The sequence below is a fragment of the Klebsiella sp. KP20-425-1 genome (genome assembly GCF_025813515.1).
GTDB classification, from domain to species: domain Bacteria; phylum Pseudomonadota; class Gammaproteobacteria; order Enterobacterales; family Enterobacteriaceae; genus Klebsiella; species Klebsiella pneumoniae.
Map to the genome: position 1 here is coordinate 1,977,301 of NZ_CP109614.1, position 56,955 is coordinate 2,034,255.

General features: G+C 56.6%; 54 protein-coding genes and 6 pseudogenes (2 of these 60 cut by a window edge). 48 read left to right on the plus strand and 12 right to left on the minus strand.

From position 1 onward, the window contains the following. From tdcA to pflB, 5 genes are all read left to right on the plus strand, one after another. Positions 1-39: the 3' portion of a transcriptional regulator TdcA gene (gene tdcA / locus OHJ17_RS09645; RefSeq protein ID WP_023287775.1), read on the plus strand. The gene continues 903 nt to the left of window position 1, outside the view; 39 of the gene's 942 nt are visible here — the last part of the coding sequence; the start codon falls outside the window, past its left edge; the stop codon is at positions 37-39. Between the two features lie 93 nt (positions 40-132). Further along, a complete protein-coding gene (gene tdcB, locus OHJ17_RS09650) occupies positions 133-1,122 on the plus strand; it encodes a bifunctional threonine ammonia-lyase/L-serine ammonia-lyase TdcB (RefSeq protein ID WP_002910762.1) in 990 nt (329 codons plus the stop codon). Between the two features lie 25 nt (positions 1,123-1,147). Continuing rightward, entirely contained in the window at positions 1,148-2,479 is a 1,332-nt protein-coding gene (gene tdcC / locus OHJ17_RS09655) for a threonine/serine transporter TdcC (protein WP_004200322.1), read from the plus strand. Between the two features lie 27 nt (positions 2,480-2,506). Then, on the plus strand, positions 2,507-3,715 hold the full coding sequence (gene tdcD / locus OHJ17_RS09660; protein WP_004200321.1) for a propionate kinase: 1,209 nt from the start codon (positions 2,507-2,509) through the stop codon (positions 3,713-3,715). 28 nt (positions 3,716-3,743) lie between these two features. Next, complete coding sequence (gene pflB / locus OHJ17_RS09665; protein ID WP_021466440.1) at positions 3,744-6,038, plus strand: formate C-acetyltransferase; 2,295 nt, start codon at positions 3,744-3,746, stop codon at positions 6,036-6,038. Between the two features lie 51 nt (positions 6,039-6,089). Here the strand turns inward: pflB and OHJ17_RS09670 are convergent, their stop codons facing one another. Further along, a complete protein-coding gene (locus tag OHJ17_RS09670; protein WP_014907354.1) occupies positions 6,090-6,236 on the minus strand; it encodes a hypothetical protein in 147 nt (48 codons plus the stop codon). A gap of 289 nt (positions 6,237-6,525) precedes the next feature. Between OHJ17_RS09670 and OHJ17_RS09675 the strand changes: the two genes are divergently transcribed. From OHJ17_RS09675 to OHJ17_RS09695, 5 genes are all read left to right on the plus strand, one after another. Continuing rightward, a complete protein-coding gene (locus OHJ17_RS09675) occupies positions 6,526-7,584 on the plus strand; it encodes a branched-chain amino acid ABC transporter substrate-binding protein (protein ID WP_004189329.1) in 1,059 nt (352 codons plus the stop codon). A gap of 109 nt (positions 7,585-7,693) precedes the next feature. Next, positions 7,694-8,608, plus strand: a complete 915-nt coding sequence (locus tag OHJ17_RS09680) for an ABC transporter permease subunit (RefSeq protein ID WP_004175489.1) — start codon at positions 7,694-7,696, stop codon at positions 8,606-8,608. Positions 8,609-8,617: 9 nt separating this feature from the next. After that, positions 8,618-9,904 (plus strand): high-affinity branched-chain amino acid ABC transporter permease LivM, encoded by a 1,287-nt coding sequence (livM, locus tag OHJ17_RS09685; RefSeq protein WP_004148804.1) that lies wholly within the window; start codon positions 8,618-8,620, stop codon positions 9,902-9,904. After that, entirely contained in the window at positions 9,901-10,776 is an 876-nt protein-coding gene (locus OHJ17_RS09690) for an ABC transporter ATP-binding protein (RefSeq protein ID WP_004148803.1), read from the plus strand. Before livM ends, OHJ17_RS09690 begins: the two co-directional genes overlap by 4 nt. Beyond that, the gene (locus OHJ17_RS09695; RefSeq protein WP_004175491.1) at positions 10,773-11,492 is read left to right on the plus strand and encodes an ABC transporter ATP-binding protein; all 720 of its coding nucleotides are present in this window, start codon (positions 10,773-10,775) and stop codon (positions 11,490-11,492) included. The genes OHJ17_RS09690 and OHJ17_RS09695 overlap by 4 nt, the downstream gene beginning before the upstream one ends. A gap of 5 nt (positions 11,493-11,497) precedes the next feature. Here the strand turns inward: OHJ17_RS09695 and OHJ17_RS09700 are convergent, their stop codons facing one another. Then, positions 11,498-12,391 carry a LysR substrate-binding domain-containing protein gene (locus OHJ17_RS09700; RefSeq protein WP_002910720.1) on the minus strand — a complete coding sequence of 298 codons (894 nt, stop codon included), beginning with the start codon at positions 12,389-12,391 and terminating at the stop codon, positions 11,498-11,500. 283 nt (positions 12,392-12,674) lie between these two features. On the opposite strand from OHJ17_RS09700, the gene pckA reads away from it, so the two are divergent. Next, entirely contained in the window at positions 12,675-14,318 is a 1,644-nt protein-coding gene (pckA, locus tag OHJ17_RS09705) for a phosphoenolpyruvate carboxykinase (ATP) (RefSeq protein WP_004148802.1), read from the plus strand. 49 nt (positions 14,319-14,367) lie between these two features. Here pckA and OHJ17_RS09710 read toward each other — a convergent pair whose 3' ends face one another. Next, complete coding sequence (locus OHJ17_RS09710) at positions 14,368-14,844, minus strand: GNAT family N-acetyltransferase (protein ID WP_032412534.1); 477 nt, start codon at positions 14,842-14,844, stop codon at positions 14,368-14,370. Positions 14,845-14,942: 98 nt separating this feature from the next. Here OHJ17_RS09710 and OHJ17_RS09715 point away from each other — a divergent pair, with 98 nt between their 5' ends. The 3 genes from OHJ17_RS09715 to OHJ17_RS09725 all read left to right on the plus strand — a co-directional run bounded on the left by OHJ17_RS09715 (position 14,943) and on the right by OHJ17_RS09725 (position 18,289). Continuing rightward, positions 14,943-15,869, plus strand: a complete 927-nt coding sequence (locus tag OHJ17_RS09715) for a LysR family transcriptional regulator (protein WP_002910715.1) — start codon at positions 14,943-14,945, stop codon at positions 15,867-15,869. A 303-nt stretch (positions 15,870-16,172) separates the two neighbouring features. Continuing rightward, complete coding sequence (locus OHJ17_RS09720; RefSeq protein ID WP_004152313.1) at positions 16,173-17,468, plus strand: MFS transporter; 1,296 nt, start codon at positions 16,173-16,175, stop codon at positions 17,466-17,468. Positions 17,469-17,479: 11 nt separating this feature from the next. Continuing rightward, a complete protein-coding gene (locus tag OHJ17_RS09725; protein ID WP_004145468.1) occupies positions 17,480-18,289 on the plus strand; it encodes a substrate-binding domain-containing protein in 810 nt (269 codons plus the stop codon). On the opposite strand, the gene OHJ17_RS09730 is transcribed toward OHJ17_RS09725, so the two are convergent. Together OHJ17_RS09730 and OHJ17_RS09735 are read right to left on the minus strand one after the other, a co-directional pair. After that, positions 18,264-19,163: an L-proline-binding transcription factor PsrA gene (locus tag OHJ17_RS09730; protein WP_004152315.1), complete on the minus strand. Its 900-nt coding sequence runs from the start codon at positions 19,161-19,163 to the stop codon at positions 18,264-18,266. The two genes, OHJ17_RS09725 and OHJ17_RS09730, sit on opposite strands and share 26 nt — an antisense overlap. Before the next feature lie 109 nt (positions 19,164-19,272). Beyond that, on the minus strand, positions 19,273-19,755 hold the full coding sequence (locus tag OHJ17_RS09735; RefSeq protein WP_002910657.1) for a cold-shock protein: 483 nt from the start codon (positions 19,753-19,755) through the stop codon (positions 19,273-19,275). Positions 19,756-19,945: 190 nt separating this feature from the next. On the opposite strand from OHJ17_RS09735, the gene OHJ17_RS09740 reads away from it, so the two are divergent. Next, entirely contained in the window at positions 19,946-20,644 is a 699-nt protein-coding gene (locus OHJ17_RS09740) for an RluA family pseudouridine synthase (RefSeq protein ID WP_004197491.1), read from the plus strand. Between the two features lie 25 nt (positions 20,645-20,669). Here the strand turns inward: OHJ17_RS09740 and OHJ17_RS09745 are convergent, their stop codons facing one another. Together OHJ17_RS09745 and OHJ17_RS09750 are read right to left on the minus strand one after the other, a co-directional pair. Further along, complete coding sequence (locus tag OHJ17_RS09745; RefSeq protein ID WP_002910652.1) at positions 20,670-21,209, minus strand: DUF2058 domain-containing protein; 540 nt, start codon at positions 21,207-21,209, stop codon at positions 20,670-20,672. Positions 21,210-21,323: 114 nt separating this feature from the next. Continuing rightward, the gene (locus OHJ17_RS09750; protein ID WP_002910650.1) at positions 21,324-21,653 is read right to left on the minus strand and encodes a gamma-glutamylcyclotransferase family protein; all 330 of its coding nucleotides are present in this window, start codon (positions 21,651-21,653) and stop codon (positions 21,324-21,326) included. 112 nt (positions 21,654-21,765) lie between these two features. Between OHJ17_RS09750 and OHJ17_RS26395 the strand changes: the two genes are divergently transcribed. From OHJ17_RS26395 to OHJ17_RS09900, 31 genes and pseudogenes are all read left to right on the plus strand, one after another. Continuing rightward, positions 21,766-21,984: a hypothetical protein gene (locus tag OHJ17_RS26395; RefSeq protein WP_152875710.1), complete on the plus strand. Its 219-nt coding sequence runs from the start codon at positions 21,766-21,768 to the stop codon at positions 21,982-21,984. A 236-nt stretch (positions 21,985-22,220) separates the two neighbouring features. Further along, a complete protein-coding gene (gene tssK / locus OHJ17_RS09755; protein WP_032421530.1) occupies positions 22,221-23,561 on the plus strand; it encodes a type VI secretion system baseplate subunit TssK in 1,341 nt (446 codons plus the stop codon). Further along, positions 23,558-24,211: a type VI secretion system protein TssL, short form gene (gene tssL / locus OHJ17_RS09760; protein ID WP_039819484.1), complete on the plus strand. Its 654-nt coding sequence runs from the start codon at positions 23,558-23,560 to the stop codon at positions 24,209-24,211. Before tssK ends, tssL begins: the two co-directional genes overlap by 4 nt. Before the next feature lie 3 nt (positions 24,212-24,214). After that, the gene (locus OHJ17_RS09765) at positions 24,215-25,912 is read left to right on the plus strand and encodes an OmpA family protein (RefSeq protein WP_039819483.1); all 1,698 of its coding nucleotides are present in this window, start codon (positions 24,215-24,217) and stop codon (positions 25,910-25,912) included. A gap of 183 nt (positions 25,913-26,095) precedes the next feature. After that, positions 26,096-26,220: pseudogene (locus tag OHJ17_RS09770) on the plus strand (hypothetical protein). Positions 26,221-26,370: 150 nt separating this feature from the next. Next, entirely contained in the window at positions 26,371-28,857 is a 2,487-nt protein-coding gene (locus OHJ17_RS09775; RefSeq protein ID WP_039819482.1) for a DUF2345 domain-containing protein, read from the plus strand. A gap of 23 nt (positions 28,858-28,880) precedes the next feature. Further along, complete coding sequence (locus tag OHJ17_RS09780) at positions 28,881-30,236, plus strand: S-type pyocin domain-containing protein (protein ID WP_040202941.1); 1,356 nt, start codon at positions 28,881-28,883, stop codon at positions 30,234-30,236. Further along, positions 30,237-30,746, plus strand: a complete 510-nt coding sequence (locus tag OHJ17_RS09785) for a DUF6392 family protein (RefSeq protein WP_004200304.1) — start codon at positions 30,237-30,239, stop codon at positions 30,744-30,746. Then, on the plus strand, positions 30,743-31,249 hold the full coding sequence (locus OHJ17_RS09790; RefSeq protein WP_002910551.1) for a DUF6392 family protein: 507 nt from the start codon (positions 30,743-30,745) through the stop codon (positions 31,247-31,249). Before OHJ17_RS09785 ends, OHJ17_RS09790 begins: the two co-directional genes overlap by 4 nt. A gap of 75 nt (positions 31,250-31,324) precedes the next feature. Beyond that, positions 31,325-31,580: pseudogene (locus tag OHJ17_RS09795) on the plus strand (DUF6392 family protein); the annotation flags it as partial. Between the two features lie 128 nt (positions 31,581-31,708). Beyond that, a pseudogene (locus OHJ17_RS09800) lies at positions 31,709-32,771 on the plus strand (hypothetical protein). Between the two features lie 215 nt (positions 32,772-32,986). Beyond that, positions 32,987-33,067: pseudogene (locus OHJ17_RS09805) on the plus strand (hypothetical protein); the annotation flags it as partial. 21 nt (positions 33,068-33,088) lie between these two features. Beyond that, entirely contained in the window at positions 33,089-33,982 is an 894-nt protein-coding gene (locus OHJ17_RS09810; protein ID WP_004200301.1) for a formylglycine-generating enzyme family protein, read from the plus strand. Positions 33,983-34,027: 45 nt separating this feature from the next. Then, positions 34,028-34,144 (plus strand): hypothetical protein, encoded by a 117-nt coding sequence (locus tag OHJ17_RS09815; protein WP_004217423.1) that lies wholly within the window; start codon positions 34,028-34,030, stop codon positions 34,142-34,144. 21 nt (positions 34,145-34,165) lie between these two features. Continuing rightward, on the plus strand, positions 34,166-35,059 hold the full coding sequence (locus tag OHJ17_RS09820) for a formylglycine-generating enzyme family protein (RefSeq protein WP_004184616.1): 894 nt from the start codon (positions 34,166-34,168) through the stop codon (positions 35,057-35,059). Between the two features lie 52 nt (positions 35,060-35,111). Then, positions 35,112-35,213 carry a hypothetical protein gene (locus OHJ17_RS09825; RefSeq protein ID WP_071787070.1) on the plus strand — a complete coding sequence of 34 codons (102 nt, stop codon included), beginning with the start codon at positions 35,112-35,114 and terminating at the stop codon, positions 35,211-35,213. A 21-nt stretch (positions 35,214-35,234) separates the two neighbouring features. Beyond that, positions 35,235-36,128 (plus strand): formylglycine-generating enzyme family protein, encoded by an 894-nt coding sequence (locus OHJ17_RS09830; RefSeq protein WP_004184615.1) that lies wholly within the window; start codon positions 35,235-35,237, stop codon positions 36,126-36,128. 175 nt (positions 36,129-36,303) lie between these two features. Then, complete coding sequence (locus OHJ17_RS09835; protein WP_004189389.1) at positions 36,304-37,194, plus strand: formylglycine-generating enzyme family protein; 891 nt, start codon at positions 36,304-36,306, stop codon at positions 37,192-37,194. A gap of 162 nt (positions 37,195-37,356) precedes the next feature. Then, positions 37,357-37,671 carry a DUF6392 family protein gene (locus OHJ17_RS09840; protein WP_072769859.1) on the plus strand — a complete coding sequence of 105 codons (315 nt, stop codon included), beginning with the start codon at positions 37,357-37,359 and terminating at the stop codon, positions 37,669-37,671. After that, a pseudogene (locus tag OHJ17_RS09845) lies at positions 37,668-37,849 on the plus strand (DUF6392 family protein). The gene OHJ17_RS09840 and the pseudogene OHJ17_RS09845 overlap by 4 nt, the downstream one beginning before the upstream one ends. Before the next feature lie 10 nt (positions 37,850-37,859). Next, a pseudogene (locus tag OHJ17_RS09850) lies at positions 37,860-38,108 on the plus strand (DUF6392 family protein); the annotation flags it as partial. A 307-nt stretch (positions 38,109-38,415) separates the two neighbouring features. Beyond that, on the plus strand, positions 38,416-38,682 hold the full coding sequence (locus OHJ17_RS09855) for a PAAR domain-containing protein (protein WP_004175522.1): 267 nt from the start codon (positions 38,416-38,418) through the stop codon (positions 38,680-38,682). Between the two features lie 3 nt (positions 38,683-38,685). Beyond that, complete coding sequence (locus OHJ17_RS09860; RefSeq protein ID WP_032412512.1) at positions 38,686-39,843, plus strand: hypothetical protein; 1,158 nt, start codon at positions 38,686-38,688, stop codon at positions 39,841-39,843. Further along, positions 39,827-43,237, plus strand: a complete 3,411-nt coding sequence (locus OHJ17_RS09865) for an ImcF-related family protein (protein WP_032412511.1) — start codon at positions 39,827-39,829, stop codon at positions 43,235-43,237. Before OHJ17_RS09860 ends, OHJ17_RS09865 begins: the two co-directional genes overlap by 17 nt. Before the next feature lie 133 nt (positions 43,238-43,370). After that, positions 43,371-45,134, plus strand: coding sequence for a type VI secretion system baseplate subunit TssF (tssF, locus tag OHJ17_RS09870; RefSeq protein WP_004148784.1), 1,764 nt, complete (start codon positions 43,371-43,373; stop codon positions 45,132-45,134). Positions 45,135-45,163: 29 nt separating this feature from the next. Then, positions 45,164-46,180: a type VI secretion system baseplate subunit TssG gene (gene tssG / locus OHJ17_RS09875; protein WP_029497089.1), complete on the plus strand. Its 1,017-nt coding sequence runs from the start codon at positions 45,164-45,166 to the stop codon at positions 46,178-46,180. Next, positions 46,161-46,697: a type VI secretion system lipoprotein TssJ gene (tssJ, locus tag OHJ17_RS09880; protein WP_077254207.1), complete on the plus strand. Its 537-nt coding sequence runs from the start codon at positions 46,161-46,163 to the stop codon at positions 46,695-46,697. The genes tssG and tssJ overlap by 20 nt, the downstream gene beginning before the upstream one ends. A 2-nt stretch (positions 46,698-46,699) precedes the next feature. After that, positions 46,700-47,143 (plus strand): type VI secretion system baseplate subunit TssE, encoded by a 444-nt coding sequence (tssE, locus tag OHJ17_RS09885; protein ID WP_004175538.1) that lies wholly within the window; start codon positions 46,700-46,702, stop codon positions 47,141-47,143. Positions 47,144-47,162: 19 nt separating this feature from the next. Continuing rightward, complete coding sequence (locus OHJ17_RS09890; RefSeq protein WP_039818236.1) at positions 47,163-48,578, plus strand: VasL domain-containing protein; 1,416 nt, start codon at positions 47,163-47,165, stop codon at positions 48,576-48,578. A gap of 131 nt (positions 48,579-48,709) precedes the next feature. Then, the gene (locus OHJ17_RS09895) at positions 48,710-49,624 is read left to right on the plus strand and encodes a sugar ABC transporter substrate-binding protein (RefSeq protein ID WP_002910453.1); all 915 of its coding nucleotides are present in this window, start codon (positions 48,710-48,712) and stop codon (positions 49,622-49,624) included. A gap of 83 nt (positions 49,625-49,707) precedes the next feature. Then, the gene (locus OHJ17_RS09900) at positions 49,708-50,037 is read left to right on the plus strand and encodes a DUF1869 domain-containing protein (protein WP_032412507.1); all 330 of its coding nucleotides are present in this window, start codon (positions 49,708-49,710) and stop codon (positions 50,035-50,037) included. Positions 50,038-50,119: 82 nt separating this feature from the next. On the opposite strand, the gene ychF is transcribed toward OHJ17_RS09900, so the two are convergent. Both ychF and pth read right to left on the minus strand, forming a co-directional pair. Then, on the minus strand, positions 50,120-51,211 hold the full coding sequence (ychF, locus tag OHJ17_RS09905) for a redox-regulated ATPase YchF (RefSeq protein ID WP_004148779.1): 1,092 nt from the start codon (positions 51,209-51,211) through the stop codon (positions 50,120-50,122). Positions 51,212-51,328: 117 nt separating this feature from the next. Continuing rightward, positions 51,329-51,913, minus strand: a complete 585-nt coding sequence (gene pth / locus OHJ17_RS09910) for an aminoacyl-tRNA hydrolase (protein WP_004180389.1) — start codon at positions 51,911-51,913, stop codon at positions 51,329-51,331. 272 nt (positions 51,914-52,185) lie between these two features. Between pth and ychH the strand changes: the two genes are divergently transcribed. Both ychH and OHJ17_RS09920 read left to right on the plus strand, forming a co-directional pair. Continuing rightward, the gene (gene ychH / locus OHJ17_RS09915) at positions 52,186-52,461 is read left to right on the plus strand and encodes a stress-induced protein YchH (protein ID WP_002910437.1); all 276 of its coding nucleotides are present in this window, start codon (positions 52,186-52,188) and stop codon (positions 52,459-52,461) included. Between the two features lie 221 nt (positions 52,462-52,682). Continuing rightward, on the plus strand, positions 52,683-53,729 hold the full coding sequence (locus OHJ17_RS09920; protein WP_004175547.1) for a MerR family transcriptional regulator: 1,047 nt from the start codon (positions 52,683-52,685) through the stop codon (positions 53,727-53,729). Here the strand turns inward: OHJ17_RS09920 and dauA are convergent, their stop codons facing one another. The 3 genes from dauA to ispE all read right to left on the minus strand — a co-directional run. Continuing rightward, positions 53,730-55,409, minus strand: coding sequence for a C4-dicarboxylic acid transporter DauA (gene dauA, locus OHJ17_RS09925; RefSeq protein WP_004200291.1), 1,680 nt, complete (start codon positions 55,407-55,409; stop codon positions 53,730-53,732). 124 nt (positions 55,410-55,533) lie between these two features. Further along, a complete protein-coding gene (prs, locus tag OHJ17_RS09930) occupies positions 55,534-56,481 on the minus strand; it encodes a ribose-phosphate diphosphokinase (protein WP_002910407.1) in 948 nt (315 codons plus the stop codon). Between the two features lie 183 nt (positions 56,482-56,664). After that, positions 56,665-56,955: the 3' portion of a 4-(cytidine 5'-diphospho)-2-C-methyl-D-erythritol kinase gene (gene ispE, locus OHJ17_RS09935; RefSeq protein WP_014343188.1), read on the minus strand. 558 nt of this gene lie beyond the right edge of the window; the window shows 291 of its 849 coding nt (coding positions 559-849); its start codon lies beyond the right edge, outside the window — the gene reads right to left on this strand; the stop codon is at positions 56,665-56,667.

A 56,955-nucleotide genomic window follows, 5' to 3' on the forward strand; every position in this document is an offset into this window, starting at 1 on the left:
GGCAACCGCCACTGGCAGCCATTACAAATTATTGCGTAACTGAAAGTCGTTAAATAATCCAACACACGTCCTCGCTGTTATCAGCAGGATGACGCCCGGTCATTGACTTTATATTAAGATACAGAGGCCATAATGCATATTACCTACGATCTTCCGGTATCTATTGACGATATTCTCGAAGCGAAACAACGCCTCGCGGGAAAAATATATAAAACAGGCATGCCCCGTTCGAATTATTTTAGCGAGCGCTGCCAGGGCGAAATATTTCTTAAATTCGAAAATATGCAGCGCACGGGTTCATTTAAAATTCGCGGCGCCTTTAATAAACTGTGCGGTTTAACCGCGGCGGAAAAACGCAAAGGGGTGGTGGCCTGCTCAGCGGGCAACCACGCCCAGGGCGTCTCGCTCTCCTGCGCCATGCTCGGCATTGACGGGAAAGTGGTGATGCCGAAAGGGGCGCCGAAATCGAAAGTTGCCGCCACCTGTGATTATTCGGCGGAAGTGGTGCTACATGGCGATAACTTTAACGATACCCTCGCCAAAGCCAGCGATATTGTTGAACTTGAGGGCCGCATTTTTATTCCCCCCTATGACGACCCGCAGGTTATCGCCGGGCAGGGGACTATTGGACTCGAAATATTAGAAGATCTGTATGACGTGGATAATGTCATCGTGCCCATTGGCGGCGGCGGCTTAATTGCCGGTATCGCAATCGCGATTAAATCCATTAACCCGACAATCCGCATTATCGGCGTGCAGTCGGAGAATGTTCACGGCATGGCCGCCTCCTGGTATGCCGGGGAAATCACCAGCCATCGCCACGCCGGCACCTTAGCCGATGGTTGCGACGTCGCCCGCCCGGGGAAACTGACCTATGAAATCGCCCGCCAGCTGGTGGATGACATCGTCCTGGTGAGTGAGGATGACATTCGCCAGAGCATGGTCGCCTTAATTCAGCGCAATAAAGTGATCACCGAAGGGGCCGGGGCGTTGGCCTGCGCCGCGTTATTAAGCGGCAAACTCGACAGCTATATCCAGAACCGCAAAACGGTCAGTCTGATTTCTGGGGGCAATATCGATCTCTCCCGGGTATCGCAAATTACCGGTTTTGTTGACGCTTAATTCAATACATAAGTGAGGACAGGATATGAGTACGACTGAGAGCATTGCATCCAGCCAGACAAGCCTTTCGTCCTGGCGTAAATCTGACACCACCTGGACCCTGGGCCTGTTTGGCACCGCTATCGGCGCCGGGGTGCTGTTTTTCCCGATCCGCGCCGGCTTCGGCGGGCTGATCCCGATCCTGGTGATGCTGGTGCTGGCCTATCCCATCGCCTTTTATTGCCATCGGGCCCTGGCCCGGCTATGCCTGTCGGGGGCTAACCCCTCCGGCAATATCACCGAAACGGTGGAAGAGCATTTTGGCAAAACCGGCGGGGTGGTGATCACCTTTCTGTACTTCTTCGCCATCTGCCCACTGCTGTGGATTTATGGCGTCACGATCACCAATACCTTTATGACTTTCTGGGAGAACCAGCTGCAGATGCCGGCTCTCAACCGCGGGGTGGTGGCGCTGCTCCTGCTGCTGCTGATGGCGTTTGTCATCTGGTTTGGTAAAGACCTGATGGTCAAGGTGATGAGCTATCTGGTGTGGCCGTTTATCGCCAGCCTGGTGGTGATCTCCCTGTCCCTGATCCCCTACTGGAATAGCGCAGTGATTGACCAGGTCAACCTCAGCGATATCGCCTTAACCGGTCACGACGGCATTCTGGTGACGGTATGGCTGGGCATCTCCATCATGGTGTTCTCCTTCAACTTCTCGCCGATCGTCTCCTCGTTTGTGGTCTCCAAACGCGAAGAGTATGAAGCGCAGTTTGGCCGCGAGTATACCGAACGCAAATGCTCACAGATCATCTCCCGGGCCAGCATGCTGATGGTGGCGGTGGTGATGTTCTTCGCCTTCAGCTGCCTGTTTACCCTCTCACCGCAGAACATGGCGGACGCCAAGGCGCAGAATATCCCGGTGCTCTCCTATCTGGCGAACCACTTTGCCTCGATGTCGGGCACCAAATCCACCTTTGCCACCCTGCTGGAGTATGGCGCGTCGATCATCGCCCTGGTGGCCATCTTCAAATCGTTTTTCGGCCACTATCTCGGCACGCTCGAAGGGCTGAACGGTCTGATCCTGCGCTTTGGCTATAAAGGGGATAAAACCCGGGTCTCCAGCGGCAAGCTCAATACCCTGAGCATGGTGTTCATCATGGGATCGACCTGGGTGGTGGCGTATGCCAACCCCAATATCCTCGACCTGATTGAGGCCATGGGCGCGCCGATTATCGCCTCGCTGCTGTGCCTGCTGCCGATGTACGCCATTCGTAAAGCGCCTTCGCTGGCCAAATACCGTGGCCGTCTCGATAACCTCTTTGTGACCGCTATCGGTCTGCTGACCATCCTCAACATCGTTTACAAACTGTTCTAATCCGGCTCAGGCCACGCGGAGTACAACATGACTGAATTTCCGGTAGTACTGGTGATTAACTGCGGCTCGTCGTCAATCAAATTTTCCGTCCTGGACGCCGCCAGCTGCGACTGCCTGCTCAACGGCGTGGCCGAGGGCATCAACGCGGAACGGGCGTTTCTCTCGCTCAACGGCGGCGAGCCGGTGGCGCTGGCGCAGCGCGGCTACGAAGGCGCCCTGCAGGCGATTGCCGGGGCATTAGCCCAACGCGACCTCATCGACAGCGTGGCCCTGATTGGCCACCGCGTCGCCCACGGCGGCGACCTGTTCACCGAGTCGGTCATTATTAGCGAGGAGGTTATCAATAACATTCGCCAGGTATCGTCCCTGGCCCCGCTGCATAACTACGCCAGTCTCAGCGGCATTGCTTCGGCGCAGCGGCTGTTCCCGGAGGTGATGCAGGTGGCGGTCTTTGATACCAGCTTTCACCAGACCCTGGCCCCGGAAGCTTTTCTCTATGGTCTGCCGTGGGAGTATTACCAGAATCTCGGGGTACGCCGCTACGGTTTCCACGGCACCTCGCACCGCTATGTGTCCCAGCGCGCCCTGGCGCTGCTCGGGTTGCCGGAGCAGGAGAGCGGCCTGGTGATCGCCCACCTGGGCAATGGCGCCTCGATCTGCGCGGTGCGTAACGGCCGCAGCGTGGACACCTCGATGGGGATGACGCCGCTGGAGGGGCTGATGATGGGCACCCGCAGCGGCGATGTCGACTTCGGCGCCATGGCGTGGATTGCCGGGGAAACCCGGCAGACCCTCAGCGACCTGGAGCGGGTAGCCAACACCGCCTCCGGCCTGCTGGGGATCTCCGGTCTTTCCTCCGACCTGCGGGTGCTGGAGCAGGCGTGGCATGAGGGCCATGCCCGCGCCCGCCTGGCGATTAAAACCTTTGTCCATCGTATCGCCCGCCATATTGCCGGCCACGCCGCGGCGCTGCAGCGTCTCGACGGCATTATTTTCACCGGCGGGATTGGCGAGAACTCGGTGCTGATCCGTCGGCTGGTGAGCGAACGGCTGACGGTCTTTGGCCTTGCGATGGACGCCGCCCGCAATCAGCAGCCCAATTCGGCCGGCGAGCGCCTGATCTCCGCCGACGGCAGCCGGGTGCGCTGCGCGGTTATTCCTACCAATGAAGAGCGCATGATTGCCCTCGATGCGATCCGCTTAGGCCGGATCCACACCGCGGCGGCGCTGGCCTGACTTTTTATTCTGTAGAGAGACGATGTTCATGAAAGTAGATATCGATACCCAGGATGTACGATACGCTGACGCCTGGCTGGGCTTTCGCGGTACGGCGTGGCAAACGCAGATCGACGTTCGCGACTTTATTCAGCATAACTACACCCCTTACGAGGGCGATGAGTCTTTCCTCGCCGACGCGACGCCAGCGACCACCGCCCTCTGGGAGCAGGTGATGGCCGGGATCCGCGTCGAGAACGCCACCCATGCGCCGGTGGATTTCGACACCAATGTCGCCACCTCCATCACCGCCCACGCGGCGGGCTATATCAACCAGCCGCTGGAAAAGATCGTCGGCCTGCAAACGGACCAGCCGCTGAAGCGCGCCCTGCATCCTTTTGGCGGCATCAAGATGATCAAAAGCGCCTTCGAGGCCTATGGTCGCGAAATGGATCCTGACTTTGAGTATCAGTTTACGGCGCTGCGTAAGACCCACAATCAGGGCGTTTTTGACGTCTATTCCCCGGATATGCTGCGCTGCCGCAAATCCGGGGTGCTGACCGGGCTACCGGACGGCTATGGCCGCGGACGGATCATCGGCGATTACCGCCGCGTGGCGCTGTACGGCATTCGCTACCTGGTCCGCGAACGTGAGCTGCAGTTTGCCGACCTGCAGCCGGCCCTTGAGCGCGGCGAGGCGCTGGAGGCCACCCTGCGCCTGCGCGAGGAGCTGGCCGAACAGCGGCGCGCGCTGCTGCAGATGCAGGAGATGGCGGCCCGCTACGGCTGCGATATCTCTCACCCGGCGCGCACTGCCCGGGAGGCGGTGCAGTGGCTCTACTTCGCCTACCTGGCGGCGGTGAAGTCGCAGAACGGCGGCGCCATGTCGCTGGGGCGCACGGCCACCTTCCTCGACATCTATATCGAACGCGATCTGCGCGCCGGTTTATTGAATGAGGAGCAGGCCCAGGAGCTCATTGATCACTTCATCATGAAGATCCGCATGGTGCGTTTCCTGCGCACCCCGGAATTTGATTCGCTGTTCTCCGGGGATCCCATCTGGGCGACGGAGGTGCTGGGCGGCATGGGGCTGGATGGTCGCACCCTGGTCAGCAAAACCACCTTCCGCTATCTGCATACTCTGCACACCATGGGCCCGGCGCCGGAGCCGAACCTGACCGTGCTCTGGTCGCAAGCGCTGCCGGCGGCGTTTAAAAAATATGCCGCCCGGGTCTCTATCGCCACCTCGTCGCTGCAGTATGAGAACGACGATCTGATGCGCAGCGATTTTCACAGCGACGACTACGCCATCGCCTGCTGCGTCAGCCCGATGGTGATCGGCAAGCAGATGCAGTTCTTCGGCGCCCGCGCCAATCTCGCCAAAACGCTGCTCTACGCGATTAACGGCGGGGTGGATGAGAAACTGAAGATCCAGGTGGGGCCGAAAACCGACCCTCTGCGTGATGAGGTGCTGGACTACGACACCGTGATGGCCAGCCTCGACCACTTTATGGACTGGCTGGCGGTGCAGTACATCAGCGCGCTGAACATCATCCATTGCATGCATGATAAGTACAGCTACGAGGCGGCGCTGATGGCCCTGCACGACCGCGACGTCTACCGCACGATGGCCTGCGGCATCGCCGGCCTGTCGGTGGCAGCGGATTCGTTGTCGGCGATAAAGTACGCCCGGGTGAAGCCGGTGCGCGATCACCACGGGCTGGCGGTGGACTTTGTCATTGAAGGCGACTATCCGCAGTACGGCAACAACGACGATCGGGTTGATGCCATCGCCTGCGACCTGGTGGAGCGCTTTATGCGCAAAATTCAGGCGCTCCCCACCTGGCGTCAGGCGGTGCCGACCCAGTCGATCCTGACCATCACCTCCAACGTGGTATACGGCCAGAAAACCGGCAACACCCCGGACGGACGTCGGGCGGGGACGCCGTTCGCTCCGGGGGCCAATCCGATGCATGGCCGCGACCGGAAAGGGGCGGTGGCGTCGCTGACCTCGGTGGCGAAACTGCCGTTTACCTACGCCAAAGATGGCATCTCGTATACCTTCTCCATCGTGCCGGCGGCGCTCGGCAAAGCCCCGTCAGCGCAGGAAAACAACCTGGTGGGCCTGCTGGACGGCTACTTCCACCACGAGGAGACGGTGGAGGGGGGACAGCATCTCAACGTCAATGTGCTGAACCGGGAAAAGCTGCTCGATGCGATAGAACACCCGGAGCAGTATCCGAATCTGACGATCCGCGTCTCCGGCTATGCGGTCCGCTTTAACGCGCTGACCCGCGAACAGCAGCAGGATGTGATCTCCCGAACGTTCACCAGTCAACTCTGAGCGGCCACCGGGTCACAGGAGAGCCTTTAACGGGCTCTCCTGTTATCATCTTCACATTACCGCAACAAAATAATCACTACTGTTGATCATATTCGCATTTTTGCACCACGCTGGCGCGCAGCGACCGCTAACTGCATCTATGTTTAGCTCACGGGCCGGTACGGATACCGCGTTGTCCGGCTCGCCACGTGATGGCAACCGATCTCCTGACCTGAAAGGGAATGCGCCCTTGCCGGATGCGGCACGGGTTGCCGTCGCGTGCGTACCGACCGGGGCGACTGTTCTCCGGTGTTCCACTCCTTCCTGGCGGGATTTTTGCTTCTTCCACCCTGGCCGTCCTGGCGCTGCGCCAACGTCGGCACCACACGGTAAGTGATATTTTCTGCGTCATTCCATGACGCCAGGCTTTACATCGCTGAGGAATATCCGAATGTCTTTGAAACTGAAAACAATGACGCTTCATGTTGTGATAGCAGGTTGTATGAGCATGGCCTTTTACGCCCAGGCAGACGTGAAGATCGGCGTCGCCGGGCCCTTTACCGGCCCCAACGCCACCTACGGCGCCCAGTACTGGAAGGGGGCCTCGCAGGCGGTGGCCGATATCAATGCCGCCGGCGGCATCAAAGGCGAAAAGATTGTGCTGGTGCAGGGGGATGACGCGTGCGAACCGAAGCAGGCGGTGGCGGTGGCCAACCGGCTGGTGGATGAAGCGAAAGTCTCCGCCGTGGTGGGGCACTTTTGCTCTTCCTCAACGATGCCGGCCTCCGAGGTATATGACGAAGCCGGGATCCTGACCATTACCCCCGGCTCGACCAACCCGCAGATCACCGAGCGCGGCATGAAAGATCTCTTCCGCATGTGTGGTCGTGACGATCAGCAGGGGGCGATCGCCGCCAACTATATGCTGGACGTGCTGAAGGCGAAGAAAATCGCCGTCATCCACGATAAAGACACCTATGGTCAGGGGCTGGCCGATGCCACCCGCGCGGCGCTGGCGAAGCGGGGTACCAAAGAAGTGTTGTACGAAGGCCTTTCCCGCGGTGAAAAAGACTTTAACGCCCTGGTGACCAAGATCGGCGCCCTCAAGCCGGACGTGGTCTACTTTGGCGGCTGCCATCCTGAAGCGGGCCCGCTGGTGCGCCAGATGCGCGAGCAGGGGGTGCAGGCCAAATTCTTCTCCGGCGACTGTATCGTCACCGAGGAGCTGGTCACGGCCGCCGGCGGGCCGCAGTTCACTAACGGCGTGCTGATGACCTTTGGTCAGGATCCGCGCACCCTCCCCGACGGCAAAGCGGTGATCGAGAAGTTCCGCGCCAGCGGCTTTGAGCCGGAAGGTTATACCCTCTACGCCTACGCCTCCATTCAGGCTATCGCCGCGGCCTGGAACGCCGTCGGTACCGATAACGCCAAAGCCAGCGACTGGCTGAAGAGCCACGACGTCGAGACGGTGATGGGCAAGAAAGCCTGGGATGGCAAAGGCGACCTCAAGGTGTCCGACTACGTGGTCTATCAGTGGGACGACAAGGGCAAATATCACCAGCTCTGATCGGCCACGACCTGAGGACGCTCTGTCCTTTTGACTTGCGAATTGTCACATGACGGCGGTTGACCGGGAACGGAACCCGGCGGCCGTCTGCCTGGCGGCTGGAGGGGCTATGACGGCGTTTTTTCTGCAACAACTGATCAATGGGCTGACGCTGGGCGCGGTGTACGGCTTAATCGCCATCGGCTACACCATGGTGTATGGGATCATCGGCATGATCAACTTCGCCCACGGCGAGGTGTATATGGTCTCCGCCTACCTGTGCGCCATCGGCCTGGCGCTGCTCTCTTTCTTCGGGATCCACTCCTTTCCGCTGCTGATTTTCGCCACTCTGGTGTTCACCATCGTGGTCACCGGCGTATACGGCTGGGCGATCGAGCGCATCGCCTACCGGCCGCTGCGCAACTCGACGCGGCTGGCGCCGCTGATCTCGGCTATCGGGATGTCGCTTATCCTGCAGAACTATGTCCAGCTGAGCCAGGGGCCGAACCAGCAGGGGATCCCGACGCTGCTTAGCGGCGCGTTGCGCATGACGGTGGGCGATGGGGTGGTGCAGATCACCTGGACCAAGGTGTTTATTCTCGTCGCGGCGCTGGTGGGGATGCTTATCCTGACCTGGATTATTCAGTATACCCGGCTGGGGCGCATCTGCCGCGCCACCCAGCAGGACCGGCGCATGGCGGCGATCCTTGGCATCAATACCGACCGGGTGATCTCCCTGGTGTTTGTCATCGGCGCGGCGATGGCCGGTCTGGCCGGCGTGCTGGTGACCATGAACTACGGCACCTTCGACTTCTATATCGGATTTATTATCGGCATCAAAGCCTTCACCGCCGCGGTGCTGGGCGGGATCGGCTCGCTGCCTGGCGCGATGCTGGGTGGTCTGCTGCTTGGGGTGGCCGAAGCCCAGTTCGCCGGGCTGGTGAATTCGGATTACAAAGATGTCTTTTCCTTTGCGCTGCTGGTGGCGATCCTGATTTTTCGCCCGCAGGGGCTGCTGGGACGTCCGCTGGTGGCCAAGGTCTAAGGAGGCTTTATGGGTGAAATTACGCGCCAGCCTGCGCGGGCTATCCAAAACGCGCTGATCGACAGCGTACTGGCCGGCCTTTGCGCGTTAATTGTCTTTGGCCCGATCGTCGGCGTGGTGCTCAAAGGGTATGGTTTTACCCTCGCGCCTGCGCGGGTGGCGATTCTGGTGGCGGTGGTGATGGCCGGCAGGCTGGCGCTCAGTCTGCTGCTGCAGAGCCACAGGGGAAAAGCCTTTATTGCCCGCTTTGAGGGGGCGGATGACGGGGTGTACGTCCGGCCGCCGGGCTACCGCTCGCGGCTGCGCTGGATAATACCGCTGCTGGTGGGGCTGGCCATTGTCTTTCCGTTTCTCGCCACAAAATATCTGCTGACCGTGGCCATTCTTGGGCTGATCTACGTTCTGCTTGGCCTGGGGTTGAATATTGTGGTGGGCCTCGCGGGCCTGCTCGATCTGGGCTATGTGGCGTTTTACGCCATCGGCGCCTACGGCCTGGCGCTGGGCTACCAGTACCTGGGACTTGGCTTCTGGGCGATGCTGCCGCTGGGGGCGGTGATGGCGGCTCTCGCCGGGGCGTTGCTGGGCTTTCCGGTGCTGCGTATGCATGGCGACTATCTGGCCATCGTCACCCTCGGCTTTGGCGAAATTATCCGCCTGGTGCTCAACAACTGGGTGAGCTTCACCGGCGGCCCTAACGGCGTACCGGTGCCATCCCCCACGCTGTTTGGCCTCGAGTTTACCCGCCGGGCCAAGGATGGCGGCATCCCCATCCATGAGTTTTTCCACGTCAGCTACAACCCCAACCTGAAATTCATCTTTCTCTACGCCGTGCTGTGCCTGGTGGTGATGCTGGTGCTGCTGGTGAAGCATCGCCTGACGCGGATGCCCATCGGCCGCGCCTGGGAGGCGCTGCGAGAGGATGAGATCGCCTGTCGGGCGATGGGGCTCAACCACGTGCTGGTGAAGCTCTCGGCGTTTATGCTCGGCGCGTCGACGGCCGGCATCGCCGGGGTGTTCTTCGCCAGCTATCAGGGGTTTGTTAACCCGACGTCGTTCACCTTTTTTGAGTCGGCGCTGATCCTGGCGATTGTGGTGCTCGGGGGAATGGGCTCCACCCTGGGAGTGGTACTGGCGGCGTTTGTTCTGACGGTCACCCCGGAACTGCTGCGCGGTTTTGACGAATATCGGGTGCTGCTGTTCGGCGTGCTGATGGTGATGATGATGATCTGGCGGCCGCGCGGCCTGGTGCGCACCAGCCGCAGCGGGGTTGCGTTGCGAAAAGGAGTCGCGCCATGACCGACAGCATCTTACGCGTTGAGCATCTGATGATGCATTTCGGCGGCATCAAAGCGCTGAATGATGTCAATCTGGAGGTGGAGCGGGGGTCGATCACCGCCCTGATCGGCCCCAACGGCGCGGGCAAGACCACGGTGTTTAACTGCCTGACCGGTTTTTATCGGGCGACGGGGGGCAGTATCGTGCTGCGGGCGCGGGAAAAGGTCACCGATGTTATTCAGGTGCTGGGGCAGAAGCTTCACCCGGACGATTTTCTCCACCCGGCGCAGCTGGGGAGGCGGATCTATTACAAGATGTTCGGTGGCACCCATCTGGTGAACCGCGCTGGCCTGGCGCGCACCTTCCAGAATATACGTTTATTCCGCGAGATGTCGGTGATCGAGAACCTGCTGGTGGCCCAGCATACCCAGGTCAACCGCCATCTGCTGGCCGGGATCCTCAATACCCGTGGGTATCGGCAGGCGGAGAGTCAGGCGCTGGATCGCGCTTTTTACTGGCTGGAGGTGGTGGAGATGGTGGACTGCGCCAACCGTCTGGCGGGGACCCTCTCCTACGGACAGCAGCGGCGGCTGGAGATCGCCCGCGCCATGTGCACCCGTCCGGAGATGATCTGTCTGGACGAGCCGGCCGCCGGCCTCAACCCGGTGGAAACCCAGGCGCTGAGCCGGATTATTCGCTTTCTGCGCCAGCAGCACGGCATTACGGTGCTACTGATCGAGCATGATATGGGGATGGTGATGGAGATTTCGGATCATATCATCGTCCTCGATCACGGGGACGTCATCGCCCGCGGCGCGCCGCAGGCGATCCAGGCCAACGCCAGTGTGATTGCCGCCTATCTTGGCGCTGAGGAAGAGGAGACGCGCCGATGAGCCAGCCTTTGCTTGCCTTTAATGAGGTGGATGTCTTCTACGGGCCGATCCAGGCCCTGAAGCAGGTCTCCCTCACCGTCAACGAGGGGGAGACGGTGGCGCTGATCGGCGCCAACGGCGCCGGTAAATCAACGCTGCTGATGTCGGTCTTCGGCCAGCCGCGCATTGCCGGCGGGGAGATTTTCTATCGCGGGGAGGCGATCAGCCGGAAGTCGACCCACTTTATCGCCAGCAACGGCATCGCCCAGGCCCCGGAAGGGCGGCGCATCTTTCCCGATATGACCGTCGAGGAAAATCTGCTAATGGGGACCATTGCCATTGGCAACCGCTATCAGGCCGAGGACAAGGCGCGAATGTACCAGCTGTTCCCCCGGCTGGAAGAGCGGCGGGGACAGCGGGCGATGACCCTCTCCGGCGGCGAGCAGCAGATGCTGGCCATCGCCCGGGCGCTGATGAGCCGACCGCGCCTGCTGCTGCTGGATGAGCCGAGCCTGGGGCTGGCGCCGCTGGTGGTGAAGCAGATTTTTCAGATCCTGCGCGAGCTGACGGCTCAGGGGATGACGCTGTTTCTGGTGGAGCAGAATGCCCGCCATGCCCTCAACCTGTCGGACCGCGCCTACGTGATGGTGAACGGCCAGATCCGCCTGAGCGGTAGCGGCCAGACGCTGCTCAACGACCCGGAGGTGCGTAAGGCATATCTGGGGATCAGCGGCTGAGGGGGTTATTCCCGCGGTTCGTTACGGGTTTTAATGTGCTGCCAGAAACGTTCGGCGGCCTGGTTAAGCCGCGAGCCGGAGCGGTAGAGCCAGGCGCCGATCGGCAGCGACAGGCTCTCATCGAGGATCGTCAGCCGGCCTTCGTCCAGCTCGCGCTGAATAGAGTATTGCGGCAGCCAGCCCACGCCGTCGCCATTGAGGATCATGCGCTTGAGCAGCTCGCTCATGGAAGAGACAAAGGTGAGAGAGAAGGTGATCTCCGGCGTGCGGTCGATCACCTGGTTCACCTGGCGCCCCATATAGCTGTCGTTGGCGTATTTCATCAGCGGCAGCACGCCGCGATGTAAATGAAACAGCGGGCGGCCATGTTCGTCGCAGGGGGAGACCAGGTGCAGGTAAGAATCAAAAATTTTATGATTAATAAACGGATAGTTCATTAATTCTTCATTATAGAAGGAGAGGATAAAATCGCTTTTTCCCTCTTTCAGGTTAAATACGGCGTCGTTGACGTTAATCGATTCAACATGAAAAGTCTTATTTTTACGGTCGGTGTAACCGGCGATGATCTCCGGCAGTAATAACACCGACAGCGAAGGGGCGGCGTCGATTCTTATTTTCTGGGTAGTGTTATTTAAGCCTTTAATACGGCTGATCTGAAAATCCATGTCATCGAGCATATTTCGCGCATAGCCGACAAAAATTTTCCCGCGGTTGGTCAGCTGCAGAGGGTTGGCGCTACGATCGAAGATGCTGAATCCGAGGGAAGCCTCCAGCGACTGGATGCGTCGACTGAACGAAGACTGAGAGATGTTGCGGGCTTTGGCCGCCAGGGTAAAGCTGCGCGACTCCTCAAGGGCAATCACATCATACAGCCATTTTACTTCCAGATTTGCCAACACCGATCCAGTCCTCAAAAACGCAATAAAGGCTATGCAATTTTAGCATAGCGCATAGAAACTATGCAATTAACATAATTATCGACAGGTGTTAACATTTTTTGGAAAGTTGAGATTTATGAATGCATATCGGCGACCCTACATGAGCACGATATGAAATCGCGACTCGCGGTTATTTATTGCTTTATTTCATTGTCCAGGACTTATCTTATTAAATAGCCGGCGACGATGACGAAAGCAATGAATAACCCAGGCCTCTTACCTTAAATAGTTTGTCAGGAGTTCCATGTCACAACAAATTGAATCAGTAAAAATGGCTCTGCAGGAGCTGGGGATTAATGCAAGCGGCGAATTCTTTTACAACCCTGATTACGATTTGCTTATTGCACATGAAACCTCTCCTGAGCTGACCGGCGCGGCCCGCGGCGTGATGACCGACTCTGGCGCTGTGGCTGTTGATACCGGGATCTTCACCGGCCGTTCGCCGCGCGATAAATACATCGTCCGCGACGAACAGACTCGCGACACCGTCTGGTGGGCAGACTCCGGCCTCGGCCGTAATGACAATAAGCCGTTATCGCCAGACGTGTGGCGCAGCCTGAAAAGCCTGGTCGCGGGCCAGCTGAGCGGCAAAAAACTGTACGTCATCGACGCCTGGTGCGGCGCCAGCCCGGACACCCGTCTTGGCGTACGCTTCGTCACCGAGGTGGCGTGGCAGGCCCACTTTGTCAAAAACATGTTTATCGTGCCAAGCGCCGACGAGCTGGCCAGCTTTACGCCAGACTTCGTGGTGCTCAACGGCGCGGGCTGCACCAATGCCAACTGGCAGGCGCAGGGGATGAACTCCGAGAACTTTGTCGCCTTTAATCTCAGCGAGCGTATTCAGCTCATCGGCGGTACCTGGTACGGCGGCGAAATGAAGAAAGGGCTGTTCTCGGTCATGAACTACCTGCTGCCGCAGAAAGGCATCGCGTCGATGCACTGCTCGGCCAACCGTGGCGAAGCAGGGGACGTGGCGCTGTTCTTCGGCCTCTCCGGGACCGGGAAAACCACCCTGTCGACCGATCCGCATCGTCAGCTGATTGGCGATGACGAGCACGGTTGGGACGATGACGGCGTGTTTAACTTCGAAGGCGGCTGCTACGCTAAGACCATCAATCTCGATCCGCAGGCGGAGCCGGAGATTTATGGCGCCATCCGCCGCAATGCGCTGCTGGAAAACGTGGTGGTGCGCGCTGACGGCAGCGTGGATTATGCCGACGGCAGCAAAACCGAAAACACCCGCGTCTCCTATCCGCTGTCGCATATCGACAATATCGTCAAGCCGGTGTCCCGCGCGGGCCATCCGTCGAAGGTGATTTTCCTTGCCGCCGATGCGTTTGGCGTTCTGCCGCCGGTCTCCCGTCTGACCACCGAGCAGATGCAGTACCATTTCCTGTCGGGTTTCACCTCGAAGCTGGCGGGCACCGAGCGCGGCATTACCCAGCCGACGCCGACCTTCTCCGCCTGCTATGGCGCGGCGTTCCTGCTGCTTCACCCGACCCAGTACGCCAGCGTCCTGGCGGCGAAGATGGCGGAATCCGGTGCCGAAGCCTGGCTGGTCAACACCGGCTGGAACGGCGAGGGCAAACGCCTGTCGCTGCGCGATACCCGCAGCATCATTAGCGCGATCCTCAACGGCACTACCGGCCCGCTGCGCGAGGAGACCATCCCGGTGTTCGGTCTTGCGATCCCGCAGAGCATTCCAGGGGTAGACAGCGCGGTGCTGGATCCGCGTAATGGCTGGAGTTCAGCGGATAAATGGCAGGAGAAGGCCGAGAGCCTGGCTCAGCTGTTTATGGATAACTTCAAGCAGTACAGCGATACCGAAGCGGGCGCGCGTCTGGCGCTGGCCGGTCCGCAGCTGCAGAAGAGCGCGGTCGAAGCCTGATCCGCGGCCAGCAGGTCGACGCCTGGCGCCGACCTGCTGGCGAGCCGCTTTACTCCGCAAAGGCCCGCAGCGCATCGCCAGTGAGGCGATAACGCACCCACTCATCCTGCGGCTGCGCGCCAATGCTCAGATAGAAATCAATCGCCGGCTGGTTCCAGTCGAGCACGCTCCACTCCAGACGCCCGTACTGACGTTGTACAGCATATTGCGCGATGGTTTTCAGCAGCGCTTTTCCGGCGCCGATCCCGCGATAGTCGGGGGTGACGTACAGATCCTCCATATAGATACCATTGCGTCCAAGCCAGGTGGAGTAGCTGGTGAAGAACACCGCGTAGCCCACCGCTTTGCCCGCCACCTCGCAGATCAGCGCTTCGGTTTTGCTGCCGCTGGCAAACAGCGTCTCTCTGATCTCCTCTGGCGTCGTCACTACCTCTTGGGGGGCTTTCTCGTAGACCGCGAGTTCATAAATCATGTCGTAGATAGCGGTGGCGTCGTCCGGGGTGGCCTGGCGGATTGTGATGCTCATGGGTTGTCCTGTATCCATAGTCAAAAGAGAGCAAAATTGCTGACCCTGAGGATAAGCGGTATTGTGAAAAGAATTAAGTGCAATGAAATCAGCAAACGATGAATATTATGCATCCTGTCCTGCGCCGGATTGACCTCAACCTGTTGCCGGTCTTTGACGCGGTCTATCGCTCCCGCTCGGTACGCCTGGCGGCGGAAGAGCTGGCGATGAGCACCTCGGCGCTGAGCCATGCGCTTTCCCGGCTGCGCAGCGCCCTCAACGATCCGCTGTTCTACCGCGAAGGCCACCGGATGTGCCCCAGCGTCTATGCCAGCCAGCTGGCGCCCTCTATCGCTTCGGCGCTGAAGTTTCTCAACCAGGAGCTGACGCCGCCGGCGGCGTTTGTGCCGGCCGCCAGCACCGACTGCATGCAGATTGCGATCACCGATTTCACCGCGTTCTGCGTCTTTCCGACGCTGATGCATCACCTGCAGCGTGAGGCGCCCGGGCTGCGGTTTGAGCTCCGTTATCTGCCCCACAGCCCGGCGCTGACCGAGCTGCTGGCGGGCGAGGTCGACCTGGCCCTCGGGTTCAATACCCCTGACGAGCCAGCCCATCCCGATCTTGAGGAGATTAACTGGCTGCGGGACGAATATGTGGTCATCAGCCAGGCCAACCGGACGGCGCTGACCCTGGACGCCTACCTTGCGGCCCGTCATCTGGTGGTGACCCCGTGGAATGAGCGGCAGGGGGTGCTGGACTGTGAGCTGGAGCGACAGGGCTATTCGCGGCAGGTGGCGATGAAAACCCCCTCGATGCTGAGCGCGCCCTTTATTATTGAGCAGAGCGACCTGTTGATGGCGCTGCCCCGGCGGGCGGCGGAGACGATGGCCCGCGCCGCCCGGCTGACCATTTTCCCGCTGCCGTTTCCGGTTCCGCCGTTTGACGTCAAGATTTACGCCCACCAACGCAGCGGGAAACGCGAGGCTACCCGCTGGCTTATCTCCCTGTTGCAGACGCTGGTGGGGGAGTCCACCGCTTCCTGACGCGCTTTCCAGCCGGCAGGGTATTTCGTTACCCCAGGCCAGGTTTTATGCCTTCAACCCACGGCGACATATCCTGGCCCCGGTCACAAAACGGAAAACTGACTTTTTCGCCGTCACCCGCGGCGTGGTTAGGACGGTGTGTGTTAAATGATTGTATGTAAAAGTAATGTTAATTAGTTAAATGTTATTCATGCGTAAAATTCATTAGTGGATGCGTTTATTACGCTTATTTCGTTCCCGGTTCTGTTTCAGTCTTCAGCGACAGGCGCGCGACAACGCGTGGATAACAAACTGGAGACCTGCATGCATTCAACAACCTCACAGATGAGTACCCGTGACCGGATCGGCGCCATTCTGCGCGTCACGTCCGGTAACTTTCTCGAACAGTTCGACTTTTTTCTGTTCGGGTTTTATGCCACCTACATCGCCCATACCTTTTTTCCGGCGAGCAGTGAATTCGCCTCGCTGATGATGACCTTCGCGGTCTTCGGCGCCGGCTTTTTGATGCGCCCCATCGGCGCTATCGTACTTGGCGCCTATATCGACAAGGTGGGGCGGCGCAAGGGGCTGATCGTCACCCTGTCGATCATGGCCACCGGCACCTTCCTGATCGTGCTGATCCCCTCTTATCAGACCATTGGCCTGTGGGCGCCGCTGCTGGTGCTGATCGGCCGTCTGCTGCAGGGCTTTTCCGCCGGCGCCGAGCTGGGCGGGGTGTCGGTCTATCTGGCCGAGATCGCCACCTCGGGCCGCAAAGGCTTTTACACCAGCTGGCAGTCGGGCAGTCAGCAGGTTGCCATCATGGTGGCAGCCGCGATGGGCTTTGCCCTCAACGCGGTACTGGAGCCGAGCGCTATCAGCGACTGGGGCTGGCGTATTCCGTTCCTTTTCGGCTGCCTGATTGTTCCGTTCATTTTTATCCTGCGCCGTAAGCTGGAGGAGACCCAGGAGTTTACTGCCCGCCGCCATCATCTGGCGATGCGCCAGGTATTCGCCACCCTGCTGGCGAACTGGCAGGTGGTTATCGCCGGGATGATGATGGTGGCGATGACCACCACCGCGTTCTACCTGATCACCGTCTATGCCCCGACCTTTGGTAAAAAGGTGCTGATGCTCAGCGCCTCTGACAGCCTGCTGGTCACGCTGCTGGTGGCGATTTCCAACTTCTTCTGGCTGCCGGTGGGCGGGGCGCTGTCCGACCGCTTTGGCCGCCGATCGGTGCTGATCGCCATGACCCTGCTGGCGCTGGCTACCGCCTGGCCTGCGCTGACCATGCTGGCGAACGCCCCGAGCTTTTTGATGATGCTGAGCGTGCTGCTGTGGCTGTCGTTTATCTACGGCATGTACAACGGGGCGATGATCCCGGCGCTGACCGAAATTATGCCCGCCGAAGTGCGCGTGGCAGGTTTCTCGCTGGCCTACAGCCTGGCGACCGCGGTGTTTGGCGGCTTCACGCCGGTGATTTCCACGGCGCTGATTGAGTATACCGGTGATAAAGCGTCTCCCGGCTACTGGATGAGCTTTGCCGCCATCTGCGGTCTGCTGGCCACTTGCTACCTCTATCGCCGTAGCGCCGTTGCGCTGCAGACGGCACGTTAATCAGGGAGAAGATGATGCGTAAAACGACAGGAACCCTGCTCGCCACGCTGCTGCTGGCCGCCACCGGCGGCAGCGCGTTGTCCGCTGAGGTCACCGTGATGATCTCCGGCGGCTTCAAAGCGGCGCTGGAAAAGCTGGCCCCGGCGTGGGAAAAACAAACCGGCAACCACCTCGTGGTGATCCCTGGCCCGTCGATGGGAAAAACGCCGCAGGCGATCCCTAACCGTCTGGCGCGCGGCGAACACGCGGACGTGGTGATCATGGTCGGGGACGCGCTGACCAGCCTCGAGAAAGCGGGCCGTACGCAACCGGATTCGCGCCGGGAGCTGGCCGACTCGCCGATCGGCGTGGTGGTGAAGGCGGGGGCGCCGCTGCCGGCTATCCACAACGCAGACCAGCTGCGGGCGACGCTGCTGGCGGCGCCATCGGTCGCGTACTCCGACAGCGCCAGCGGACGCTATGTCAGCTCGACGCTGTTCCACACCCTGGGCATTGATGACGCGATGCAGAGTAAAGCGCAGATGGTGGAGCGCATTCCGGTGGCCTCGGAAGTGGCCAAGGGACGGTATGCAATCGGTTTTCAGCAGGTGAGCGAACTGCTGCCGGTGCCCGGCGTAACCTTCGTCGGCGAACTGCCGGATAACCTGCAGTACATCACCCGCTTTGCCGGGGCGGTGACCATCAGCGCCGACCACCCGCAGGAAGGCAAGGCGCTGCTGACGTATCTGGCGTCACCGGCGGCGCAGGAGACCATCCACGCCACCGGTATGCGAAGCGTAGCCGCCGCCGCGCCGGTCAGCCAGAAGGATACTGTTCAATAATCAGCTTCTCCAGCTCTGCCGCCACGTAGGACTGAATACGGCCGCTGAGGCGGATCAGGCCTACCGTACGCGTGACCACCGGGTCGGTGAGCGGCACAGCGCGGAGAACGGAATGCTCCCCGGCGGGCATCGACATCGCGGGCACGGCGGCAATGCCGATGCCCGCTTCCACCATCCCCAGCATCGTGGTGACGTGGCGGGTTTCGCAGATACTTGGCCGCGCCGGCGTCAGATGCGCCAGCTCCCGGTCAAGCAGCGTCCGGTTGCCGGAGACCCGATCCAGGCCAATATAATCCTGTTCAAAATACGCCTGCCAGCTTAGGTGCGTCTTGCGCGCCAGCGGATGATCGTGCCGACAGGCGGCCACATAGCGGTCGTCGGCAAGAGGGGTGAATTCGATACTGGCTGGCAGGTTTTTGGCAAAGCAGAGGCCAAAGTCAGCCTGTCCGCTGCTGACCGCCTCGATCACATTCCCGACGCTGCTGTCAATCAACCGGATGCGCACCTGGGGATAACGCGCCTGAAAGCTGCGGATGATTTCCGGCATAAAGTAGTAGGCGGCGGAAGGCACCGTCGCCACCGTCACCAGCCCGGTACGCGCCTTGCTGACCTGGCTGATATCCGCCAGCACCGTCTCGACATGGGCCAGCAGCTGCTCCGAACGTTCGGCAAAATTTTGCCCATACAGCGTGAGGGTCACCCGCCGGGTGGTGCGATCGAACAGCCGGTTGCCCAGCGCCGTCTCCAGCTTTTCGATGCGTCGGCTAAGGGCCGACTGCGACAGGCAGATGGATTCGGCCGCCAGCCGAAAACTGCCATATTCCATCAGGGCGCGAAAGGCGTAGAGATCGTTGAAGTCAAAATTTACGGGCATGGCGGCATCCTTATCGGCTCTCTGGCGCCATCGCCCCGTCCGGCGAGGGGCGATGGCGGGTAGCATATCGGGCAGGACTTCGGGCGCGCGGGAAACCGCGCGCCAGGGCTTACACCTTAAGCAGTTTTACCGTGGCATCGATATCGATTTCGTCTTCCGAAAAAATCAGGGTTGTCCCCTGAAAGGTGGTGATCGCCAGCTTTTTCACCGAGCGCATCTCTCCCGGCTGCACCGTGGCTTTTGGCCGGATGCTGTTCATCAGCAGCCCGACCGACAGCACGGCGTTTTCTTTATCGACGCGGGTCTCGACCGGCTCTTCTTCCCGGTACACCACATAGGATTTGATGGAGGTCAGCTTCAACCGCTCGCCGGCAATATAGATATATTTGCTTTCCGGAATGACCTTCACCGCGTAGGCCGACAGCCCTTTATTGTTGGTGGTAGGTTCGAAAGTCACCGCCGCGTCTTTCTTGATAAGATCAGGATTGGCGACCTTAATCACGTGAAAATAACGATTTTCGCCGTTTTCATCTTTGATAAATCCAAAACCTTTATCTTTAAACCACGTTGTGATTGTTCCGTTCATCGCCATTACCGTATTACTCGTTGGTTAACACAAATTTTGCAGCGCGCAGTGTAAAGCACATTGCCTGTACAGGCCATGCCTTTGCGATAAGTGTGGGTGATAAATGACGCCGCCGCGAGGGCGGATTGTGCGCCAGCATCGTGCCGCTGGGCAAAATGAGGTACTATCGCCAGCCACTCCTTCTTCGGGCCGCCTGATGTCCACCATTATCGATACCTTTGTCGCGCCGCCGTGTCGCGAACAGATCACCCTCTTGTATCAGGACGAACACCTGGTGCTGATCAATAAGCCCGCCGGGCTGCTGAGCCTGTCGGGCAAAGATCCGCGCAACCTCGACTCCGTGCATCACCGGCTGGTACAGCGCTTTCCGGGCTGCACCCTGGTGCACCGCCTGGACTTCGGCACCTCCGGCCTGATGGTGATCGCCCGCAACAAGGGCATTAACGCCTTGCTGTGCCAACAGTTCAGCCAGCGCACGGTGGACAAGGTCTATACGGCGCTGTTGTGCGGCCATCTGGCGGAAGATGAGGGGATAGTGGAGGCGGCAATCGCCAAAGATCCGGCCCGTTTCCCGCGCATGGCGCTCTGCGCCCGCCACGGCAAACCGGCGCGTTCGCGCTATCGGGTCATAGACCGCCTGTATCAGGCGCGAGAAGGCGAGAGGGCGCTGGCGTTAACCCGGGTAACGCTCACCCCGGAGACCGGACGGACCCATCAGCTGCGTATTCACTGCCAGCTGCTGGGCTATCCGATCCTTGGCTGCGATCTGTACGGTGGCCGGGAGCTGCCCGGCACGGAATGCGCTCCGCGGCTGATGCTGCACGCCAGCGAACTGCGTTTTGTCCACCCCGTCAGCCATGAGCCGATGCATATCCAGCAGGCGAGCCCGTTTTGATCGCCCGCGGCGGGAAAGCCCGGGGTTACCACATCAGATCGTCGGGCACCTTAAAGTCGGCGTACGGATCGTCTTCATCCTGCTCATCCTGACTCAGGGCGCTGTGCAACACGATGCTGCTGGCGTCGCGCTGGGCAATTTTCTCAGCCACTACCGCCGGAATAATCGCATATTCACCTTCGGGCTTGTTATCCACCGCCAGGCGGGCAATCGCCAGACGGCCGTTAATCAGCTGGGTCTGGGTGGGCTTGTCGACCATGATTTTTTTGATCAGATTATTATCGGTAAAGTTAAAGCCGATATCGCCCCGGGCGACCGTAATGCGGTTCATCTCGATCAGCTGCTTCACCTGGGCTTTATACTCTTTCGCCAGCACCGCCTGCTTTTGCTGCTCGCTAAGCTGTTTATCACGCTCCAGCTGGGCTTTTTTATTTTCTTCCACCGCTTCCCGGGCCTCACGGGCCTGAACGCGGGATTTTTTCGCCGTCCTCTGGACTTTAGCCATTTTTTTGCTGCTGACCAGGCCGGCTTTGAGCATCTGCTCTTGTAAGGTGAGTTTTGTCATCTGCGTGTCTGAAACTGAGGAAACATCTGGCAAGTATACCTGCATTGGCAGAAACGACGCCAGACTCGCGATCGCGCTGGGCTGCTGTACCATGCCGCGCAGCGCGGCGGGGGATTACCCCCGGGGCTGAAGCTGATAAATCCAGGCGCTGATCTGCTGTCCATCGTCGGTGGTCACTTCCACCGGCACCCGATCGTACCCTTCCTCAAAGTCGTCCAGCATCGGCCAGTGCGCCGCCAGCCGATCGGACAGGAACAGATAGCCGTTGACCCGTGGGCCGTGAGCGTCGAGGACGATCCCCGGGAAATCGGCGGCTGCGCCCCAGCCGCGCGCGTAAAAGGTGCCGGTGACGTAGCCGGGACGCCACTCGCCCCCGATCGCCTCCAGAATATGCGCATTGCTGCGACCGGGACAGAGCGTCCCATAGACAAATAGTGGTTTCATTTTCTCTCTCTCGTTCGCCCTGACACCCGCCCACAGCGGAGCGGGAAACCAAAATACGGGGTAATGCAGCGCCTGGCAATGGCCGGGTGGGGCGGGGCGCTCCTCCGGGTATCTGGCAGTTGCCGGGGGAGATTCTGGACTCAGCGCTACTGAGGGTATATCGATTGCGGTGATATTTTTATTATTATTTATATTTAAGGTAAATATAAATGTTCCTGACGGAGGGATTAATTCGCTAATTAATATTCAACAGGAAAATAATAAAAGGGTCGCTTATGGAATATTCCTTCTACATGTGATGACCGAGAGCAATAAAGCTACCTTGGGTTGAATTCAGATATTATTTAGGGCCAGGCGTTACCTCCCCCTGACTCTTTCGCTTTATGATAAACATCCCTTGACCAAAAATATCATCTGACTTCGAAACTCTCGCGGGCAGGGGAGATATTTCCTTTCCCTGAAGCGGCAGGTAATAAATCCAGCCGAACACACGGCGGATGAGGGATATCCGTCCGGGCATTTGGTCCTGTCTGCAGACCAATGAAAGCGAAAGGCACAGGAGGTGCAATGAAGATTTTCCGCCCATTATGGCGCGACGGGGCTTTTCTGGTCCCGCAGCAGTTTCAGCAACAGGCCCGCTGGGACGCGCACGTCGCCGATACGGTCTCCCGCATGGCGCTCGCCCAACCGTGGGGGGTATTGCGCGCGGAGTTTGACGCGAGCGCGCTCACCCTTTCCCGGCTCAACGCTACCCGGCTGATCGTGCGTTTCGCCGACGGAACGCTGATTGACACCGAGCTGGCGGATATTTTGCCACCGGTCCGCGATGTATCGGACGTGATGCAGGACAGCGTGGAGGTTCTGCTCGCTCTGCCGCTGCTCAGCGCCAGCGGCGGCAATCTTGATGACGGCCAGGAGAGCGCCCGCCCGCGCCGCTGGCGCGCCGAGCAGGTGACCGTCCAGGAGCTGGCCGGCCATGAACGCAGCGAGCTGGCCGTTCTGCGGCACGCGCTAACGCTGCGTCTCTCCACCGAGGAAAATGCAGCCTTCCTCACCTGCCCGGTAGCGCGTCTGGTGCGCGACGCCCAGGGGCAGTGGATCGTTGACCCGGAATTCATCCCGCCGCTGCTGTCGCTGGCGGCAAGCCCGACGCTGGTTAGCGAGCTGGGTGAGCTGTTACATCGCCTGCAGGCCCGACGCAGACGCCTGATGGCCATGCGCCGTGAAAGCAATGCGCGGATGGCTGATTTTGCCGTGGCGGATGTCTCCTTGTTCTGGCTGCTCAATGCGCTGAACAGCGCTGAACCGGTGCTCAGCGAGCTGCATCAGTACCCTTCGCGCCATCCGGAGCTGCTCTATCGCGAACTGGCCAGGCTGGCCGGCAGTCTGCTGACTTTCTCCCTTGAACATCATCTGGAAGCAATCCCCCGCTACCGACATGCCTCGCCAGAGCAGGTATTCCCGCCGCTGTTTGCCCTGCTGGATATGCTGCTCGAAGTCAGCCTGCCCTCAAGGGTGATCGCCATCGCTCTGGAGCAGGGCGCCGACCGGGAGATCTGGCGGGGCAGGCTACACGATGCGCGGCTGCGCGAGGGGGCGGATTTTTATCTGTCGGTGCGCTCTTCACTCCCCCCTCACCAGCTACAGAGCCGCTTTCCGCAGCTCTGTAAGGCGGGTAGCCATGATGATGTCGCCGAGGTCGTCAATATTGCCCTCAGCGGCATCGCGATCAAACCGCTGAGCCATGTGCCGGCGGCCATTCCGCTACGTCTGGAAAACCAATATTTCGCTCTGGATCTCTCCACCGATGCCGCCCGCGCGATGCTGGAGGCCGGCAACTGCACCTTCTATACCCCGGAATCGCTTGGCGACGTGAAACTTGAACTCTTTGCGGTACTGCGCTCATGAATACCTCTGAAAGCGATCTGATCAACAAAACCTTTTACCCGGGCTGGCTGATGGTCAGCCAGTTACGCTGCGGCCAGCCGGTGACCGATGGCGAGGCGCTCTATCGCCAGGCCTGTCGATGGGTGACCGAAGCGCGCGAGGCGCTGACGGCGGGGGGAGTCAGTGAAGCCAGCGCTGAGCAGATGCTCTATGCCTACTGCGCGCTGCTCGATGAGAGCGTCCTCAACCGCGCCAGTCAGGATGATGGCTACCGCAGGTGGCGCAAGGATCCGCTGCAGGCGCGCTTTTTCAGCACTCTCAACGCCGGGGAAGAGCTCTGGGAACGGATCCGCCAGCTGCTGCGAGAGCCCACGGCGGATGCGGCAGTGCTGACCTGCTTCTTTCGTACTTTACAGCTGGGATTTGTCGGACAGTACCGCGCCGAGGATGACGAACGGCGTGAGGACGTGGCGCAAGCGCTTGGCGCGCGGGTCCCGCCGTTCAGCCTGACCCAGGAGGCGCCGGTGGTGGTTCGTGCCTCCCGGCTGCGCAGCGGACGGCAGATGTACTGGTGCGGCTGGGCGGCTGGCATTGTGGCGCTGGCGGCGCTGTGGTTGACCTTCTCCTCCGTGCTGTCACAGATGGTGGCGCAGATAGCAGGGCAGGGATAAGAGATGCGTGATAACGCCCGTCGTCTGCTTACGATACTGACCGTCATCCTGGCCCTGTGGCTGGTGCTGGGCTTCTGGCCGCTGTCCATCGGCAACCAGGTGATCTTCAGTCTGTGCATCCTGCTGGCGGGCGGCGCGGCGCTCTGGCGTCAGCGTCGCCGGGCAGTCAGCCGTCAGCGATCGGAAATCGTCCTGCCGCCCGAGGATTTTCAGGGGGCGGTGGTTCTGGTCTGCGGGGATACCGACGGTCTGTTTCCCGGGCGTTCGGCGCACGGCGAAACCCGTCACGGCTGGTATCTCCGGGGTGACAGCGCGGAGCAGTTGCCGCGGCTGGCGCAGTACCTGGCGGCGGCGCGTCCGGCGCTGGTATCGCAGGTTTCCGTGCTGCTGGCGGTGGTACCGGAGCACCACCCCTCCGGGGAGCATCTGGCGCAGTCGCTGCGCGACTGGCGGCGGAGTATCGTTCAGTGCCGAACCTGGCTAAACGGTCTGCCGCCGGTGTGGAGCGTGTTCTGGGTGACGCCGTCAGGCGGCCAGGCAGGGGAAAGCCGCTGGTTTACCATCACGCCGGAGAGGCCTGGGCTCCAGGCGCAGCAGAAGGGACAAGCGCCCCAGTCGGTTGCCGGGTGGCAGCGGGAGGGCAGCTCTGCCTCACGCCTGCATCAGACGCTGTGGCTGGAGAGCATTCTGACCTTGGCCGAAAACGCTCTTTTCCGGCCATTCCGCGCCCGGCAGGCGGAACTTCCTCCGCTGAACCTGTGTGCCGCGGGCATCTGCCTTACGCCGGTGGCGGCGGTGGCGAATAACCTCTGGCAACAGCAAATCGCCGGGATCACCACGCTCTCCCCGGGCAACGACGCGGCGCCAGGTCCTCACCCGCTGCCGGATCTTCTTCTGTCGTCACTGCCGCACCGCCACGGGGTCAGCCGCCGGATGCGCGATGTTGGTCTTGCCGCTGGCGTGGGCTTCCTCTTTCTGGCGCTGGCGATGCTGGCTTCCTTTATCAACAACCAGCGCCTGGTGCGCAGCGTCGGCGATCATCTGGCGGTGTATCACCGCCTAAGCGGCACGCCGCCGACGCCGAAGCTGCAGGCGCAGCAGCGTCTGCGTGCCGACAGCCGCCTGCTGGATGACTGGTTGCGCCGGGGGGAGCCGCTGCGTTATCGGCTGGGGCTGTATCAGGGGGGGCGGCTGATCCCCTTCGTGGAAGCCGCTATCAATGACTGGGCGCCGCCCCCGCCGCCACGTCCGGTCATTAAGCAGGTTGTGCAGGGGCCGCAGACGATCCGCCTCGATAGCATGGCGCTGTTCGATACCGGCAAATCGACGCTGAAACCGGGTTCGACAAAGCTGCTGGTGAACTCGCTGCTGGGCATTAAGGCGAAACCCGGCTGGCTGATCGTGGTGGCAGGCCATACCGACAGCATCGGCAACGATAAATCCAATCAACAACTCTCCCTGAAGCGTGCCGAGGCGGTCCGCGACTGGATGCGCGATACCGGCGATGTGCCGGAGAGCTGTTTTGCGGTGCAGGGCTACGGCGCAAGTCGTCCTGTCGCCAGCAACGAGACGCCAGAGGGGCGGGCGCAAAATCGCCGGGTGGAGATCAGTCTGGTCCCGCAGAAGGACGCCTGTCTGACGCCGGGCACGGCCAATACCTCAGGAGCAGAGACTAACGGATTAAAAAGCGAAACCGAGTAATCAGCGACCCCGATCGCGGAGGTTGAACAACAATCTGCCTGCCTGACCTTGTGCGCTACGGGTCCCTGATAAACAGGAAACAGCGATGGGCGGTAGCGTGCCTGCAGCCAGTCAAACTTGTCGGCAAAGCGCGGTCTCTGCGGGGATGAAGCGCAGGAAAGGGGATGGATAAAGGAGATCAGTATGGATAGCGCTAAGGACAGTGGCAGAGAAATGCTGGCGGCGATAAACGTTGAAGGCTCCGGTTTCTGGCTGCTTTTTTTATTTCTCAGTCTGTGAATATAAATATCCCTGGGGTTACCTTTTAGTTACGAAACTCCTGGTGGGGTATCTGATATATCGATATGCACATAAATATATTTATGATGAATGAGATGATTATCATTAAACAAAATTAAACAGGGCGTCCTGTGAATTGATTTTTGATGGTCATTACAGCGGAGTAAAACAGGAATATAATGGATACTTCTTCAATAATTACCGGCACCACCCTTAACCGTTACCAGCTGGATATTCCTTCATGTACCGCATCGCTGGATGTGGAAGAATTCAGTGGGGCAGAAAAACTGAGTGAACTTTATTATTACACTATTACGTTTACCAGCGCAGAGAAAAATATTGATGCCGCACAGCTCCTGAGCAAACCCGCCATGCTGACGATGGGCGGCGGCGCACTGCAGCAGTTGGCGGACTGCAAACGCGTCCATGGCGTGGTGACTGCCTTCCGGCGTATCAGCAGTTCAGAAGATCAGTCGACCTATCAGATAACTCTCCAGCCGTTTCTCTCCCTGCTGGATAAACAGTTTCGCAGCCACCGTTTTTTCGTCAACAAATCGGTGCCGGAGGTGGTGGAGCAGGTATTGCAGGAACATCACCTGCATGACTGGGAGTATGAGTTTAATCTCAAGCAACACTATCCGCGGCGCGAGCAAATTAATCAGTATCAGGAGAGCGACCTGGCATTTATCCAGCGCCTGCTGGCAGAGGTGGGGATATTTTATTTCTTCACCCTGCAGGAAGAGGCCCAGAGCGAAGTGGTCCACTTCGCCGACGCGCAGCGGGCGCTGATGTTCGATAAAACACTTCCTGTAAACAGCCCGTCCGGGATGAGCGACAGCGGTGCGGAATCGATATGGGGTCTGAGCATCACCCACAACGTCGTAGAGGCGAACGTTACTACCCGGGATTATAACCCCCGCGATGCGCAGAGCGTTCTCCAGTCGGCAACAGCGGATATGACCCGGGGAAATGGTGAAGGCATCACTTACGGTGAGGTATACCACTATAAGCTTCGCCACCGGGAGCGTGGCGATAAAATCGACCCGCAGACGGAGACCGCCAACTTCTATGCCCGCCTCGACCATGAGCGTTTTCTGGCTCACCAGACGCTTATTACCGCGATCAGTACTGCAGCCTGGCTGGCGCCGGCCCAGGTGCTGACCGTTACCGACAGCCTGCCGTCGACCCTGCCTGCGCCCGTACAGGATCCGCTGTTAATCACCGGCACCGGTTTTACCGCCAGCCGCCGGGAGGCGCTGCGGGTGTCCCTGCTGGCGGTGCCCTACAGCGAAACATTGTGCTGGCGTCCGCCGCTGCCGCCGCGCCCGAAGGTGACTGGCACCATGACGGCGCGGGTGACCAGCGCGAAAGCGAATGATATCTACGCCTGGCAGGATGCGTCCGGCCTGTACCGGGTGAAATTTGACCCTGACAGAGATGAGAAAGGGCAGGGGCAGGAAAGCATGCCGGTGCGTCTCGCCAAACCCTACGGCGGCGACGTGTACGGCTTTCACTTCCCGCTGATCCAGGGCACGGAGGTGGCGATTGCTTTCCACGAAGGCGACCCTGACCGGCCGTATATTGCGCATGCGCTGCACGACTCGCGGCATGTCGACCCTGTGACGGAGAAAAACAGCACCCGCAATGTGATTCGTACTCCGACCAACAATAAGCTGCGAATGGAGGATAAGCGCGGCGAGGAGCATATCAAGCTCAGCACCGAGTACGGCGGCAAGACGCAGCTGAACCTGGGGCATAACGTGAATGCGCAAAGGGAGTTGCGGGGCGAGGGTGCGGAACTGCGTACGGATAAATGGGTGAGCATCCGGGGCGGTGCGGGAGTGTTTATCAGTGCGGATAAACAGCCTTCGGCAGGCGACAGGATGCTGGCAATGGAGGAGGCGATTGCGCAGCTTGAAAATGCCCTGGGTATTGCGAAAAGCCTGGCGTCGGCAGCGGAATCGGCTCAGGCCCTGCCATCGGATACCGGCAACCAGCAGACGCTGAACGATGCGCTGAAAGAGCTGGCGCAGCCGGGGATAGTGCTGAATGCGCCGCAGGGCGTGAGCATCAGCAGTCCGCAGGCGGTACGGTTGTCTTCGGGTAGCGCCAGCGTGGGGATTGTGTCACAGCAGAATACGGACATCAGTGCGCTGAAACGTTTTACGGTGTCGGCGGGAGAAGCCGTCAGCCTGCTGGCGCGAAAGGCGGAGATGAAGTTGTTTGCGGCGAAGGGAAAGATTGAAATCCAGGCGCAGGATGATGCGCTGGAGGCGACGGCGAAAAAGGATATCACCGTGACCAGCGTGGAAGGGCGAGTGGAAATCACGGCGGCGAAGGAACTGGTGGTGAACTGTGCGGGAGCGTATATCAGGCTAAGTGGTGGCAATATCGAACTGGGCTGCCCGGGGAATATTCTGCTGAAATCGGCCAATGTGCAGAAAATGCGTAAGGCAGATTTTCGTGTACCTCCGCTGGAACTGCCTGAAGGGGTCGAAGAGCGTTTTACTGTCAAAGATCAGAAGACCGGTGAAATTGTTCCGTTTGCCCGTTACCGCATCACCACTGAAAAAGGCCAGGTATTCGAAGGCCGGGCAGATGCTGATGGGAAAACGGCCAGCGTTTATACCGCATTGCCTGAATCAATAAAAATAGAGCTACTGTGAGCCATGGACAGGAGAAAGCCGGGATGACACAAATACTGGGAACCGGAGAGGGAAAAACATCATCAGCCGCAAAAGAGCCGGTTGTTGAACGTAAACCCGCACAGGTATTTTTTGAATCAATGGCGCTGGCTGCCTCAATGAGTGGTTATTATGCAGGGCCAACAGCCACAACGCTGGGAAATTCGCTTTCATTAGGGGCGGGGACTGCGGCAGGTGTCGGAGAAGGCGTCGCGGGCGCACGGGTGCTGGCTGCGCCTAATCCCCTCACCGTTGCTCTGCTGGCTATCTTCTATTCTCCGTCACTGAATGAAGGTGAGACGGAAACGCTACAAAATATACGTGGCGACCAGCTCTATCAGAATCTGATCCATGGCCAGATGATGGTGGGCGCTTTTACCCGTGTAAATTCAACGGTCATTGAGGGGGATTATGTCCCGGAATATGAACTCCGGGAAATAGCCCGACAAAACGGCACAGTGCGCACGAGGGTACGCTTTCGTATTGAAGAAGATCCTGAGTCAGGGGAACTGGTTTCCCGCAGCTATGAGGTGGGGGAAAAAAGCGGGTTGGATCGGGTCCGGGTGCGGTTTGCAAAACAGCTGGATAAAGAGACATGGGGTTTTGAAGATCCTTCAATTAAAGGCACATTTGTCTGGTCCCGGTCTGCCGGGCAGGGAAAATTTGAGTGGGGTTCCAGCCAGACGACTGTTCATGACGGGAGCGCTGGCGGCTCTACCACACCGCCTACACCCATTCCGGAACCGCGGAGCATCTGGGGGTTGCCTAACCCGGCCCCGGAATCGTTACCGCCCGTACCGGGAACGCCGATCCCGGAGGAACAGGAACCAAATATTGAAACATTGCCCATCGAAGACCGGGATTTCGATGACTTTATTATTGTTGACCCGATGGGGGTTGTCCCGGCAATCTATGTGTATTTTAAGAAAGCCCCTGTGGAAGAGTATGAGGTTGACTATTATGAAAATTTTGAAGGCCGTTCAAGGCAGGGAAAATATCAAGTCGATCATATTCCATCTAGAGATGCGGTTCGTGTATATTTAGAGGATTTATATCCTGATGAGGGAAGTAAATATATAGATAAGATGGTTGATAAGGTTGCTTCAGTTGCTATTCCAATAGCTGTTCATCAAAAATGTAGTGAAACCTATGGCGGGCGTAATAATCGTAAGGTAGAGACAGAAAGCGGCGAGATGATAACTAAAAAAGAGCTAGATGCTCGTGACTTAGAAGCTGCCGTCAATGCCAACTGGGATGCGAATGCTGAATGCCTTAAGAATGAATATGGTATGAGTAACGAGAAAATCGAAGAGATCAGAGCAAAACTACATAAGTTAAACCGAAATGTGGGGTTATATTAAATGAATGTTAATGTCGAAACACTGATAAAGCAATTAGGAAAGCCATACCAAGAAATTTACAATAAAGGTTTGATTAATTATAAAACAAAACCTTATGGCTCGGTTAGTGATAATACTGCCAGGCTGGATATGAAGCATGAGGGTATATATTTAGCATTTGTTAATGATCTTGAAAAAAAAATGAAAGAAGTAACATTAACGTTAGAGGATGAAAGCAAGAGTGACTGGTTGTTTCCTAATCCGATGCCTTTTGGTCTGGAGCCTGTGATGACGCAGCCGTGGGTACGGGCGCGTTTTGGGTTGCCGATGATTTATGTTGATGCGAAAGTGGTTATGACGCTCTATAGAGGAGTAAAGGAGTTTTATCCGCTATTAGCTCCTGATCAAAATATAGTTGCGTCATTTAGCTATAATAAAGATTTTTTTGTTGAAAGTGTGACTTTTTATCCGCTGGAGCGAGCCAAAGAAATTCAGGTTGCGCTGGAGAAAAAGCGACTTGGTCGCAAATGAATATTGATGTCGAAACACTTGTGAAGCAATTAGGTAAACCTTATCAGGATATTTATGATCAAGGTTTAATTCCCTACAAAACAAAACCAACGGGTACTATTAGTGATGATATTTCCAGGTTGAATATGAGGCGAGAAGGAATATTTTTATCTTTTATCAATAACCAAGAAAAAAATCTTGAAGAAGTGACTTTGCGGTTAGAAGATGAAAATAAAATGGATTGGTTATTTCCTAATCCGCTGCCATTTGGTCTTGAACCAGTAATGACCCAGAAATGGGTAAGGGCCAAACTTGGTCATCCAATGATTTACACTGATGCGCAGATAATCATGACTATTTATGTTGGTGTGAAGGAATTTTATACTTTGCCTGTCCCTCATCAATATATCGTTGCTGCATTTACCTATAACAAAGATTTTTTTGTACAAAAAGTCACATTTTACTCAATTGAGCGAGCCAAAGAAATACAAGCCGCGTTAGAGATAAAAAGGTTGGGTGGGTAATTGTTCTGCAATGGTTCGCTCATAGCTGGACCATTTCCTTGCGCAATGAAGATAGTACTAGCAGGATACAAGGACGTGTGGTGTATTTATCAAATGAGTATTGATGTCGAAACACTTGTGAAACAATTAGGTAAACCTTATCAGGATATTTATGAGCAAGGGTTAGTCCCCTACGAAACAAAACCAAGTGTTACGGTTAGTGATGATATTTATAGATTAGATATGAAACGTGAGGGAATATATCTAGCGTTTATTAATGATCTGGAAAAAACTTAAAGAAGTGACGCTGACATTCGAGGATGAAAGTAAAACCAACGGGCTATTTCCTAATCCATCAGTATATTGACATTAGCGCACTGGCCCAACTGATGCGTTACAGCCATGGAGCGGGTGCATCAGCGGAATATAATCCGTCAGAAAAAACTGGAGGGAAAAATTGAAGGTCATGCCAGTTTTGCACTGGGGGAGGCGAAGGCCGAAACGGCCCTGTACCTGCCGGACAGGTTAGGTGTCAGCCTTTTATTTCCGGCGAAAAAAGTGACTCCACAGACACCGGATGGTGTCTGTAATATGGGAGCGCTGCGTTTTGCCATGAAACTGGTATTGTCAGGTAGCGTTGGTGCCAGTGCTGCAATTGAATTAGGGGTGACAGCAGACTGGAGTGGAGAAATGGGAAAGGGCTATGGCATTAAAGGCCGTCCTGCAACCCTGACTGCTCCACCGTTGCCAGGACAGCAGCAGGTGAATTTAAAGACCTCAACAATACCTGAAGCACAGGGGGGAGGTGAAATTGGTGTTTTTGTTGGTGCTCAGGCGGGAGGTAATATCAGTGGTGCCATTGAGTGGTTTGACCCGCATCCTGATGATACGCCAGTAGCTATAGGTGTTGAGAAAGATAACAAACCCCTTGTCAATAAAGAGAAGAAGTTTGCCGCGATAGCCAAACTGGAAGCGGGGATGACGGTGCAGGCAGGCGCTGGGGGAAGTGGGGTTTTTTATATCACCTATATTCAGGGACGTTTTCGTATTTACTGTAAAGCGGCTTTATGTTGGGGAGTGGGAGCCAAAGGGGAAGTCGGTTTTGAAGTTGATGGCAGCAGTTTTGCGGCTTTTATGAAGAGTTTTATGTTTATGCTGAGGAATGTGGATTATCAGAAGATTGAGCTGATGATGGAGGGAGATGCCTTCCGTTCTTTATGTGCAATTCCTATTATTATGGCGGCACAAGGGATACAGGCAATTGATGCGATGTACATCGATGTAACTAGAGTGTTAGTTAACTTGAGTAATCAGATTAGTGATGAGGGAAAACGAATTGATTTAATGTATAGTATTTTGTCTAATCCGGATCAGCTAAAATATACTCCTCCAGAAACAAAAGGGGCAGTGATTGCCACATTAATTGATCAGAATTGGGTAGACTGGCTTGACCCTCGCAATCAAAATAATGATTTTTTTTCCGTTAACAGCTGGAAGCTCGGTCCTCTCAAGAGGCGAAAGCAAGCGGTGTTTATGGCGCTGAAGTGGGTACAAAGTCAGGCAGATTATAACAATGTTATGCAGCATTTGACGTTGTCGCCAGGGGAGAAGAAAGGTAATAAAGAACTGAATGAAAAGGATGTGATTAACTTTTTAGGTATCGGGGAACACAAATTTTTTTTCTACACCAATTATGGTGAAAAGCTCACCTTATTGCATAATAACCTCCCGGTTTTTGTTGACCCGGATGAGCCATTTAAACCCATTCCTGACATCCTTATGTCAGAATATCTTGCCATGATCGACGACCAGCACCCGACGGGGACAATGACTGCCTGATGCAATGGCTGAGGTGATAAGATGAGAAAATTAATCGTAGTTGCTTCAGTTGCCGCCAGTTTACTGCTCGGGTGCGACCAGAAGAGTACTGGCAAGCGTGAAACCTTGTCTGAAGCGCTTGTTGCTAAGTCGCTTTCTAACATGGTTCCCGTTCAGGGCGGCGAGTTCTTAATGGGGGATTTCGGCCCATTAGTCGGTGAAAAACTGCCTTTCAGCATAAACCAGGATGATAAGGTATTACATAAGGTTGTATTAAGTGATTTTTCGATATCAAAGTTTAAAGTTACCAACGATGATTATAATAAATATCTGCAGATAACAGGAATAAAAAAACCTCCCATTAATATTCTGGTAAAAGAGTACCCATCCTTGCAAAAAGGTGATTACTCTGTTGGTGTGACCTGGCAACAGGCAAAAGACTATTGTCAGTGGTTAGGTAAGGAGTCTGGTAAAAAATTTGATTTACCAACAGAGGCGCAATGGGAATATGCAGCAAGATCCAGAGGGCAATACATTCCGTTTGCAACGAATAATGGTGAGTTCCTGCCCGGTAAAAACATCCCCAGCCAGGATGAGCTGAGTGAATATACTGATGGAGCAGGTATTCCTATTTATCCAGTGGGGAAATATCCCCCAAACCCCCTGGGTCTGTATGATATGGGACTTAGTGGCTCAGAATGGACCAATGACTGGTATGCGTCAGATTATTACTCTCATTCTCCGGTAAACGATCCTCAGGGACCCGTAAAGGGGACCGAAAAAGTCCTCCGCGGGAATGTTGGCGGTGACAGACAATACGCTTTAACCGTGTTCAGACAATCAGATTTGCCAGTTCCAAAGATCAATAAAGACGATGATTATGAAAAATATGGTGTTGGTCCGCAGTATGTTTTCCGTTGCGTCATCAATAAATAATGTCGTTTGGTGGTGACATATATCATTTTAACCGGAGCAACAACGTTGAATGAATGTTCCAATAAACCGGAGAGACTATTTAAACCTGTCCCGGATAGCCTGATGTCAGAATATCTTGCCATGATCGACGACCAGCACCCGACGGGTACAATGACTGCCTGATGCAATGGCTGAGGTGATAAGATGAGAAAATTAATCGTAGTTGCTTCCGTTGCAGCCGGTTTACTGACCGGGTGCGACCAGAAGAGTACTGGCAAGCGTGAAACCTTGTCTGAAGCGCTTGTTGCTAAGTCGCTTTCTAACATGGTTCCCGTTAAGGGCGGCGAGTTCTTAATGGGGGATTTTGGCCCATTAGTCGGTCAAAAACTACCTTTCAGCATAAACCAGGATGATAAGGTATTACATAAGGTTGTATTAAGTGATTTTTCGATATCAAAGTTTAAAGTTACCAACGATGATTATAATAAATATCTGCAGATAACAGGAATAAAAAAACCTCCCATTAATATTCTGGTAAAAGAGTACCCATCCTTGCAAAAAGATGATTACTCTGTTGGTGTGACCTGGCAACAGGCAAAAGATTATTGTCAGTGGCTAGGTAAGGAGTCCGATAAAAATATTGATTTACCGACAGAAGCACAATGGGAATATGCGGCAAGGTCAAGAGGGCAGTATCTTCCTTTTTCGACTAATAATGGAAATTTCGAGCTTGGTTCTAATATACCTGAACAAAAGAAATTAGATGAATACACAGATGGTTATGGTTTTCCTATTTATCCAATTGGGAAATATCCTCCGAATCCGCTAGGTTTATACGATATGGGGCTAAGTGGAGCCGAATGGAGTAATGATTGGTATTCAACTGATTATTATTCCCACTCCCCTGTTTATGATCCTCAAGGTCCAGTTAAGGGTAATGAAAAAGTTTTAAGGGGGTATGTTGGCGGAGATCGTCAGTATGCCTTGACTATATTCAGGCAATCGTCACAACCTGTGCCAAAATTTGCTGGGCGTGATGATTATCAAAAGTTTGGAGTTAGTCCTCTTTTTGTATTTCGTTGCGTTATTAATAAATAATATCGTTTGACTGTAATACTATATTATAGTCGGAACGCTCTATGAATATAATATTCCGCTGGACAGCCTGTTTAAACCTGTCCCGGATAGCCTGATGTCAGAATATCTTGCCATGATCGACGACCAGCACCCGACGGGGACAATGACTGCCTGATGCAAAGGCTTAGGTGATAAGATGAGAAAATTAATCGTAGTTGCTTCTGTTGCTGCCAGTTTACTGCTCGGGTGTGACCAGAAGAGTACTGACAAGCGTGAAACCCTGTCTGAAGCGCTTGTTGCTAAGTCACTCTCTAACATGGTTCCCGTTCAGGGCGGCGAGTTTTTAATGGGGGATTTTGGACCATTAGTCGGTCAAAAACTACCTTTCAGCATAAACCAGGATGATAAGGTATTACATAAAGTTGTATTAAGTGATTTTTCGATATCAAAGTTTAAAGTTACCAACGATGATTATAATAAATATCTGCAAATAACAGGGGTAAAAAAAGCACCCATCCATATTTTTTTAAAAAATTATCCATCCTTGCAAAAAGGAGATTATTCTGTTGGTGTTACCTGGCAACAGGCAAAAGACTATTGTCAGTGGTTAGGTAAGGAGTCTGGTAACAAGATTGATTTACCAACAGAGGCGCAATGGGAATATGCAGCAAGATCCAGAGGTCAATATTTTCAGTTTCCAACAAATAATGGTGAGTATTTACCTGGAAAAAATGTTCCGGGTAAAGATGAATTAGATAAATATACAGATGGTTTTGGTTTCCCATTTTACCCAGTAGGCAAATATCCCCCAAATCCCCTGGGTCTGTATGACATGGGACTTAGTGGCTCAGAATGGACCAATGACTGGTATGCGTCAGATTATTACTCTCATTCTCCGGTAAACGATCCCCAGGGACCTGCGCAGGGTACTAAAAAAGTCCTGCGTGGATATATTGGCGGCGACAGACAGTACGCTTTAACCATGTTCAGGCAATCAAAATTGCCAGTTCCGAAGATCGATAAAGACGATGACTATGAAAAATATGGTGTTGGCCCGCAGTATGTCTTTCGTTGTGTCGTTAATAAATAATGTATGATGCTATCTCTTATTTTAACCGAATCAGAATGCTCAACGAATATTCGGCTGAACCGGATAGGATATTTAATCTACGCCGGATTTCCTGATGTCAGAATATCTTGCCATGATTGATGACCAGCACCCGACGGGGATAATGACTGCCTGATGCAATGGCTGAGGTGATAAGATGAGAAAATTAATCGTAGTTGCTTCTGTTGCCGCCAGTTTACTGCTCGGGTGCGATCAGGGAAATACCACCGGGAGTGAAAAAGCAGCTAAAGCACTTGTGGATAAATCGGTCTCTAATATGGTCCCTGTTCAGGGTGGTGAGTTTTTAATGGGTGATTTTGGTCCATTAGTTGGTGAAAAATTACTTTTCAGCATACAACAGGATGATAAAACTTTACATAAGGTTATTTTAAGTGATTTTTCGATATCAAAATATAAAGTCACCAACGATGATTTTAATGTTTATTTGAAAGTAACAGATAAAAAAAATCCACCTGTGGATATACTGGCAAAACGTCATCCTTCTCTGCTAAAGGGGGATTATCCTGCAGGTGTTATCTGGCAACAGGCAAAAGATTATTGTCAGTGGTTAGGTAAAAAATCCGGTAAAAAAATTGATTTGCCGACAGAGGCACAATGGGAGTTTGCAGCAAGATCCAGAGGTCAGTATCTTCCGTTTGCTACTAACAATGGTGAGTTTTCACCAGGAAAAAATGTCCCCAGCCAGGATGAACTGAATAAATACACTGATGGGATGGGGCTTCCCATTTATCCAGTAGGTAAATACCCATCAAATCCCTTAGGCCTGTATGATATGGGACTGAGTGGTTCAGAATGGACCAATGACTGGTATGCAGAAGATTATTACTCCCACTCTCCGGTAAAGAATCCTCAGGGACCAGAGCAAGGGACCAAGAAAGTGTTGCGTGGGAATGTTGGCGGCGACAGACAGTACGCATTGACTATGTTTAGACAATCTGCTTCACCACTCCCAGAAGAAGTTGATGGTGACTATGAAAAATATGGTGTTGGTCCGCAGTATGTATTTCGTTGTGTCGTTAATAAATAATGTGTGATGCTATATCTTATTTTAAAAAATCGGTGGCGTTCAACATATAAGGTTTTTTTCTAATGGATGGTAAAATCATGTACAGTAGTGAAATTATTTCATCGTCATCAACGATGATTGTCAACGGAAAAGGTGGTGCTCATTAAAAATCTGAAAGAAGAAATGTTAAGGTTTGAAGATGAAGCCAAAACTGACTGGCTGTTTCCTAATCCTATGCCGTTTGGTCTGGAACGAGTTATGATTCACCAGTGGGTGCGGGCTTATCTAGGATTTCCGATGGTTTACGTTGAAGCAAAAATTGTTATGACTGCTTATAGGGGGGAAAAGATATATACCTTACCTATACCTCATCAAAATAGTTCTGTCGGATTTACCTATAACAAGGATTTATTTTCAGAAACCGTGACTTTTTATCCACTGGAGCGAGCAAAGGAGATTCATATTGCGCTGGAGAAAAAGCGACTTGGTGGCAAATGAATATTGATATCGAACACTTGTGAAGCAATTAGGTAAACCTTATCAGGATATTTATGAACAAGGTTTAATTCCCTACAAAACAAAACCAACGATTACTGTTAGTGATGATATTTTCAGGCTGGATATGAGGCGAGAAAGAATATTTTCATCTTTTATAAATAACCAGAAAAAATCTTGAGGAAGTGACTTTGCGGTTAGAAGATGAAAATAAAACGGCTTGGTTATTTCCTAATCCGCTGCCTTTTAGTCTTGAACCAGTAATGACGCAGCGATGGATGAGCGAACGCTTTGGATTTCCCATAGGTTATGGCGAACGCAAAATGATAGGGAGCAATAGTCGTCATATTAGCGAGGTATACCCACTGTTGCCACCTAATCAGAAAATGTCTGTTTTATTTGCTTATAATTCTGATTATTTTGTTGTTAGTGTATTTTTTTATTGTATAGAGCATGCAATAGTAATTAAGGCGATTTTCGCGAGTATAAGGTCGTCTGGCAATTGGCGTTCGAAGTGAAAAATTATTAATGTAGGGGATATCACCTGGGGGAAGAAGTATGTATTAAGTAAAGAGAGGCGTGCAGATATTCCAGATATTATTTTATGTTTATTATTCTTCCTTTGATAGGAGTGGCCGTTTTTTGTCTGTTATTAAATGTTATTGCCTCACTCTTTAGGTTGAAATAGATGCGATTGAGTATTCTAATTAATAATTACTGTATCGCTGATATATAAAAGGAAATTCAATGTCCAAAGGTTTTGTATTACTCGGCGATAAAACCACGCACGGCGGTGCTGTTATTTCCGCATCCTCCACCATGATTGTAAATGGAAAGCCCGTAGCGCTGGTGGGGGATAAAGTCAGCTGCCCGATTCCGGGACATGGCACTAATGCCATTATTGAGGGAGCGCCGGAATGGTCTTCCGATGGTAAAGCCATCGTGGTCGATGGCTGCAAATGTCAGTGCGGTTGCCAGGTGATTTCCGGCGCGCCGGAATGCGCGATAGGATAAAAAATGGGCTGGGTACGAACAAAAGCATTGACCATGGAGCAGCCATCGGCTCCTTCACTGACCCGATGGCTGTTTGCCGGTGTACTGATGGCGATTATCGGTGTCCTGTTCTTTATCCTCCATGCCTCCGGCACCGTAAAAATTATCTCAGTGATAAATATCTGGTGGGTATCCCTGATGCCTGCAGGATGCTGGTTGCTGATTTTTTGCCTGCGTTGCTACCTGTGGGACAGGGATCTGAAAGCGCATCAGTTCTTGCTGAAAGAGGCGGAATACGGACAGCAGAGGTGGGAAGACTGGGCCGGGCGCTGGCTGGCCGTTCTGAGCAGTGCAGTGCTGTTGCCGGATCATATTTCTGCGGCGCATTGGGGGAGTGAGCGGCCTCAGCAATACGGACTTGCCCGCAGGATTAATTACCTTCCGGCAGAAGAGCCCGTGCAGTTGAGTGCGATGCATGCGCTGCTGACCAGTATAGAAGAGCGCGTGCAGTGCCTGCCGGAAGAGCTACCGCTGTATGTCACCCTGATCACGGATAATCCCTCGCCTGAGCTGACCAGCAGTTTCAGTAATCTCTGGAAAGAACACATTCCTGGCCGCGCCGTGCCTGATGATATTACCGTTACCGGCTCATTCTCACTGTCGGAAGTGGAGGAGCGCCTGAAGCAGCCTGTACTGACGGTCAATTTACTCCTGGTCATCCAGCTCAACGGTGGTACAGCATACTCCGACGGGCTGGCCGTGCTGCTGCTGACCAGCGATGATGTGGCGCAAAAATACCATCTGCCGCACTCATCACGGCTGTTACGTCCTATGCCCTTAGATATGACGAACTTTGAAGACGATATCACCCTGTTTCTGGAAACCCAGACTGTCGCCTGCCATACGCCCTCCGTTATCGGGGACGCAAAAAAATGGACGGAAAGAAGCGCCGCGCTTATCACGCAGGGCGGCAAAATGCATACCCCATGGAAAGCTGAAGATATCGCGCTGCTGGAAAAATGGTGCGGTATTCCGGGACCCGCAGCGCCCTGGCTCCTGACCGCGCTGGCAGCCGATCTGGTCAGCCTCCGTAAACAGCCCCTGCTGGCGTTATTTTCCAGCGAACAGGAACATTTTATCAGTACCATCACCCCAGGGAGTGAAGATGAATATACCGGGTAATGGCCTGGGCCGGTTTTGCCTGGCCGGGCTTACGTTGGCCGGGATGGCTGCAATATGGTGGGGGATCACCCGCTATGGCGGCATGCTGAATATCAATACGCGGGGCGAGCAGGTACTGGCGTTTGTCCTGGTCTGTCTGGCGTTGGTATTTGTTTTTTACCTTCCTGCAATGTCCCGCCGTGTGAAGGAGAGTTTATATCGCCGGCAGTCGCAGCAGGACAGCGTCTTACCCGGCGAAGAAGGGCGCGTGGCGCTGACACCTCCCCATCATATTACGGTGGGGGAAATTCGCCAGACTCTACGCTATCAGTATGGACGCGCCTGGTCCCGCAAAGTCCGTATTCTGCTGATAATTGGCTCAGTCAGAGACGTAGAACAACTGACCCCAAAGCTCACGCAGGAACTCTGGCAGGAAGATCAGGGTACATTATTGCTGTGGGGTGGAGACCCTGGGGCAGCGGTAGATAACGCCTGGTTCACAGCGCTGCGTAAACTGCGTTATCGCCCGGCTGATGGTATGGTGTGGGTAACATCGGGCTTTGACGGCGTTTTGACAACGATGAACAGAACGAAGCCCAGGCTCACGCCAGATGAAATGGACAGTGTGTCTCACTCTCTAAAGCTACGCTACGAAGCTCTTGGCTGGAAACTCCCCCTATACGTCTGGTCGCTGTATGAGGGGGGCAACGAAAAAAATGGACGTATCACTCAGCCTGTAGGCTGCCTGTTACCTGCAGGTTGTACGCCGCAAATAGTTGCCGAACAGTTCACTGCCCTGGCGTCGTTACTGTTAGAGCAGGGCATCCAGCAGATATGCGGGCAACCACAGCACAATTTTTTACTCGCGCTGGCCGACCAGTTGACTCGGGAAGCGGAAGCGGTGGTGGAACCGTTATCGATACTGCTTAATCCATACCGACCATTGCCGCTGGCCGGGGTGGTATTTAGTGAGGCGTCAGTAGAGGCTGGTCGCAGTGTCCGTCATCACTGGGGACGGGATAACCGCTGGGAAACGATACCAGACTCAGTGCTGTGGTTGCCAGCCGGTCTACGTCCGCGCAAACAGGAAGTCAACTGGATGCGTGGGATGAGCGTGGCCGCCGCCGCCCTGATGTTACTCTGGGCCGCCTCAATGACAGTCTCTTTTATCGCCAACCGCCACCTGGTGGCGATCGCACAGGAGCAGGTGCGGCTGGCCTCAGCGGAGAAACAGCCGCTGGCCGTACGCCTGCATGCGCTCTCCGCGTTACAGAAAACGCTTTCTCAACTGGAATACCGCTCACAGCACGGCGCGCCGTGGTACCTCCGCGCTGGCCTCAGTCAGAACGATGACCTGCTGGCGGCGCTGTTCCCGCACTACGGAGAGAGGGCGCAGCCGCTGCTGCGCGATGCGGCGGCGCATCATCTGGAAGAGCAGCTCACCGCCTTCGTGCAGCTGCCGCCGGACAGCCCACTGCGTGAGAAGATGACGAAGACCGCTTACGGACAACTGAAACAATATCTGATGTTGACCCGCCCGGAAAAAATGGACGCCGCGTGGTTCGCCACCACGCTAATGCAGGACTGGTCGCAGCGCTCAGGCATCGCCGACGCCGTCTGGCAGGGCAGCGGCCCTTCGCTGCTGGCATTTTATGCCGCCAGTCTGGTGTCGCATCCGCAGTGGCGTCTGCCTGTCGATGATGGTCTGGTCAGCCAGGTGCGCACACGGTTAATTCGACAGATGGGCCAGCGCAACAGTGAGTCCACGCTTTACCAGAAGATGCTCGCGCAGGTGGCGAATCAGTATGCCGATATGCGCCTGGCGGATATGACTGCCGACACCGATGCTTCGCGTCTGTTCAGCACTGATGAGGTGGTGCCGGGCATGTTTACCCGTCAGGCCTGGGAGCAGGCCGTGCAGCCGGCCATTGAGAAAGTGGTCGCGGAACGCCGCGATGAAATGGACTGGGTGTTGAGCGATACGAAGCAGACTGCCGCGCAGTCGACGTCGCCGGAAGCTCTGCGAGCCAGGCTGGCGGAGCGTTATTTCGCTGATTTTAGCGGCGCCTGGCTGGATTTCCTCAACAGTCTGCGCTGGCAGCGCGCGGCGACCCTCTCCGATGCTATCGACCAGCTGACCCTGATGGCCGATGTGCGCCAGTCGCCGCTGGTGGCGCTGATGAACACCCTGAGCGTGCAGGGGCGAACCGGCCAGACCGGGGAAGCCATCGCCGATTCGCTGGTCAAATCGGCCAGGCAGCTGTTTAACCGTGATAACTCGCCCGTCATCGATCAACGGTCCGGCGCGCGCGGTCCTCTGGATGCCACCTTCGGACCCGTGCTGGCGCTGCTGGACAATCGCGACGGCGGGACGCCCACCAGCCGTCTTAGCCTGCAGACCTTCCTGACCCGCGTCACCCAGGTGCGTCTGCGCCTGCAGCAGGTCACCAACGCCACCGACCCGCAGGCGATGACCCGCCTGCTTGCGCAGACGGTATTCCAGGGCAAGGCCGTGGATTTAACCGAAACGCGCGACTACGGCAGCCTGGTGGCGGCGGGGCTGGGCCAGGAGTGGAGTGGATTTGGGCAAACGCTTTTTGTTCGCCCGATGGAACAGGCCTGGCAGCAGGTGCTGACCCCGGCGGCGGAAAGTCTCAACGCCCAGTGGCGCAGCGCGGTGGTGGAGGACTGGAATAGCGCCTTTGGCGGCCGCTACCCCTTTAAAAATACCAGCAGTGAAGTCTCTCTGCCGCTGCTGGCAAAATACCTCGACAGCGAGACCGGGCGCATCGCCCGCTTTCTGCAGACCCGGCTGAACGGCGTGCTGCATAAAGAGGGGAGCCGCTGGATGGCGGACAGTATCAATGCTCAGGGGCTGACGTTTAACCCGGCCTTTCTGCAGGCGATGAATACCCTGAGCCATCTCTCCGACGTCGCGTTCGCCAACGGCGAAGCGGGATTGCATTTTGCGCTTCGCCCCGGCACGGCGGACGGCGTGATGCAGACGGAGCTGGTCATTGACAGTCAGAAACTTGTCTATATGAACCAGATGCCGGTCTGGCGGCGGTTCAGCTGGCCCGCTGACACCGAAGCGCCGGGCGCCAGTCTGAGCTGGATCAGTACCCGGGCGGGCACCCGCCAGTATGGCGATTTCCCGGGCGCCTGGGGGTGGATCCGTCTGCTGGATAAGGCGGTGGTCAGCGCTTATCCCGGAACGAGCAGCAGCTGGAGCCTGAGCTGGAAAGCGCCGGATGGTCTGTTGCTGAACTACACGCTGCGTACCGAGGCGGGGGAAGGACCGCTGGCGCTGCTGGCGCTGCGAAACTTTACGCTACCGGAGACGATATTCAGCGTGCGCGCGTCTGCGGAACGTGTTCCGCTGACCGACGATATACCCGGCGAAGAGGGATATTGAACCTTCTCCCTCACTGATTGGCGTTAACCTGCAACGCCAGGCCTCCTTCGCTCATGGCCGCCCGACGGCCAACTAATCTGACCGCGCAGCCATGCTGCGTGTCTCCCTGTAGACGAATAAGGGAATATTCATAATGGACGATTTAACCCTGCGATATTTTGATGCTGAAATGCGCTACCTGCGCGAGGCGGCAAAAGCGTTCGCGCAGGCTCACCCCGATCGGGCGGCGATGCTGGATCTCGATAAAGCCGGTACGCCGGACCCTTACGTTGAGCGCCTGTTTGAAGGCTTTGCCTTTTCCGTAGGTCGCTTGCGCGAAAAAATTGATGATGATCTGCCGGAGCTGACCGAGGGGCTGGTCAGCATGCTGTGGCCGCACTATTTGCGCACTATTCCATCGCTATCGATCGTGGCGCTGACCCCAACGCTGCCGGCGATGAAGATGGCGGAAACGGTGCCCGCCGGGTTTGAGATTAGCTCCCGCCCACTGGGGCCGAAAAATACCGTGTGCCGGTACCGAACCACCCGCGATCTGACGCTTAACCCGCTGGCGATAGAGGAGGCGGTGATGACGGCGGAGCCGGACGGACGTTCGGCCCTGCGACTACGATTCGCCTGTAGCGAGCTGGCTGACTGGTCGCAGACCGATCTCCGCCGCCTGGCGCTGTACCTGGGGGAAGACGCTGTTACCGGCAGCGCCCTCCATCTGTGGCTGACCCGACGCCAGGCCGCGCTGTACCTGCGTCTGCCGGGTCAGACAGAGCGGGTAAGCCTCGACGGCTATTTTTCCCCGGGGGGATTCAGCGAGGAGGATCGTTTATGGCCGAAGGGGGAGAGCGCTTTCAGCGGCTATCAGCTGCTGCTCGAGTATTTCACCTTTCGCGAAAAATTTATGTTCGTGCAGCTAAATGGCCTGGAAAACATCACCCTGCCGGCGGGGATATCGCATTTCACGCTTGAGGTGGTGTTCAGCGAGGTCTGGCAAAGTGATTTACCCGTCAGCGCAAGCAGCCTACGCCTGCACTGTGTGCCGGTGATTAACCTGTTTACCCTTGAGGCCGATCCGTTGACCATCAGCGGCCTGGAGAGCGAATACCTCCTGCGTCCGAAGCGCCTGCAGGACGGGCATACCGAAATCTATTCTGTTGACAGCGTGACCGGCTCCGGGCGCACCGGGGAGGCACGCTATGTGCCTTTCACCCGCTTTCGTCACCAGGGGGGAATGATGCGTCGCCATGCGCCGGAGCGCTACTACCACACCCGCGTAAAACGGGGCGTAACCGGCATGCACGATACCTGGCTTATCCTCGGCGGACAGCAATGGGAGGCTGACCGGGAGCTGGCGCGGGAAACGGTCTCCTTGCGCATCACCGGCACTAACGGCCAGCTGCCGCGCCGGGCGCTACAGAGCACGCTGCTGGATCGCTGTGAGTCGATATCAGCCACGCCGCTTACCGTCCGCAATCTCTGTAAGCCCACGCTGCCGGCCTATCCCCCGGCGGAAGACCGCTACCACTGGCGGGTCATGAGCCATCTGGGCACCCGTTTTCTCAACATGATGAGCAGCGCCGAGGTGCTGCGCGGCACGCTGTCGCTCTACAACTGGCGGGAGGATGAGCTCAATAATCGCCGTCTGGACGCCATTCTGGCGGTCAGCCATCACCGAATTCAGCGTTTCGAGCAGGGCTTCCTGCTGCGCGGGCTGGATATCGAAGTGACGCTCGACGGTAGCGGATTTACCGGTGCGGGCGATGTCCACTTGTTTGGCGATATGCTCAACCGCTTTTTCGCACTGTATGCCGATATGAATCAGTTCAACCAGCTGACGCTCATTGTTCAACCTGAAGGGAAATGTATCCGGTGGAAAGAGAATCACAGTCTGCGCCTGCCCGGCTGATGGCGCAGCTCCGGCCTCAGTTGCCGTACATGAATTTTTACCGCTTCTGCCAGTTGCTGGAGAAGAACCATCCGAAGGCGCCGATCATCGGCAGCGGCTGGCTATTAGGTGATGAACCCATACGCTTTCGCCCGCATCCGGGGATGGGCTTTCCGGCTGGCGAAATCCGTGGAATGGACGATCCTGAACCGCCCCGTCCGCCGGCGGTTCGCGTGACTTTTATGGGACTCTACGGCGTGGAATCCCCGCTGCCGACCCACTATAGCGATGACATTGCGCAACGGCGGGAAGGCGTCGAGGCCACCGAGGATTTCCTCGATATCTTTAACCATCGGCTGATCGCCCAGTATTACCGTATCTGGCGCAAATATTCCTACCCGGCAACCTTTCGGGCGGGCGGCACGGACAACATCTCGCAGTATCTGCTGGGCCTGGCGGGGCTGGGCATACCGGGATGTGCCGCCGTTGCCGCAGCGCCGCTGTCGCGATTTCTGGCGCTGCTGCCGGTGATGATGCTGCCGGGGAGATCCGGGGAAGGCATGGAGGCGCTGGTGGCGCTCCTGGCCCCGGGGACCCGGGCGACGGTGCACCACCACGATCCCTGCCGGATCCCCTTGTCGCAGCCGTTAACGATGAGCGTCCGTCAGCCGGTTAGCCTGCAACATAGGCCAGTGATGGGAACCCACGCCACGGATGTGAACGGTCAGGTATTGCTGCAGCTGGCCACGGAAAAGCCTGATGAGGTTCGCGGCTGGCTGCCCGGCGGCGAACTGTTCAGCGACCTGATGGCGCTTCTGCACGTCTGGCTCGGATCTCATCTTGACGTGCGGCTGCAGCTTTGCGTCGCCCGCCATTTACTGCCGGATGCGCAACTTTGCTGCCAGCAGGAGCATGCCGTCCAGCTCGGCCGTACCGCTGTGCTGCGTCCGCTGGATGCGCAGAAACAGGCTGACGACAGAGTCACGATTTATCTGGGGCGCTATCAGCGCGTCCGGGAAAATATCCACCGCAGGGAGAGCGATGAAGATGGCGATTACCGCAGTTAAACCCTCCGCCAGGTTGCTGGCATTCCTCATGGTTACCGTCTTAACCGGCTGCGGACTGACGCAGACCGTGAAAGACGGCGCCGTTTCCGTGACCCAGTCCATTTTTTACCCCCAGGTGAAAACCCTGCATCTGGATCTTCGCGCCCGGGAAGGCGTGAATAACAACGCCAAAGGCGCCTCCCTGGCGACGGTGGTGCGTATTTATCAGCTGAAGGAGCGGCAAGCGTTCGACAATACTGACTACCCGTCGCTGTTTGCCGGCGATGGCCAGGCGCTGCAGGCGGACCGGGTGGCGGAAAAAGATGTTCGCCTGCGTCCGGGCGAATCGGTGACCGTCGATATGCCCATGGAAACCAGCGCGCAGTTTGTGGCGGTGGCGGCCATGTTTATCGATCCAGACCTGACGCAAAACAGCTGGCGGCTGGTACTCACCCGGGACGAACTTGATCCGGCGAGGCCGCGCATTATCGAAGCCAGCCAAAATCAACTGACGCTGCACCCGTTTAAGGAGAAGTGAAAATGCCTCGTCCCTCCCTGTATGACATCCTGTACGGCAATTTCGCCGGCGGGCTTGACCTGAATACTGTCAGCGAAACGGATCAGGTCATCCTGTCGGTGCTCGATAACATGCAGCGCATCCTCAACTGTCGGGCCGGAACGCTGGCGCATCTGCCGGACTACGGCCTGCCGGATATGACCGCTGTCCTCCAGGGGATGCCAGCGTCGGCGCATCAGCTGATGAGCACATTGTCGGCGGTGTTGTTGAAATACGAACCGCGCCTGCAGCGGATCGCGGTGGTGATGCTCGATCAGCATGCGCCCGGCGAACTGCGCTATGCCATTGATGCGGAGCTGAAGGATATTGGCCTGGTGCGTTACGGCACGGAGTTTATGCCCGAGGGCAGGGTGTTGATCCGCCACCTCAAACGCCAGCAGTACCTTGACGCCCGCTCCGCCCTCTAATCTCTCGCTGAAAGACATCATGATGACAACACACCACGACCGTCACTATAAAGCCGGTGGCGACCCGCGCACGCTGGCTGATTTTATGGCCCTGCGTGCGGAAATGAACAAGCTCAGCCACCCGGCGCGGCCGGATATTAACTGGCCGTATGCCGAGCAGCTTGCCCGCGGGCTGTTGGAGCATCACGGCGCGGACCTGCAGACTGTCGCCTGGTATACCCTGGCCCGCGCCCGGCTGGGCGGGGTGGCAGGGATCAATGAGGGGCTGACGCTGATGGAGTCGCTGCTGGTTCGTCAGGGGAAAAACCTGTGGCCACAGGCGCTCCCGGCCCGGACAGAGATCTTCCGCACCCTGAGCAAGCGGCTGCGGCAGGTGATCCGTACCCTGAATCTTACCCCAGAGGATGTTGAGTCGCTTGAGCAGGCTGAACGTTCGCTGCAAAGCTTCGACGCAGTGCTCCAGCGCCTTGAGATCGCCCCTGAAAACCAGCTGAGCGACCTGCGGGCGCTACTGCACAGCACGGCAACTCGCTTCGAGAGCCTCGACCCTGCGCCAGCGCTTCCCACCGCGCCGCCGGTGGCGGTGTCTGACGCGGAACTTCCCGGCACTCTGGTCAGCGAAGAGGATGCGGCGAAGGTTGAGCCAGTGCCAGACCTAAAACGTAGACCAAAAGCTGAGCCGCTGGCGCCGCCTTCACCTGCAAAGCGGCCCGCGCCGGTGGCGGCGTCTACTCCGGCAGCCGCGCCGCGCTGGAAGCCGTTTATCGCCGGGATGGTTACCATGCTGGCGGTAACGGGTATCGCCGTCGGCGGATGGCTGGCGCTGCGTCAGTCCGACTTGCCGCCCATTTCGGTCACCCAAAATGCCGGACCGATACCGGGCCTGCCGGCGACAACGCCCCCGGGGACGGTTGATCTGCCACAGACGCAGCGCCAGCTTGGCGAGCTTGCCCGCCTGGCGCCGGACTGGGCGGTCAGCTACGGCGACCAGCTGGTCCACCAGGCCCTGATCCGCTGGCCGGATCAGGCGCAACCGCTGGCGCAGCAGTGGCGGCAGCAGCTGAGTGCTGGCGCATTGCCCGCGGAAAACCTTACCGGCTGGTCGGAGGGCATGCAGCAACTGCAGCGGCTCGCCGACCAGCTCAATGCCCTCGACGAGCAGAAGGGGAAGTACCTGACGGTGAGCGAACTGAAAACCGCAGTATTTGCCATCACGCAGTCGTTTAACCGCGCTGTTCCGCTGGAGGAGCAGCTGCGCCAGCTGGCCGCGCTTCCCGTTGATCAACCCTGGCCAGCCGCGCGGGGAAGCCTCGCGGAGCTGCATCTGCAACAGCTGATAGTGGAGTATGCCCTGCTGAAGCGAAAACAGCCGGCGTCGCCGACCGCTGCGCTCCCCGCAACCGGTGAGCCCTCGGTGAGTGAGGCGGTGAAATAAAGTGTGCGCATGGCAACATTTTCTTTACATCAATATTGCAAGAACCGAACGCCCTTCGTAGTCTGAAAATGATTTAAATATACCGTTTGTAGTTGTATTGAAAATTTTATTTCGATCTCTGAGGGCATACTATGAAGCACTGTAAAATCATCCTGTTAGTAGGCCTTCTGGCCAGTTCCGCTTCGGCATTAGCAGAGAAGATCGGCGTCTCAATGGCCTACTTCGATCAAAACTTTCTCACTATTATCCGCCAGTCCATTGAGAAAGAAGCTCAAGCCCGCCACGTCGACGTACAGTTTGAAGACGCCCGCGGCGACACCGGACGCCAGGCCGATCAGGTGCAGAGCTTCATTGCCTCCGGCGTGGACGCGATCATCGTCGACCCGGTGGACTCCGCCAGCACCCCGCAGCTGACGAAGATGGCGCAGCAGGCCAAAATGCCGCTGGTGTATGTGAACCGGACGCCGGGGGATAAAACGTTACCGCCCGGCGTGGTGTTTGTCGGTTCGGACGAGCGGGAGTCTGGCACATTGCAGATGGAGGCGCTGGCGAAGCTGGCGAACTACAAAGGCAACGTCGCCATCATGATCGGCAATCTCACCGACGCCGGCGCGCTGCAGCGCACCAAAGATGTGGAGCAGGTGGTGGCCAAGTATCCGGCAATGAAAGTGGTGCAGAAACAGCCGGCCAACTATTCCCGTAGCGAGGGCATGGATCTGATGCAGAACTGGACGGGCAACGGAGAAGCGATTGATATTGTGGCGGCGAACAACGATGAGATGGCGATTGGCGCGGCGATGGCGCTGGAGAAAAGCCAGAAGAAGCTGCTGATCGGCGGGATCGACGCCACCCCGGACGGGCTGAAAGCCCTGGCCAGCGATAAGATTCAGGTGACGGTTTTCCAGGACGCCGTCGGTCAGGGCAAAACGGCCTTAGCGGTAGCGCTGAAGCTGATTAAAGGAGAAAAGGTCGAGTCTCATGTCTGGATCCCGTTTGAGTTAGTGACCAAAGAAAACATGCAGACCTATGTGGAAAAGAGTCATTAACGGCAAGGCGCAGGTGCGCGAACCTGGCTGATAAAACCGGGCTGATAATGCGACGCCCGGGCAACTAAATCGGAGGAAAAGGCATGGCAACGGCAAGAAGCGGCTATACGCTGCAGATGATAAAGGCAGGGCAGCAGGGACATGTTGAAATGAGGTGGGGGCATCTCGCAGACGTTGATACGCGCGCGGCGGCGGCGGCTATCATGCAGCATATCGGGCGTTCTTCGTCCTCGCGGGGCCAGCAGGAGATCAGCCTGTCGCTGACCAATGCCGCCAGCGGCATCTCGGTGGAGCTTCATCACCCGGCCTCTGGGGAAAGCGCCACCCCGGCTTTTATTGAGGCTGAGTTAAAGAAAATTGTGCAGATCGTTGATGGCTACGAGGCGGCAGAAGATACCCATATTGTGGAGTAGCGTGTCGCCTGGGTAAAAAAAAATCCACGCCGCTGCGTGGATTTTTTTTGCGCGGTGGCGGCGAAAACGCCAGCCAGCGGGATTAGACGTTGAACAGGAAGTTCATCACATCGCCATCTTTCACGATGTAGTCTTTGCCTTCTGCACGCATTTTACCGGCTTCTTTTGCACCCTGTTCGCCTTTGTAGGTAATAAAGTCTTCATAGGCGATGGTCTGCGCGCGGATAAAACCTTTTTCGAAGTCGGTGTGGATCTTACCGGCTGCCTGCGGCGCGGTTGCCCCGACCGGGATGGTCCATGCGCGAACTTCTTTCACGCCCGCGGTGAAGTAGGTCTGCAGGTTTAGCAGAGCGTAACCGGCGCGGATCACGCGGTTCAGGCCCGGCTCTTCGAGGCCCAGCTCAGCCATGAACTCGTCACGCTCTTCATCGTCCAGCTCGGCGATGTCCGCTTCAACGGCGGCGCACACCGGCACCACCACAGACCCTTCCTGCTCGGCGATGGCGCGAACCTGATCGAGGTACGGGTTGTTCTCGAAACCGTCTTCATTGACGTTCGCGATGTACATGGTCGGCTTCAGGGTCAGGAAGCTCAGATAGCGGATGGCCTCTTTCTCTTCTTTGGTCAGATCCAGCGCGCGCAGCATACCGGCGTTTTCCAGCTGCGGCAGGCATTTTTCCAGCGCGGCCAGCTCAACCTTCGCGTCTTTATCGCCGCCTTTGGCTTTTTTGGAGACGCGGTGAATCGCGCGTTCGCAGGTATCAAGGTCAGACAGCGCCAGTTCGGTGTTGATAACGTCGATATCTTCCGCCGGGTTCACTTTCCCCGCGACGTGAATAATATTATCGTTTTCAAAACAGCGAACCACATGGCCGATGGCTTCGGTTTCACGGATGTTGGTCAGAAACTGGTTGCCAAGACCTTCACCTTTGGACGCGCCTTTCACCAGGCCCGCGATATCCACGAACTCCATGGTGGTCGGCAGGATGCGCTGCGGTTTGACGATTTCAGCCAGCTTGTCCAGACGCGGATCGGGCATCGGTACGACACCGGTGTTCGGCTCAATGGTACAGAAGGGGAAGTTGGCCGCTTCAATACCCGCTTTGGTGAGCGCATTGAACAGGGTGGATTTGCCGACGTTGGGCAAACCGACGATACCGCATTTGAATCCCATGATTTAAATCACCTTAATCTTTGGATAATCAATCTGTTACAAGGAACAGATTGCAGAAAATTGAATAGCTTTGCCTATTATACACGGTGCGCGGCAAAAATGCCGCACGACAACGGCTTATTGCGCCTTAAAGGCGTGCAAACGGTTGGTCGCTTTGGTCAGCCCGTCCTTTAACCAGATTTCGGTACAGCGCGCCGCTTCGTCGACAGCGTCATCGATCAGTTTCTGCTCGCTGGCCGGTGGTTTGCCAAGCACAAAGCCGACAACCTTGTTTTTGTCGCCCGGATGGCCGATTCCGACGCGTAAACGGTGAAAGTTCGGGTTATTGCCGAGCTTACTGATGATATCCTTCAGGCCATTGTGGCCGCCATGGCCACCGCCAAGCTTAAATTTCGCCACGCCCGGCGGTAAATCCAGCTCGTCATGGGCGACCAGAATTTCATCAGGGTTGATGCGATAAAAGGTCGCCATCGCGGCCACGGCTTTACCGCTGAGGTTCATAAAGGTAGTGGGGACCAGCAGGCGGACGTCCTCGCCCGCCAGGTTGATGCGCGAGGTGTAGCCGAAGAATTTGCTCTCTTCGCGCAGCGGCGCACGATGGCGATCCGCCAGTAAATCCACATACCAGGCGCCAGCGTTGTGCCGGGTAGCGGCATATTCCGCACCGGGGTTGGCCAGGCCGACAATCAGTTTAATGGTCACGTTTTCTATCCTGCATGGGGCATTCTCTGCCGCGTAGTGTACTGTCTGCGGGCGCGCTTGACAAAATTCTGGCTATTAGACAATACCCGCATTGATGATTTACTCACTAAATCATTAGAATTTGATATGGTTCATAGACTTATTTGTAAATTTTTGTCTATTCGCTGTTCACTAATGTGATCGTGGACGCACTCCGCAGAAGAGACCTTGTCTATACTACACCTATAAGATTTGGGGACATTCCCTGGCAACCCAAAGTCCGGAGGTGACACATGAAACGCAAAAACGCTTCGTTACTCGGTAACGTACTCATGGGGTTAGGGTTGGTGGTGATGGTTGTGGGGGTAGGTTACTCCATTCTGAACCAGCTTCCGCAGCTTAACCTGCCACAATTCTTTGCGCATGGCGCAATCCTAAGCATCTTCGTTGGCGCAGTGCTCTGGCTGGCCGGTGCCCGTATTGGCGGCCACGAGCAGGTCAGCGACCGCTACTGGTGGGTGCGCCACTACGATAAACGCTGCCGTCGTAACCAGCATCGTCACAGCTAACCGTAGCATGATTTCCCGCATCGGCCGCTGAAGGCCGATGCGCTTTTCTGTGTCTCACTTTATCTCTTCCTCTTTTTCCCGCCATATTACGCCCCCATTCCGTCCTGGCCTTCGTGCTGCTATGGTTGCCAGCAAAAATGAATAGCAAGCGCGGTTTTTGCTTGACCCTGACGTTACGTCAGGCTGCAGAGTAGCGGACCTGGCCACAGAGAGGAGCAGTCATGTTAATTCAGGTGGGAGAGCTGGCGAAGCGTGCCGGACTGACGGTACGTACGCTGCATCATTATGAACAGACGGGGCTGTTAACGCCTTCGGCCAGAAGCGAGGCGGGCTATCGGCTCTATAACCTGTCCGCGGTTCAGCGCCTGCATATGATAAAGGCGCTGGCGCAGGCCGGGCTAACGCTCGCCACAATCAAGGACTATCTCGATCGGCAAACGCTGTCGCTGCCCGAGCTGCTGACGCAGCAGATAGATATGCTCAACGCCCAGCTACGCGATGTTGGCAGGCTGCGCGACCGACTATTGGTGCTGCGCGAGGCGCTGGCGAGCGGCAATGAACCCGATCTGGAGTCCTGGCTACAGACGCTGGAGTTAATGAAAATGTACGATCGTTGGTTTAGTCAACAGGAGTTAGCCGCGCTGCCGTTTGCGGCACAGGATGAACAGCGGGCGCAGGCGTGGCGCGAGCTAACGGAGGAGGTGCAGACGCTGATGGCGAGCGGCTGCCCGACGGACAGTCCGCAGGCGATGCGTCTGGCGACGCGCTGGATGGAGCGCCTGGAGCAGGATACGGCCGGGCGTCCGGAGTTTCTGACCCGCCTGAACGAGATGCATGCCGCCGAGCCGCAGATGGTTGAACAGACCGGCGTCACGCCGGCAATCATCGCCTATATCACCGAGGCCTTTGCCGAAAGCAAACTGGCGATCTGGGCGCGGTACCTTGACGAAGAAGAGATGGCGTTCACCCGCCAGCACTATTTTGACCGGCTACAGGAGTGGCCTGCGCTGGTGGCGAAGCTGCATCAGGCGTGCCGGGAGGGCGTAGCGCCGGACTCGGCGTCGGGTCAGGCGCTGGCCCGGGCGTGGCTTGAACTGTTTCAGTCCTACGCCGGTACCCGGCCGCAGACGTTGCAGAAGTTTCGTCGGGCAATGGAGCAGGAGCCGCATTTGATGAAGGGCACCTGGATGACGCCGGCGGTGCTGAGCTGGCTGCAGCAGGCGACCGGATCCTTGATGCGGCAGGCGCAGGGACCTGCCGCCGGGTGATCACAGGTCAGCCAGCGCGGCCTGACGATCGGGGTAGAAGCTCAGGCGTCCGGGCAGCGGCTTGACGCCGGCGCGCGCTAGCGTGCGTAGCGGCTGAAACTCGAGGTTAGATACGCGCAATTCACAGCCTTCCGGCAGCTTGTTCACAAAGCGCTGGAAGGCATCCAGGCCACCGGCGTCGAGAACCGGCACCGCGTCCCATTTCAGCACCACGATGCGCTTGCCGGCGATCCGGGTCTCCAGATCGTTGAACAAGCCTTCGGCGGCGGCAAAGAACAGCGGCCCAATTACCCGCAGCACCAGCACATCGTCTGGCACCTCGACGTTGACCGGCGCCAGATGAGTCATGCGTGCGATACGGCGCATAAACAACAGCGAAGCCAGCACGATCCCGACGCTGATAGCGATCACCATGTCAAACAGCACCGTTAGCGACATGCACATCAGCATCACCACGATGTCGTCCTTCGGCGCGTGGCGCAGCAGATTGATGACTTTATGCGCCTCGCTCATATTCCATGCCACCATCAGCAGCAGGGCGGCCATCGCCGACAGCGGCAGCCAGGAGAGCAGTGGGGCGAGGATCAGCAGCGCCAGGATCACCAGCAGGGCGTGGATCACGGCGGCAACCGGCGATGTGGCGCCGGCGCGGACGTTCGCCGCCGAGCGGGCAATCGCCGCGGTGGCAGTGATCCCGCCGAAGAACGGCGCGACAATGTTGCCCAGCCCCTGGCCAATCAGCTCGCTATTGGCTTTGTGCTTGGTGCCGGTCATGCCATCAAGCACCACCGCGCACAGCAGAGATTCAATGGCGCCGAGCATCGCCATTGAGAAGGCGGCAGGCAGCAGAGCCTGCAGCGAGGCCCAGCTCAGGGTAAAGTTTGAGCCCGGCATATCCCAGGGCAATACCAGCTGCGGCAGCAGCTGCGGAATGCCATTGCCCTGAGTGCCGTCCGCCAGCTGATAATGGAACTGCGAGCCGATCGTCGCGACATCGCCGCCGAGCAAGTTGACCACCAGCATGACCGCGCAGCCGCCCAGCAGCGCCGGGAGGTGGCCCGGCAGGCGGATACCCAGCCGCGGCCAGAGGATCAGAATGCCAAGAGTAACGACGCCGATGGCGGCATCGCCAACGTTAATGGTCGGTAGGGCCATCGCCAGCGCCGCCACTTTCTGCAGATAATGCTCCGGCACATGGGGCATCTGCAGGCCGAGGAAATCTTTAATCTGCATGGTGCCGATGGTGATACCGATCCCCGAGGTGAAGCCGAGGGTGACTGACAGCGGGATATATTCGATCAGGCGGCCAAAGCGCGCCAGGCCGAAGAGGATTAAAAAGATCCCCGACATCAGCGTCGCCACCAGCAGTCCCGCCAGACCAAACTGCTGGGAAACCGGGTAGAGGATCACCACAAAGGCGGCGGTCGGACCGGAAACGCTAAAGCGTGACCCGCCGGTCAAGGCGATCACAATCCCTGCCACCGCTGAGGTATAGAGGCCGTACTGCGGCGGCACGCCGCTGCCAATCGCCAGCGCCATCGCCAGCGGAATCGCAATGATCCCGACGGTGATCCCGGCGATCAGGTCACGCGTGAAGCGGGCGGTGGTGTACTTTTCTTTCCAACAAGCGTCGATGAGGGCGCGGAAAGGCATCACATGTGAGGAAAATAATCTGTTCACAATAATGTTTCATCCATGAGCGCATCATCTGTCAACTAAATGGCAGGTGAAGGAGGCATTGATCATACAAATAAGGTGCGGAGACAAAAAAACCCGCCGCAGCGGGTTTTTGTGCTGGGCTCGATTAATGTTCGAACATAGCAGAGATAGATTCTTCATTGCTGATACGGCGAATAGCTTCAGCCAGCATACCGGAGAGCGTCAGAGTACGCACTTTATCCAGCGCTTTAATTTCTGGTGCCAGCGGAATGGTATCGCAGACGACAAATTCATCAATGACAGAGTTTTTGATGTTCTGGATAGCGTTGCCGGAGAAGATTGGGTGCGTCGCGTAAGCGAATACGCGTTTCGCGCCACGCTCTTTCAGCGCTTCTGCCGCTTTACACAGGGTGCCGCCGGTGTCGATCATATCGTCGACCATCACGCAGTCACGACCGGCAACGTCGCCGATGATGTGCATCACCTGGGAGACGTTGGCGCGCGGACGGCGCTTGTCGATGATAGCCATATCGGTATCATTCAGCAGTTTAGCGATAGCGCGGGCACGCACGACGCCGCCGATGTCCGGAGAAACCACAATCGGGTTGTCCAGGTTCAGCTGCAGCATATCTTCCAGCAGGATTGGGCTGCCGAACACGTTATCGACTGGCACATCGAAGAAGCCCTGGATCTGTTCTGCGTGCAGGTCAACGGTCAGCACGCGGTCAACGCCGACGCTGGACAGAAAATCCGCCACCACTTTCGCGGTGATTGGCACACGAGCAGAACGAACACGACGGTCCTGACGAGCATAACCGAAGTAAGGGATAACGGCGGTGATACGACCTGCCGAAGCACGACGCAGAGCATCAACCATAACAACCAGTTCCATCAGGTTGTCATTGGTGGGAGCACAAGTGGACTGGATGATGAAAATATCACCACCGCGTACGTTTTCATTGATTTGTACGCTGACTTCGCCGTCGCTAAAACGACCTACAGCGGCGTCGCCAAGAGAAGTGTACAGGCGGTTGGCAATACGTTGTGCTAGTTCCGGGGTGGCGTTACCAGCAAAAAGCTTCATATCAGGCACGAGAAGAACCTCAGGCATGCGTCCAGTGGTGGATGAATGGGCCAATAATGTGCGGGATGGCGCCATTCGATCCAGTCGGTGTATTTAAAGAGCACGATGCAACGTCTGGAACAGGGTGACGTTGTCACCGTAACTCAATTTCCCCGGCTGACTCATTATCAATGTGCCATCACGGCGCAGGATTCAGAGCAGGGCCTGCTTGAGCGGCGAAAGGTTAACTCCGCGCGCCACAAAGCCATTTAGCCATGCCGGGGCAGTGTCCAGCACCTGACGGGCAGCGGATTCGGTGTTAAATTCAGCAAACACACAGGCCCCTGTGCCGGTCAGGCGTGACGGCGCATATTCTAACAGCCAGGAAAGCGCGGCATCAACCTCGCGAAAACGTTTTCTTGCGATAAGCTCGCAATCGTTGCTGAATTCACAATTTAATAACGTATTAATTGACCGGCGCGGGGTATTTCGTGGTAGCTCCGG

Coding starts and splice junctions, on each gene's coding strand:
- tdcB (WP_002910762.1), top strand. CDS start 133: ATGCATATTACCTACGATCTTCCGGTATCTATTGACGATATTCTCGAA.
- tdcC (WP_004200322.1), top strand. CDS start 1,148: ATGAGTACGACTGAGAGCATTGCATCCAGCCAGACAAGCCTTTCGTCC.
- tdcD (WP_004200321.1), top strand. CDS start 2,507: ATGACTGAATTTCCGGTAGTACTGGTGATTAACTGCGGCTCGTCGTCA.
- pflB (WP_021466440.1), top strand. CDS start 3,744: ATGAAAGTAGATATCGATACCCAGGATGTACGATACGCTGACGCCTGG.
- OHJ17_RS09675 (WP_004189329.1), top strand. CDS start 6,526: ATGGCCTTTTACGCCCAGGCAGACGTGAAGATCGGCGTCGCCGGGCCC.
- OHJ17_RS09680 (WP_004175489.1), top strand. CDS start 7,694: ATGACGGCGTTTTTTCTGCAACAACTGATCAATGGGCTGACGCTGGGC.
- livM (WP_004148804.1), top strand. CDS start 8,618: ATGGGTGAAATTACGCGCCAGCCTGCGCGGGCTATCCAAAACGCGCTG.
- OHJ17_RS09690 (WP_004148803.1), top strand. CDS start 9,901: ATGACCGACAGCATCTTACGCGTTGAGCATCTGATGATGCATTTCGGC.
- OHJ17_RS09695 (WP_004175491.1), top strand. CDS start 10,773: ATGAGCCAGCCTTTGCTTGCCTTTAATGAGGTGGATGTCTTCTACGGG.
- pckA (WP_004148802.1), top strand. CDS start 12,675: ATGTCACAACAAATTGAATCAGTAAAAATGGCTCTGCAGGAGCTGGGG.
- OHJ17_RS09710 (WP_032412534.1), bottom strand. CDS start 14,844: ATGAGCATCACAATCCGCCAGGCCACCCCGGACGACGCCACCGCTATC.
- OHJ17_RS09715 (WP_002910715.1), top strand. CDS start 14,943: ATGAATATTATGCATCCTGTCCTGCGCCGGATTGACCTCAACCTGTTG.
- OHJ17_RS09720 (WP_004152313.1), top strand. CDS start 16,173: ATGCATTCAACAACCTCACAGATGAGTACCCGTGACCGGATCGGCGCC.
- OHJ17_RS09725 (WP_004145468.1), top strand. CDS start 17,480: ATGATGCGTAAAACGACAGGAACCCTGCTCGCCACGCTGCTGCTGGCC.
- OHJ17_RS09730 (WP_004152315.1), bottom strand. CDS start 19,163: ATGCCCGTAAATTTTGACTTCAACGATCTCTACGCCTTTCGCGCCCTG.
- OHJ17_RS09735 (WP_002910657.1), bottom strand. CDS start 19,755: ATGGCGATGAACGGAACAATCACAACGTGGTTTAAAGATAAAGGTTTT.
- OHJ17_RS09740 (WP_004197491.1), top strand. CDS start 19,946: ATGTCCACCATTATCGATACCTTTGTCGCGCCGCCGTGTCGCGAACAG.
- OHJ17_RS09745 (WP_002910652.1), bottom strand. CDS start 21,209: ATGACAAAACTCACCTTACAAGAGCAGATGCTCAAAGCCGGCCTGGTC.
- OHJ17_RS09750 (WP_002910650.1), bottom strand. CDS start 21,653: ATGAAACCACTATTTGTCTATGGGACGCTCTGTCCCGGTCGCAGCAAT.
- tssK (WP_032421530.1), top strand. CDS start 22,221: ATGAAGATTTTCCGCCCATTATGGCGCGACGGGGCTTTTCTGGTCCCG.
- tssL (WP_039819484.1), top strand. CDS start 23,558: ATGAATACCTCTGAAAGCGATCTGATCAACAAAACCTTTTACCCGGGC.
- OHJ17_RS09765 (WP_039819483.1), top strand. CDS start 24,215: ATGCGTGATAACGCCCGTCGTCTGCTTACGATACTGACCGTCATCCTG.
- OHJ17_RS09775 (WP_039819482.1), top strand. CDS start 26,371: ATGGATACTTCTTCAATAATTACCGGCACCACCCTTAACCGTTACCAG.
- OHJ17_RS09780 (WP_040202941.1), top strand. CDS start 28,881: ATGACACAAATACTGGGAACCGGAGAGGGAAAAACATCATCAGCCGCA.
- OHJ17_RS09785 (WP_004200304.1), top strand. CDS start 30,237: ATGAATGTTAATGTCGAAACACTGATAAAGCAATTAGGAAAGCCATAC.
- OHJ17_RS09790 (WP_002910551.1), top strand. CDS start 30,743: ATGAATATTGATGTCGAAACACTTGTGAAGCAATTAGGTAAACCTTAT.
- OHJ17_RS09810 (WP_004200301.1), top strand. CDS start 33,089: ATGAGAAAATTAATCGTAGTTGCTTCAGTTGCCGCCAGTTTACTGCTC.
- OHJ17_RS09820 (WP_004184616.1), top strand. CDS start 34,166: ATGAGAAAATTAATCGTAGTTGCTTCCGTTGCAGCCGGTTTACTGACC.
- OHJ17_RS09830 (WP_004184615.1), top strand. CDS start 35,235: ATGAGAAAATTAATCGTAGTTGCTTCTGTTGCTGCCAGTTTACTGCTC.
- OHJ17_RS09835 (WP_004189389.1), top strand. CDS start 36,304: ATGAGAAAATTAATCGTAGTTGCTTCTGTTGCCGCCAGTTTACTGCTC.
- OHJ17_RS09840 (WP_072769859.1), top strand. CDS start 37,357: ATGTTAAGGTTTGAAGATGAAGCCAAAACTGACTGGCTGTTTCCTAAT.
- OHJ17_RS09855 (WP_004175522.1), top strand. CDS start 38,416: ATGTCCAAAGGTTTTGTATTACTCGGCGATAAAACCACGCACGGCGGT.
- OHJ17_RS09860 (WP_032412512.1), top strand. CDS start 38,686: ATGGGCTGGGTACGAACAAAAGCATTGACCATGGAGCAGCCATCGGCT.
- OHJ17_RS09865 (WP_032412511.1), top strand. CDS start 39,827: ATGAATATACCGGGTAATGGCCTGGGCCGGTTTTGCCTGGCCGGGCTT.
- tssF (WP_004148784.1), top strand. CDS start 43,371: ATGGACGATTTAACCCTGCGATATTTTGATGCTGAAATGCGCTACCTG.
- tssG (WP_029497089.1), top strand. CDS start 45,164: ATGAATTTTTACCGCTTCTGCCAGTTGCTGGAGAAGAACCATCCGAAG.
- tssJ (WP_077254207.1), top strand. CDS start 46,161: ATGGCGATTACCGCAGTTAAACCCTCCGCCAGGTTGCTGGCATTCCTC.
- tssE (WP_004175538.1), top strand. CDS start 46,700: ATGCCTCGTCCCTCCCTGTATGACATCCTGTACGGCAATTTCGCCGGC.
- OHJ17_RS09890 (WP_039818236.1), top strand. CDS start 47,163: ATGATGACAACACACCACGACCGTCACTATAAAGCCGGTGGCGACCCG.
- OHJ17_RS09895 (WP_002910453.1), top strand. CDS start 48,710: ATGAAGCACTGTAAAATCATCCTGTTAGTAGGCCTTCTGGCCAGTTCC.
- OHJ17_RS09900 (WP_032412507.1), top strand. CDS start 49,708: ATGGCAACGGCAAGAAGCGGCTATACGCTGCAGATGATAAAGGCAGGG.
- ychF (WP_004148779.1), bottom strand. CDS start 51,211: ATGGGATTCAAATGCGGTATCGTCGGTTTGCCCAACGTCGGCAAATCC.
- ychH (WP_002910437.1), top strand. CDS start 52,186: ATGAAACGCAAAAACGCTTCGTTACTCGGTAACGTACTCATGGGGTTA.
- OHJ17_RS09920 (WP_004175547.1), top strand. CDS start 52,683: ATGTTAATTCAGGTGGGAGAGCTGGCGAAGCGTGCCGGACTGACGGTA.